The organism is Fredinandcohnia quinoae, from assembly GCF_022427965.1.
GTDB lineage: Bacteria > Bacillota > Bacilli > Bacillales > Bacillaceae_L > Ferdinandcohnia > Ferdinandcohnia quinoae.
In genome coordinates this window covers 1-47,205 of sequence record NZ_JAKTTI010000035.1, presented here as the reverse complement: position 1 = coordinate 47,205, position 47,205 = coordinate 1, and the positions used below count along the sequence as shown (strand labels likewise).

Here is a 47,205-nt window from a genome sequence, read left to right as displayed (position 1 = left end):
GAGTGAAGATGAAGTGGAGAAATCAATGGCTAAGTTCATTGAACAATGGGATGTAATAGGGGAATTAAAAATTAAATGAGATTAGCCTTAAAGAGGAAACTTGAACAATTTCCCTTATTCGAAAAATTATCTCTTCTAATATTAAATTCATAGTGAGAAAATTGAAACTCGTATTCATTACAACTTCGAAATCTATTTGAAACACTAAAAGAAGATAATTGGCCATTAATTATTATAAGGCACGTTTATCCCCCATCCAGTCTAAAAAGAGCCACCGCTAAATTTTTGATGTTCAATTTTAATGTGTTTCCCACTAAATATCCTATACAATGGAAGTATAGGGTGGTTTCTATCTAAATTCAAAGTGTGAGTTAGGGGCTCAAGTTAATGAAAAAAATCTCTTCTATAATGGACTGGGGGATATTTGCACTTCGCTCCTATAATTATATAGTACTAATGTTGCAGATATTTCTTAAGAGCGGCTATTCGAATCAACAATTGCTTGGAAACACAATTTGGCTTCTTGCTGCTTTTATTATTCCTATTTTAGGCTGGTTTCCGCAGTTACGAAGGAATAAGTCATGGTTCTCCATAACTGAATTATTACTTGGAGGCTCTCTTTTTACATATTCTATTATCCATATGCATCAAGTTGCAAGTGTGAGTTACCTTATCCCAAGTCTTGCCATCGGGTATTTATTGACCAGATGGACCGTTTGGATCATCCCCATTATTATCCTCCTCCCTTCTGTTGGTATCTTATTAGGTGAAGTGCCGTGGAATTTAGTCATTGGTTCAAGCACTGACAATTTACTCTTCTTATTTATTGGAATTTGGGTCAGGTTCATTACTAAGGCCTATCATGACAAACATGCACTGGCCCAAGAAATTAATGAACAGAATAGATTGCTTACTCAATATGCTGCTGAAATTGAAAGAATGACTCTGTTAGAGGAGCGAAATCGCATGTCCAAGGAGCTGCACGATACACTAGGGCATTCCTTTATTTCTCTTATTATGGGTCTTGATGCTGCCATTGTTCTTATGGATCGCAAACCGGATTTGGCCAAAGAAAAGTTAATGGATTTAAGAGCTTTAACGGAGGATAACCTGAATGAAATGAGAGACATTGTTCACGAGATTGGTGAAGAAGAGGACATCAACCTGATAAATCAGACCAGGACATTAATTAACAAGCTTCAACATCATACAGGGATAAACATTCGATTTATAGTAAAAGGTGCAGAAAGGAACGTGAGCTTTGAAGTACGCCAAACCATTATCCGAGTGATTCAAGAATCTTTTACAAATGCACTGAAACATGGTAAAGCATCGGAAATTGAGCTCATCCTTCACTTTACAGCAACTGATTTGCAAATGATCATTAGAAATAACGGAAGACCAATAGAAAAAAACGCGTTTGGGTTCGGACTAACATCCATGAAGAGCCGAATAGAAAGTCTTAACGGGAGTTTTTCGATCGATTCTGTATATGCCTGTACTGAAATAAGATGCGCTATACCTTATAAGGAGGTAGAATCTAATGTCTAATATCAAAGTATTAATAGCGGATGATCAGGAATTAATTCTCGAAAGTCTTAATATTGTCCTAAATATGGAAGATGCTATTGAGGTTGTTGCATTGGCTAAAAATGGTGAAGAAGCTGTTGACTTTTGTGCAAAATTTAAACCAGATATCGTGTTAATGGATATAAATATGCCCATTTTGGATGGCGTGGGGGCAACAGAGAAAATCAAGTTGAATGACCCAACAGTGAAGATTATTATTTTGACATCCTATAAAGAAGTAGATTATGTGCTTTCAGCGCTAAGCCACGGAGCTGAAGGATTCCTCCTTAAAGCTATCCATCCTAAAGATCTTGTCGCTGGCATACAGGTGGTCCACACAGGGGGTACACTTATTTCGCAGGAAATGGCTAATGAAATGATGAAAAGTGTGAAAAAAGTTATGAGTATAGGGACTAAAGAAACGCTACATGGATTTCCAAATAAAAGTAACCCATATGGACTTAGCCCCCGAGAGGTTGAAGTTCTTCAAAAGCTTGCCTTAGGTCTACGCAATCAGGATATTGCTGAAGCCCTTTTTCTTAGCGAAGGGACGGTTAAGAACTACATTTCGAATATTTATTCCAAACTAAATGTCAAGGATAGAAGACAAGCAGCACTTAAGGCTAAAGACGAAGGGATATTTGGAGATTAATAGTAAGGTCCCCCATGAATTAGAGATGAAATACTATAGTTTCCAAGCTGATAGCAAAAAGACTGTCAGCTTTTTTGTCATTTATGAAATTACTAAATAAGTGATTTGTTAATAATTGAAATTGAATGATTCGCCGATATTTTAAAGTCTTACAGTTTACTTCCAACTTCCGGACAAGCGCAATAGTGTTTGGTTGCTAATCATATATGACTATATGACTTTGTTATGACCAAACAGCACTTCGAACCTATGACTTTTTGAAGATAAACTATAGGAAATTAACCTTAAAACAAGGAGAGATGGCAGAATGGCACATTATAAACTTCAAAAAAAAGAGTTCCATCAAGGTAAAAAGAAGTTGTGGCTTTATTCATTTATTCAATTCCCCCTAGTTTGGATGGTGCTCGGGGCAATTGTAATTATTCTAGCCGATAGCCAGCTAAGCTCATTAGTTGGGGGTTCAAAAGGATTTGAATCCATCGGCTTGGCAATTGTAGAATGCGCTGTGGCTGTTATATTGTATTTGCTTACAATGAAATGTTTGGCAAATCGGAGGGTGTCAGAGCTGGCACTTAAAAGCGCTATTCCTGAAGTGGCTTTTGGCGTGCTAATTGGTTTGATCTTTATCAGTATTTCGACCTTGATTATTTTTTTACTTGACGGGTACTCTTTTAAATGGTTATCAGCAAGCGTGAGCTCTGTTTTACTGCCTGCGATAGCAACAGCCCTTGGAGCAGCATTTGTTGAAGAATTGCTTTTTCGGGGAATTGCCTTTCAAGCAATTGAAAGTATGATAGGCAGGTGGACAGCACTTGCTGTTACTTCCCTGTTCTTTGGTATCGCACATCTAGGAAACCCGGGAGCGACAATTTGGAGTGCCGTCGCGATTGTCATCCAAGCAGGTGTCCTTCTTGGTTCGGCCTTCCTTTGGCGCCGAAGTCTCTGGTTCGTTATTGGTATCCATTTTGCTTGGAATGCTATAGAAGAACTCTTGGGTATACCCGTCTCGGGACACCCTTCAACAGGCCTTTTTTCTGCAGAGGTAACTGGTCCATTCATTCTAACGGGCGGTGATTTTGGTATCGAAGCTTCCGTAGTCCCCGTGATAATTAGTTTGCTTCTCGCTATACCTATGCTAATTTTGGCTAAAACTAATAAAAAGCAAAGTTAACATGTAGAGTAACCAAGGAGGATTGCCTCTTGCACACGGAAAGCGAAGTGTTGCAGGCTGGGGGGTAAAAACAACAATCTATATGAAAACAGCCTATGCAAAAGTAGAGAATGTATGAAAAAAGAGATAGTAGAAAAATAAATATCCCATTTAGACACATCGCAGTAAACCGTACCATAAATAGGTGCGGTTTTTTATATGAGGGTATCCCATAAGTGACTTAGGGGCTTACGTTGATAACTATAAATACCTAATGAGGATACATTAGTTTTAAATACTAATAGGAAAATGGGGACAAAAATAGGACATAATTGGGACATTATTAAAAATAATTATCAGACGAGGTAGAGCTTTATTTAAAATAGTGATTTAACCTCGTCTTTTTAATTTAGGAAATAATATTAGTTTACCCCATAAACCGGTACGGCGAACCTTACCACAAGTAAATGAGGTTTAGACAAGTTTTTCAGTGAACCACTTTAAGACGTCAAATAAAAGGCATTAGGTACAGTCTAAATAAGACTATATCTATGCCTTTTTAGTTTTAGAATTATAAGAATTCTCTCCCATCCAATTAGGAAGGAGAACTTTATCTAAGTTAATTAGGAGGCGTAATAATTGACCTAGTTCAACTTGCATTTGACCATCCAATTAGAATTCATTCATTTCCCTTGTTCCAAAGAGTTGGGGGACAGGCATCTATACCTATAGTTGTTGGTCCTTATGTATTGTAAGGCGGAACACTCTCTCAGACCTTGTCCAATCCTAAATGATTTGGCTTTTTGTTCCGTATCGTTTAATGCTAAATTCATTCCAGATTGAGTCCTTTTCATTCAGCAATTCTCGTCCATTCCAAATTATATCGTAAATGTAACCTTCGTAAGCAATGGCACGGCCAAATGCAAATGATATAAAATAGTCCTTCCAGGAATCAAAGAGTTGGCTGGCATTATTAGCAGCTCTCTCTATATAGTCCCATGCCTGTTCTTCAGTTAAATAACCAAGTATGTAACTCCATCTTGCAATATTTACAGCTCGGTCAAAATCCCAGGCAGCAATAGTATCTACCTGATCAAAATCGGACTTCGTAAAGGAAAGCTTTTGCATCATTCCTTTTTGGGTTGTTTCATAGCATTCCTGCGATTTCCCAACTTCTCCCTCTGTGAAAGTCTGGCCAGCTTTTAAGGCTATAAGCAGCTCATCATACCGCCCGCGATGCCCTTCCGTAAGTAGCCATTCCAGAGTTTGTACAGCCTCTTCCGTATTACTAACTTCCCAAGCTGAAGAAAGACCTTCCTTCAAAGTTTCATGGTCTACCTTCACGGGCAGTATCCGTGGCGACTCAGAACGATAAAGAGCTAAATTGGCACCGTAGGCAAGCAAATGCTGTTTCTCCTTCGGCAAAGTGTTAGCCATCTCCATTTCTGATCGCAATTGTTTCGCTTTTTTCACAATTCGATTGTTCGCTGTAATCAAACCTATGATAAGTAAAATTACAATTGCTGCAATAACTCCCACAATAATTAGAATAGTCTTCAAACCATCACGTCCCTCTCCATGTTATTCTTTGGCACAGTTAAAAAGGCCATGTTTTTTACTGTTAACATTTTCCAATATTTCGTATTTTATTGTAACATATTAAAAGATAGATTTAACAAATATTTTACATAAAAGAATTTATTTGGTAATAATGTCCTATGTATAGGACTTTATAAATGCAAAATACAATCGTTTTTACTATGTAAAAAGGTGGAATTGGTACGGCGCTTGTGGAAGCTTTATCAATGGGGATTGACATAGTGGGGAGCGACAGGAATCGTCTTATTCTGGGTGGAACCAGAGAGAATATTGCCCACTTTGGGCTATCTGGAGAGGTGAAATTAAATAATATCCGTGACATCAAAAATCAAGATGATGTAGCAATTATCGATTTACCTTATAATTTATGTTCTGTAATCACACCTAAGGAGAAAGCCGAAATGCTTCAAAGTGCGTGCAGATTTGCCAGAAAAGTCGTTGTGGTATCTGTTGAACCAATCGATGAAATCCTAATCGATGTTGGGTTTTGCATTATTGACCGCGCAGTTGTTAAGAAAGGGTCCTTTACTCGTGAAGTGATTATCTGTAAGTAAGTATTAATAATTTATAAAATAGAACCTCATTTAGATAAGTCAAAGGGAACCTTACCGCAAGTGATGGTGAAGCGGAGATTCTAACTTCAAGTATAAACCGGCAGAAAAACTGCCGTTTTATTTATTACTCAGTAACTTGTATCAGATAAGCACCCGATCTGATCAGATAAATAGCGGAAGAAAATTCCTCTAATTAGTAAATAGAATAAAAAATAGTTAAAATAGAAGGAAAAACTCCGCCTATTGATTCGAAAAGCATGAAAATTGAAGGATTTGCTTCGTATAAGCGGAAAACTATCCTCTATTTACCCCGAAACGAGCCCTATTTTTCATATAACCGGAAAACCTTCCGCTAATTTTACCTAATCAAGACGAGGACTTTTTATATTTACTCTTAAATGTAAAAATCTCATCAACATTGATACAACGCCTCAAATAGATTTATTCAATTCTCTTAAAAATGATATCCTTATTAAAAAGAACTAGAAGGTGCTAGTTATAACGGAGATTAGAGGTAACCCATCATACATTTCAATCTTCATTTAAATGATGTTCTTCTAGATACTGGATGTTCCACAACTATTTTCGACACCGATGAAGTAGAAGCAATTGGTCGTGAACTGTATCATAAGTAAATGAAATTATGAATAGGGGAAATTTTAAGCCACAAATAAACAAGATATTGAATAAAATCTTGTTTATTTGTGGTTTTTTATATAACAAAGCTTTCTTAACAAAACTCTTTAATATACTATTCCTTTATTAAACCAAAATACAAACTTTTTTACTATATATAGGGCAATTAAATTTACTATATAAGCAAAAATGAAGTTCCAATTTTTGTAATGGATTAAAGAAGTATATTTTTCTAAAATGAATACGAGAGAAGGCAAAGTCGAACCGTACAATAGATAGTAAATAGTAATCCATTTGAAATTCTTCTTTGTGGGATACAGGAGAATAAAAAAGACAGCAAAGGTTGGAAATATTACAAAATGTAAAGAAAAACTCATCATTGTTGCATTTTTAAATTCTCTGAAGGGAAATTCAATTAATTCATGTCTGACTTGAAAGTATTCATATATCCAAGAAAAGGTTTGTGCAAACAAAAAGGTTATTTGTGCTAACCTTCTGTTGGCTTTTGGTATAAAAGTTAATAAACAAAATATCGCAATTAACCATAGAGATACTAATATGATTATTTCTTTATTCATTGGTGTCCCACCTTTTTTAATCTTTTGATGAACCAAAGGTAGTAGTGGTGATTTATGAACAAAGAGATAATAATGCTGATTAATGACCAATGCCATTTCCACTCATCATAATGAACCAAATTAGTTGTTTTCTCTAAAATCACTTCAATAGTCGTAAAGACACTAGCAAATATCGAATAGTATAAAAATTTCACTGTAATGTTTTTATTTTTAGGAAAATATAAGCTAAAGAAAACCGATAAGATAGGGAAGAAGAGAAACTCAAATGAAAAACTGGTTTTATTGTATTTATTTGCATCAATTAAGAGTTGAACAGGGTAATTAATCCACCCCATTTCTACCGCAAACAGTCCTGCTGGCCAAGTGATAAATTGAAGAGATAAAAATAATAACCATGCTTCTCTTGCTTTCTCCTTTGGCAAAAACAACCCTATCAATAAAATATTTAAAATAATGATTCCAACTATTATCCATCTCTCTAAGTTCATTTTTGGTCACCTCAAAAAGAAGGTCTACGTAATATCTCAATTAGTTTATCCACTAATAAATTGTATTATTTTTCTAACCTCTGATAATCACTAGGTTAGAAATATAAGTAACAGATTGCTGATATTTTTTTAGATGGAATCAGGAACAAAAAAGTGAAGTTGAGAAGATTGAATCGGTTTCGTAAGAACTGACCAGTCATTTAAAAAGAAAGTAAAACTTCCTTTCTAAGTTCTTGATTTCGATATTTAAGTGCAAGCACCATTGCCGGTAGGGTACAAATTAGCATTCCGATAAAGGCATATTTTGGCTCAATTTCGTATAAAAAGCCACCAAAAATGGTAAACACAGCAGTGCTCCAGCTAAGGGCAAGCGCTGAATACATGCCTTGTGCTTTCGATACTTGAGCGTGTGGTATGTTGTTGATTAAGTATTTCATAAAAGCATAATGTCCCATGGCAAATGAAAATGCATGTAAAGTTTGTGCGATACAGAATACTATTACACTTGGATAGACAAACACTAGTAACCAACGAATAGAAGAACCTATCGCTGCTAATGTCAGTAAAGTACCTACTGAAAATCGGTTAAAGCTTTTATCTGCGATAGAGAAGAAAATGATTTCTGCAATCACCGCAATGTTAAGAATGAGACCAATTAGGTAGATTGGTGCATGGATATCTTGTAAGAAAATATAGCCATAATTGTAATAAGTAGCATGTGCTGCTTGCAGCAAAATAACAATGATGAGTACCGAACTAAAATGTTTGATACGGAATAAATGTAATATGCCCACTTTCTGTGTTTGGTCTACTTTCGGCTTTTCCGATAAAATATCTGGTGCACGCATAAAACCAAGACATACAAATCCGATTATTCCAAGCAATAGTGCCCAAAAAATCACTTCATCTCCAAGCATTCCTGTAAAAATAGTTAACACCATTCCAACCGAGACAAACCCAATGGATCCCCACTGACGACTTCTACCATAGTGTCTTAATTGTTTACTTTGCATTAGGACACTTGCTGCACTATCTAAAGCAGGCATCAGTGTTGGAAAAAATAAATGTAAAATAATAGTTACCGCAAGTAAACTAGTGAAGGAACTTGCCGGAATATAACAAAGAATGGCTATCAGTGTGCCGATTCCCGCTACATTTAATAGTAGTTTGCTACTAAATTTCCCGGATAAATAAGGAAATGCAAATAATGTAGAGATGCCTCTTGCAATTAATCCTAAGCTCATGATCAGACTCGCTTGGGAGACTGAAATTCCTTTTGTATAAATCATCCACCCTGACCAATATGGTAGAAAAATGCCCCATGTCATAAAAAAACTAAAAAACTTTATACTCATCCAGCGTTGTGTGTTCATTCTTATCCTCCTCGTGTTGATTGCATGATATCATGGGATTAAATACTAATAATATGAGATATCTCATATTTTTGAGGTGAAATATGGAAGTTTACAAAGGTGGAAAGAAGGGACTGTATATGGAGAAGCATTCAATTGCACATATATTTTCCTTCCCAGTCGAAGAGTATATGGAAGTGCATGAATACAGGCGGGATGAGTGGATCATCAAAGAGGGCATGAGACCGGATTTTTTATTTTATGTAATCGAAGGAAATGCAAAAATATATTTAACACATCAAAATGGAAAAGTCTCTTTAATTAATTTTATCAATGCAAATGATTATATTGGGGAAATGGAATTATTAAATGATGTGTACTATACAAAGGGGATTCAGGCATCAACAAAGACCATTTGTTTTGCGCTTCCGTTTCACCGCTATCGAACAAAATTACTGGAGGATGCAAAATTTCTACGTGAATTAACTAACTTTCTAAGTGTAAAGGCTACACATATGGCAGCGAAGTATTCTCAAAGTTTAGCTTTCCCACTTGAAAACCGGCTTGCGGATTTTATTCTACAAACAGCCGATCAAGGGATTTATAAGGAGAAACATATAACGGTTTGTGATTATTTAGGTGTATCATATAGGCACTTATTGCATGTATTTGCACAATTTTGTGATAAAAATTACTTACAAAAGCAAGGACGAAACTATCAAATCAAACAATATGATTACTTGTATGAACTTGCTGAGGTGTTGAAAAATCAACCAATTTGATTAAACCAAAAACAAACTCTAAAGGACTCCATGTGAAAATTCTGGAGTTAAAATACCAATGAATTTGAATTGTCTTTTCATTTAACTTTGTTGGTATCGGAAAGCATGCGCTGAAACATTGTCATCAGCGCAGCAATCCGTTTAAGTTCTAAATTTCTCCAACAACATGGAAATGATTTTCATAGTTTCCTCGACTGATTCTGCTACATTTGGCATCTGTGCAATCCATAGAGCAGATTCATTCAGCGCACCCGATAGGATATGTGTTAATGCATCAATGGATATCGATTCAAAGTAACCTTGATTCTGCATTAATTGAAGTTGTTCGTGTAATAGCTGCATAGAGCCTTTTTCGTCCATGCTCCGCCAGGTTTCCCAGCCTAGCACAGCCGGTCCATCAATAAGCATGATTCGCTTGTTTTTTTCTTCAACTGCTGCGGTAACAAAGGCAAGGCATCCAAGAATAAGCTGGTCCCATAAATCCTCACTTTGGGCTGCTTCAGATTCAACCCTTTCAGCTACTTCTCTCTGAACAGACTCTAGTACAGCGAGAAAGAGTCCTTTCTTACTCCCAAAATGATGATAGACTGCCCCTCTTGTTAAATTAGCTTCCTTAACTATTTCATCCAATACAGTAGCTGCGTAGCCATGCTCGGTAAAATGCTTTCTAGCAACTTCTCTGAGTTGGTTTATTGTTTCGTAACTTTCTTCCTTACTTCTTTTCATGAAAGGTGATTCTCCTATTCATATTATTACTCATAGTATTTCCAATAGATCTAGAGCCTCTGGATCACCCGAACTGGCTAGAGAACGTAAGCCGTGACGAATAACCCATTTAATCCTATCCTCTTTTAGATCCAAACTGCGAAGCCAATCAAGCGTAGTATCTCTGTAGTCCTTTGTTAGGTCGTTCAAATGGTTAGCTATTGACTTTCTTACATAGTAAGAAGGATCCTTTAATAATGGCGTTAATAAATCAAGATTATTGGCCGGATTCCCTTTAATGGCATTCATACGCTTCGCCCAAGGAAGACGTGGACGTGTACCTTCACTAACTAAGCGACGAACATGAGGGTTAGTGTCATGCAACCAGTTGTTTAAATACCCCAAACATTCATCTGGATAGCCTTGCAAATAAGGACGGATGGCATATTCTGATGTATGTCGCTTAGTAATTTCATACAAAGCGTACATGGAAATTTCAAAATGCTGTAGACCATATTTTTCTACAAAAAAGGCTACGGGCATTAAAAAATAACCATTTGTAAACATTCCTTGTTCTGTTTCATTTTCCGGCCCTAGTATTTTTAGGAGAATGTTTAATGCCTCCGAATAATCGGTTGGAAGAACGTTTCTTAATTCATCAGATATGACAGCGACTCTTCCTTTTAATTCTAACGGCCCAACTTGGTTAGCAACGGATTGAATAAACAAATCTGATGGGAAAATTGGATAATAGGGTTCTATCAGATTAGAGAGATGGTGAGCCAACTCTACATCAAAGTAATCCTTTAGTGCTTTACTTGCACTCATCTGTTTACCTCTTCATTAATAGTTGACCATACATTCTCAACGTATTGAGTACTTTCCTCTTGTGAAGGGGGAATGATCTTTATAACGTCAATTAGGACTCCGTTTGGATCACTTGTTATGAAGTGTCGCTGTCCGAATACTTCATCACGAATATCAAGTTGTAGCGGGAGTTTTTCGGAAATAATGAGCCTACGATACTCCTGATCTACATCCTCCACTTCAAAGTTCAAAATCAAACCTTGAACTGATTTTTGGTAAGCACTTGGAATAGTGGGATGTGAAGTATCTATGATAGCCAATTCAAAAGGAAAGTTACTCTGGGACTTTCTTAAACTAACGTACCAGTCCGCTTTATATACGATATCAAATCCAAAGAAATCTGTGTAAAATTTTGAACTTTCTTCAACCTTCTCTGTCAAAATAACAGGGTAAAAGCTATTTGTTTTCATTGGATAAATCATCCTCCTTTTTTGATTTTAATTTAACATACATACAGTATGTTTGTAAAAGGATTTATCACTCATATTCATAAAATTTTTGTATTACTTAAAGAGGCAAATTGATAGCGTACTGAGAAGTGGGTGTTGTGTATGAAAACTTTAGAAAAGGTAACTAGGATAGTATTTTTAATTGAAATGAGTAAGATGAAATTGTGAAATTAGTGTGAAAACACATCAGGTGGGTATAGCATTTTTCAGTACTATTCTTTATTGAAATTCTAGTAAATTCACAAAGTTGAATCAAAATTTGAATTTAAACATATAAATATTACTATGTTTACCAGGGGGTATATTAATGTTAGATATAATAAACAATCAAAATTGTGTAATTCGAACTGGAAAATTAGAAGATGCGGAGGCACTTTTAGAAATATCAAATTCCGTTATTTCCGAGGGAGAATATTTCATCACAGTATCTGAAGAGTTAGAAAAAAAGTCTTTAAAAGAACAAAGGGAACAAATACAAGAGGTATTAAACAATGAAAAAGCAACTTTAATAGTTGCAGAAATAAATGATGTGGTTGTAGGTTCGATTGTATTTCGTTCAAATAAATTAAAAAGACTATCTCACACAGGTTCTATTTCAATGTCTATTAATGAAAATTATAGAGGCTTGGGTATTGGAAAATTACTTCTTAGAGCATTGTTGGGTTGGGCAGAAACCCACCCTCTAATTGAAAAGGTAAGTTTGGGGGTATTCTCAACAAATCAAAGGGCAATATCATTATACCAGAGTATGGGATTTATCGAGGAAGGTCGTAAAGTGAAAGAATTTAAGATAAATGAAAATAAATATGTTGACGATATTCTTATGTACAAGTTTGTATAATAATAGTTATAGTTTGTGATAGATTGTACTTACTCTAATAGGCATTTTAATTGAACAAAAAAGACCACCAAATTATGATGATGGTCTTTTCCCGTTATGAAAACGTGAGTCTAGTAGCTTCAATTTCTTTACCTTGTTTCATCACAATCTTTTCATCTACTGTACTTTCGACATTAGAAAATTTTATATTTTTATAAATTTGTCATTCAGATTCTTATTATCTTAATGCATTTTTAGATTTCGTCATCTTCTATTCGTGCTTTTCGCATCGATGAAAGACTGAACCATAGTCCGCATAAAGCTAGTCCAGCTATCGAAATCCATAAAGCCGTTATGAAACCTAGTCCGTCAGCGAGGGTACCTCCTAATGGAGCGCCGATAACGACTGCACTACGGTTGATAGATCGCAGTGTGGCATTCATACGACCTTGCAGATGAGATGGCGTGACATACTGTCGATATCCCATTTCAAGAGGACCCTCGATTCCCATGGCAAAGCCGTAAAAGAGCTGCCCTACAACTACAAAAATGAGAGCTATGTACTGCGAGTCGAAGTTGTTAGCTGTTGGTGCTAGAGCCATCAAGATAACAGCTGGACCATAGAGAATTCGAGAAAAAGCCATTGCACGCCCGACACCAAAGCGCTCACCCGCTCGAGTAGATAGAGAGCTTCCAACGACAGCACCGACACCTGCAGCGGCCAGGACATACCCAAGGTACGAGGCATCGAAGCCAAGCTCCATCAAAAAAAAGGATATTAGAACCGTCATTGTCATGCTATGAAAGAGAAACCAAGCATGAGTGTTTAAGGCGAGTGTACGTAGGTATTGGTGTTGGTAGACCCAGTGCAGACCTTCCTTGATTTGCTGACCAAGGGGATTAGCCTTCACTTTTTTTGAGGGCTGGTGTTTAATCGATGTCATTAATATAGCAGAAAATAGATACGATACGGCATCAAAAAGAAGGGCAAATGGTGCACCGATCCATGAGACAAGTCCACCTCCAATGGCTGGCCCGCTCGTTTCCGCAACAGCTGAGCTTTGTTCTAACCGTGCATTTGCTCGTGTTAATAAAGAACGTGGGACTAATTGTGGCACAAAGGACTGGTAGGCAGCATCATTAAAAAGAGACATAGCACCAAAGAGAACCAGCAGGACCATTAGCCAGCCAATACTGATTGCTCCTGTGATAGACATTAAGCAAATGAAGATAAGTATAATGCCGCGCCCCATATCTGTTACCACCAGTACAGTCTTTTGGTGAAAACGATCAACCAAAACCCCCGCTATTAATCCCAACAGTACGTACGGAAGCCATCTGGATGCTGAAACCCAGCCAACATCAACAGCACTGCCTCCCATATTACTAACCACCAATACCTGAAGAGCCAGGGTAGTAATATATGTGCCAAAGTTTGAAGTTGTCGATGCAATCCAAAAACGAACAAAGCTTCTGTGCACCCTTAATTTCATCGGGGGTTCACCTCTTTTGACAATTTATCCATCTAATAAATATAGTAATCTATAATCGACTTTCAAAAAAAATGTAAACATATATTTAACTTTTCTTCAATTAATAGCAAATATCCTTCTTCCTTCTCCAAATCAAGTTCATCAACAATAAATAACAGAAGAATATAATTTTAACAGAGATTGTTTTTGAGGAGTTTTATAAGTAAGCATTCAGTTTAATAAAAAAACCTCATTTAGATACACTGCGGTGAACCTTACCGTAAGTGATGGTAAAGCGGAGATTCTAACTCCAAGTATAAAGCGACAGAAATACAGCCGTTTTATTTATTACTCATTACCTTGTATCAGGTTAAGCACCTGATCTGATCAGATAAATAGCGGAAGAAAATCCTTCTATTTAGTAAATTGAATAAAAAATAGTTAAAATAGACGGAAAAACTCCGCCTATTGACTCGAAAAACATGAAAGTTGAGGGATTTGCTTCGTATAAGCGGAAAACCTTCCCTTATTTGCCCCAAAAACAGCTCTATTTTGCATATAACCGGAAATCCTCCGCTTATTTTCGCTGGTTTCATAATTAAGGAGAAATCTTATTAAAAGGGAAGTGAGTTGTGTGTGCTTTGATTTTAGACTTCTTTTTGACTGTAAGTGTTCTTATGGATAAATCAAAGACACAGTTATTGGTATACATTAATATCTCTTTAAATTGAGAATCTCATTTACCGTGCCATAAGTAAATGATGTAATTTCATTACTGTTATGATAGCATTTAAAGGACTATGAAAGAGGACGTGAATGTAGTGATAAACATAACTATTCCAAAACCAAGTGTTACCATTACCAAACAGAATAATCCCGAGTTAAGTAATATTTATGGCTTTACTGATTTTCATCTTATCCCTAGAGATAAGGGTGGTATTTTTATGTTTTTTAACAATAATCAAGAACTATTATTTGTTGGTAAGGCAAGGAAATTACGACCAAGAATTAAAAAGCATTTTGAGGATAATGTATCTCCAATCAAAATGCATAGAGATGAAGTTACTAAAATTGAAGTTTGTATTATTGAAGACCCTGTGCATAGAGAAATATATGAAACGTATATAATTAGTGAACTCAAGTCAAAGTACAATATTGATAAGGTGTTCTTTAGGTAAATTTTCATTAATAAAGGCAATAGGTACTGTTAAGCCAGACCTATTGCCTTTTAAATTTATATCATAAAGGATGGAATGGAATTGGAGAGTCAACATACAAAATCAACGATCTATATCTATACATATGCTTGTTATGAGGATGAACGTTCATTGTGTGCTTTGGAAATGCGCTCATTATTTGGGATGGAGTCACAAACAAACATCTTGGAAAGCCATATGAAAATTGATCCAAGTCGAAGTCCGTTTATTAAGGAAAGACTTGCTGTAATTTATGAGGGGAAAAGTCTTCAAAAACTCATTGAACAAGTAGCGGCTTTACAAGTAACTGGGGAAACATTCAAAGTGTATTATATAAAAAGTGGTGGTCCTTCAAAAAATGTTGAGGAAGGATTTGAGAACCGACGTACAATTGAGAAGGAAATAGGATTACATATCAATGGAGTGGCTGATATTCATCACCCAAAGCGATTGTTTGGCGTGATGAATATAAACGGAAGATGGGTATTCGGAGATTATGTTAAAAGTGAGTCTGTTTGGTTTCGACATCAACGGAAGCCGCATAATTACTCCACTGCGCTTAACACACGTGTGGCAAGAGCAGTTGTGAATATCGCCATTCCTGATCCAAGCGGTATAAAGGCAATTGACCCTTGCTGCGGAATTGGGACGGTGCTTGTTGAAGCTTTATCAATGGGGATTGACATAGTGGGGAGCGACAGGAATCGTCTTATTCTGGGTGGAACCAGAGAGAATATTGCCCACTTTGGGCTTTCTGGAGAGGTGAAATTAACAGATATCCGTGACATCAAAAATCAATATGATGTAGCGATTATCGATTTACCTTATAATTTATGTTCTGTAATCACACCTAAGGAACAAGCCGAAATGCTTCAAAGTGCGCGCAGGTTTGCCAGAAAAGTCGTAGTGATATCTGTTGAACCAATCGATGAAATCCTAATCAATGTTGGGTTTTGCATTATTGACCGCGCAGTTGTTAAGAAAGGGTCCTTTACTCGCGAAGTGATTATCTGTAAGTAAGTATTTACTAATTTATAAAATAAAACCTCATTTAGATACGTCAAAGGGACCTTACCGTAAGCGATGGTAAAGCGGAGATTCTAACTCCAAGTATAAAGCGGCAGAAATACTGCCGTTTTATTTATTACTCAGTAACTTGTATCAGGTTAAGCACCCGATCTGATCAGATAAATAGCGGAAGAAAATTCCTCTATTTAGTAAATAGAATAAAAAATAGTTAAAATAGACGGAAAAACTCCGCCTATTGATTCGAAAAGCATGGAAATTGAAGGATTTGCTTCGTATAAGCGGAAAACCTTCCCTTATTTACCCCGAAATGAAGCCTATTTTGCATATAACCGGAAAACCTTCGCTTATTTTACCTAATTAAGACAAAAGTTCTTTAGTGAAAAGGAAGTTAGATGGCCTTTGGTGCCTTTATATTATCATTCTTATAAATCCAAGACAGCCTCATTTATTAATATAGCATCTTTAAAGTAAATAATAATAGGAGCTATTTTAATGCCCCACAGTGTATAATAATTTTGGTTATATTCACCCAAATTAGATACATAGAGGAATTTAAAAAATGAAATTATCTTCAATTAAAGGTAATGATGATCAAAAGAATTTTGTCGCGTACTCAGATGGGTTATTTTTTGAACGGCTTAAAATGGTTTCTTTTATGCTCATTTTCACATATCCCGGCTTTCTTTATTCTGACTTATTTCTATTAAATAACGTGACTGACCAGGTGTATAGATGGGTTCTTGCTTCTATTCACCTTACAGGTTTTTTTCTGTCTATTATTTTTCTTCTCAGTTATTATTTTTACAAGAATGCGCCTAAAGGTCCCATCATCCATCTCTACATCGTCTTATTTCTATTTATCGGTGCAACGGCTTCTATAAACAGCCAATTATTAAATGGTAATCTTTATGCGTATATCATTATTTTACTTGGGGTTTCTGTTATTTTTCCTATTCATCCGGGTACACTTTTGATTTATTTATGTAGTGTCCACATTTACTTTTTGATTGGATTATTTTTTATAGATCCTAACCATCTTTCGTTAATTACAAAAATGATCAATTCAACCGGTGCGGCGGTTATTTCCTTCACGATTGCATTTATGCTCTATCAGCTGCGAAAAAGTGATTTTGAAAATAAATGCAAGTTAAGAAGAAATTCTAAGAGTTTTCGAAGATTATTTCATATGAACCCATATCCATTGATTCTTACAAACCTACAAAATGATGAAATTTTGCTGATTAATCAACAGGCCATTGAATATTATCATCTGCAGGATCAAGACATGGCGAAAATAGATGGTAAGTTTTTATTTACAAATCCTTTTGAAAAACAGACTATTTTAAAAATGCTTGGCGAGCATCAAAGTATCAAAAATTATGAACTGGAGTATCAAGTAAGTCCCAATCTGAAAAAATGGGCGATGCTAAGCCTGGAATTGGTCGAGTATTTGGATCAGTCCTGCATTCTAATTGGGGTTACGGATATTACAAACCTGAAGATAAAAGAAGAAGAGCTGCTCAAGCACGCCTCATTCGATACGCTAACAGGAGTGATGAACCGGCGTAGCGGGATGCTCTTGTTGGAAGAGAAAATACAAGGGTCTTATCAGCAAGAGTTCATTGTTTGCTATATTGATATAAACGGGTTAAAAACCGTCAATGATAACTTTGGTCACTCAGCTGGGGATGATCTCATCAAAACAAGCTGCGAGATCATCAATCGTAATATCGATGCTGGCGATGTGCTATTCCGAATGGGTGGTGACGAATTTATCATCGTTTTCTCTGGAAAAGATAGAGAAAAAGTGGAAGAGATATGGGCAAATATCAAGCAAGAATTTCAAAGCTTCAATCAGTCAGCACAACAGCCTTATGAACTTTCAGCAAGCCACGCCACGGTTTCTCCTATTATAAGCCCGGCACAATTACCACTGTGGAGGAAATCCTAGATGCTGCAGATCAAACGATGTATGAAGAAAAGATTTCAATGCGGGGGATTGCTTCTAGTTAAACTCAGTTTCTGTTCACTACGAATCTAAGTGGGTAGGTCCAGCTTTAAATGAGTATTTACCTTTTTGTCCTCGGACTGAAGAAGGTCTGGACTAAGAGTTTATAAAACTTCTATATATAAAGAAAAACACATTGAATGGACGGATTCAGTGTGTTTTTCGTTGGAAAAGGCCCTTTTTATTCAGGCTTAACAGCTATAAATTCGTCAATCGTTTCAGGGGTACGTTTTCCTTCTTTTCCTTGGAAAAGGTCGATATTAACGGTTACATCCATACATCCAAGATATTTTCCGTTTTCATCACGTACGGCCATGAATTTTTGATAAATTTGACCAGTTTCTATACCGGAGCGTTTTGGAAACCAAAATTCCCAATCATCGCGTGCTCCTGAACGAAAATCATTCAACAATTTTTCAACATGATGAGCCATTTTTGGGTGCAACTCAAGTACATGGCGGCCAATAGCCTCTTTACGACGACCATGCACGCGGTTGGGATTATTTGAATACCAGCGGAAAATATCATTGGCATCGCAAAAGCCCATTTCAAATGGTAAAAGATTTATAATTGAATCCAAAGTGCTTGCTTTAATTGCACCCGTTTCAAAATTAATGACAGCATCAGGACTAATTAACTCAGACAATTTTTCTTCAGACATATAAAAACCTCCCTAATGAAATCTTCCTTTATGTGAAAATACAATAGTACAAACAGTAGTGGGAAAAAACCGACCACATCATGGTAATGATTATCTAACATCATTAATGATAGCATTAATAATAATGGAGAAATGTGATTTATCTCACAAGAAATGTTTTTGATTATTACTTGTAATTGTGGGAAAAGAAGGATATGTTACAAGGTATTAACGTCTTAGCATGAAATTTGAAGTAAAGTAGTGAAATTGAAAAAGGTGGTATTATAATGACGATCTCAAATATTGAATCTAAAGTACAAGTAGAGATGCTTATTAGAAAACCTGTTGATGAGGTATTCAATGCATTTATTGACCCTGCGATTACAACGAAATTTTGGTTTACTAAGGCAAGTGGAAAATTAGAAGCAGGAAAACGTATCAGATGGGATTGGGAGATGTTCGGAGTTTCTGCACAGCTTGATGTAAAAGAAATTGAACAAAACAAGAGAATTCTCATACAATTTGATGATGACACTACTGTGGAGTGGACTTTTACCCCTCGGGGAACCGAAGAAACTTTTGTTGCGATTACAAATGGAGGATTCCAAGGTGATTCAAATGAAATAGTGAATCAGGTGATTGATGCAACAGGTGGTTATACCATTGTACTTTGCGGTCTAAAAGCCCTTCTTGAACATAACATACGCTTAAATCTTGTCTCAGATAGATTTCCTGATGCGAATATTGGTTGAAATTAAATCAAGGGTTTTAGACAAAAGAACCAAACATGCTTGATGTATACAATAAAAGATCGAGCGGAATAACTCAAAGAACTATTGGTATTTTAAGAAAAGAGAATGAAGATTTAAAAATTATAAGCCAAAAATAACAAGTTATAAAAGGACTTGAGTATTTTTGGTTTATTTTATTGGCCTAGAATAGACTTTATTAATACTTTTTTCATGAATTTCATTTATAATTTGCTGGTTCTTCCTTGTCCTCAAATAACTAATGATTCACCATAATTATGTAGTATTAGCACGTATTGCTCAGTATACTTATGGGGAAACGCATTTCTTTTATTACTAAATAGCGGACGTTGAAAATACAACTATCAATCTATTTGTTAAGGTAATATGGAGGTTATCGGTGTGGAAACTAATAAAACTATTCAATATTCAATTGAGGACACTATTAAATTTCTTGAATCATATCCGGATGTGCCTATTGAACGAATTGAAGATAGCCGTAGAAAATGGGATGGGCTCTGGTGGCATATGGCAACCCTTTATGAGATGGGGGAAGTAAAGCAAATTCCTGAATCAGCTATTGCAAAAGCTAAATATATTCTTGAAGCTCAGACCTGGCCCATTTTCCTTAAATCTGTCGAAGACCATCCAACAACTGAAATCGATAATATGAAGATGGATTGCTGCCACTGTGAGCTCGCAGTATACTATATGATTTTGATGGACTATGGCTGTGATTTGGATAAGGAACTGCCTTGGATTCGCGAATGGTTCTTAGAGCATCAGCTATCCGATGGTGGGTTGAATTGTGAACCCGATGCTTATACTCATTCTAATAAGAGTTCAATCATTTCGACACTACCTCCTCTTGAGGCAATTCTATGGTATACGAATCGCGATTTCACTGAGAAGGAAGCCTTTTTCTTGGATCAAGGCGCTCGTTATTTGATTGAACATCAACTTGTATGTTCTAAAAAAACGGGAGACATCATCGATAAGGAATGGCTAAAGCCTTGCTTTCCAAGGTTTTTTGAATACGATATACTACGGGGCATGTCTTACTTGGTGGAGTGGTCACGTCGCAGGAATAAACCGTTACCGACAGACCTACTTCGTAAAGGTATCCAACTCCTGGATAGCCATGCCGAAGCAACGGGAATAAGAATAGGGAGGCAAGTGTTTGATCCAAAGGGGCCATGGGGTGGGCACACCTTTACACTTCTAGAAGCCGTATCCGAAATTGGCCATATTTCTCCCTTTCTCACCAAATCCTTTAATGTAATTAAAAGCCAATTGAATCTCGCTCTTACTTAATAAATTTTTTATAAATACTTAAATCTCATTTAAATAAGTACAGTAATTGGGAGGATAGAATGAAAACATATCTCGAAGAAATAACGAAAGGTGTGTACGCCTTTTTATTATGGGATGAATCCTGGAACTCATATAATAACTGCTACTTGTTGCTCGAAAACAATGATATTATACTTATTGATTCAGGTAAGGAAGAACATTCTCGTTTCCTGTTTTCCGCACTAAAAAGTATAGGGATTTCCAAGAGTGATATCACTCGCTTTATTGCTACACACGCTCATAAAGACCATATCGGGGGAATTCAATTTTTAGGAGAAATCGAAGGCTTTATTCATAATAAAGATTTAGAATTGATTCCAGAAAATCTTAGATACAAATTAAAAATGAGTCTCCCAGATAACGGTTCGATTGTAAGTAATCTAGATTGTGTGCTTCTTGGACATCATACCAAAGGTTCTGTCTCACTATATCATCGTGAAAGCAAGGTGTTATTTTGTGGTGACCATATTTGCTTCTTTGCAGAACCTTTGAATGACCATAATGTTGTAGGTACTGGCAAATTGGAAAGAGAAAAATTTAAACAGTTTGTGTCTGATTGGTCTCAAAACGAGGAAATGAGAAAACAACATAATTTTAGTTTATTTATCGAAGGCATAAAGGATATTAATAAATTTGATGTAGAATATTTGTGTACGGGACATGGAATTGTTTTAAAAGGCAATATCAATCAATTTTTTTCAGAACTACTTGAAATTGAATAGTGGCTTGTGTAGCTGCAAGGAAAAAGATGAACTTAGTAGAATGCTAAGTTCATCTTTTTGTGTTCTGGGTCGTTTTTTCACTTAGATATCTACTGTAATCATAGGGATATTAGGAAAAGGTTTTTCATGCAAAGCGCCGGTTTCTTCTTTAGTTTTTTTTAGGCTCTGCCATCAGTATCACCTGCCTAAATGGAATCATATTTTGTTAAAGAGAGTATACGAACTATCTGATGGATTTAATGCCCAATTTCATTCTGCTCTCTAATTATTAAACACAAAGGAGAAGAAGAAATGAATAATTTTCAAAATCAATTACAAGGCTTGGAAATGACTCCATACCAAGCGGGTGAGTTAATGCCTCTGGATCCTTATAGTGAAGAGGCACGTCAATATGAGATGTTCGGAGGCGGCGGTTCCCGTTGCGGTGGATCTCATCGTTGTGGGGGTTTTAGCTGCTTTAGGTGCTTTAATTGTTTTAATTGCTTTAGTTGTTTTAGGTGTTTCAACTGTTCTAACTGCTTTAGATGTCATAATTGTTTCCGCTGTTGGGGTTAATGGTTCATTTCAACCATTTAGTGATGTAAAGACGTCGCTCTGTTATAAAGTCTGTTGATTTCCGTTCCTCAATGGAAATTTTCTAAGAATAATCATTTCAGGAACAGGATGATCGTTGCCTGTTCCAAGGGTGCTTCGCTTTACACGACTTGCACAGCGGGAGCGTCTATCGGACCTACCACTGACCTTTTCTGCTGCCACTAATAAAAGTGTCCTTGCATGATTGCAGGGACACTGCTTTTTTCGCTATTCATAACGGACAAATAAAACTACATAGAATGGTAGTGCATAGTTTGAAACGATTAGAAATAAGGAGGAGCTGAATGACAAAACTTAACGTTTCCTCGCGTTTGAAGGTAAAAAGAGATACATTTTATCTGCTTGATCAAGAAGGTGGTGTGTATTTTAGAAATAACGAAAGCTCATTCCGTATGAAAGGCAGTTCCATCTATCAGTGGATTGAAACACTTATACCGATGTTCAATGGGGAGCAAACATTGGGAGAATTAACAAAAGGACTAACGGCACCGTATAAGAAAAGAGTTTACGAGATTGGAGAAACATTGTACCAGAATGGCTTTGTACGAGATATTAGTAAAGATCGGCCGCATCATTTAACTAGTACGGTTCTTGAAAAATATTCTATGCAAATTGAATTTATCGAGAGTTTTGTTGATTCTGGTGCGTATCACTTTCAGAAATTCCGTCAGGCTAAAGTTCTGGCTATCGGAGCCGGTCCCATTATGGTTTCATTGGTGGGCTCATTAATTGAATCAGGTCTTCCTAAATTAAACGTTATGGTGACAGAATCAATTCCTACAAATCGCCCGCGGATTGATGAGCTAGTGCAGAATGCCCGTGAAGTCGACTCCGAGGTGGAAGTGAAGGAGATCCAATTTGAAAAAGGGGAACACAAGAGCTTTTGGAAACAGGCTATACAGCCATATGATTGGGTTCTATATGTCTCCCAGGATGGAAATGTAAATGAACTAAGGAATCTTCATGCTGTTTGCAAGGAGGAAAGAAAGGTATTTCTACCTGCCATATGTTTAGGGCAAGTAGGACTATCTGGTCCAGTCGTTCATCCAGAATCAGATGGCTGCTGGGAGTCTGCATGGCGCCGCCTTCATCAATCTACAGTTCAAGCAGATCAGCAACGTATCAACTTCTCTTCAACAACTGGATCCATTCTGGCAAATGTCATTGTATTTGAATTTTTCAAGAAAGCTGCAGGAATTACGGGTTCGGCCCAAAGTAATCAAATTTATCTGCTTGATCTTGAAACATTGGAAGGTAACTGGCTATCATTCCTTGCCCACCCGTTGGTTTCGTCTACAACGATAACTCCCAGGCAGGTAGAAGACCTTGATATAAGAATTAAACATGAATCTAATAGAAATTCTCCTCCGACTAAACTATTGGAGTATTTTAGCCGGCTCACTTCTGAACAGATCGGAATTTTTCATTCGTGGGAGGAGCGAAATTTGCCACAGCTTCCTCTTGCACAGTGCTTTGTTCAAGCAGTTAATCCAGTTTCCGAGGGACCAGCAGCACTTCTTTCAGAAGTTGTTTGTGCTGGTTTAACACATGAGGAAGCTAAAAGACATGCCGGGCTGACTGGCATTGAAATGTATGTTTCAACATTGATTGATTCACCTATTAAGGGATTTAAAAATCAGAATGATCATGTTGACTCGAGTTTTCCAGAGGGGTTTATGGGTATTGGTGCTGGAGAAACAATTGAAGAGGCTATTTGTAGAGGGATCCAAAGATATTTAGATGAAGAAATAAAAGAAAGAGAGGGAGATCAACAGGGCGCGATTTTAGACTTGCAGCTAGGATCAATAGAAGATCCGCATTGCAAATATTATTTTAATGCACTAACTACCTTGAATGGACCAACAATTATCCATTTAAGAGAGGGTATTCTGGGCTTCCCTATCATACGGGTAAGGTCGAATGGCCAATGGTACACTAAGGCAGGTTTAAATATAACGCTCGCATTACGCAATGCATTACAACTTGCGCTTTTAAACACTCAAAACGAGGTACAGGTAAGACATCAAATGGATCCAGCCGAATTCCTGGAAAAGGAGGAATCTAAACTCAACATTCCTTCTTGTGATGGAATGACTCAATTAGAGCTATTACAATCTTCCGTCCAGGTCTTACGAGAGAACCGGAAGCACTTATTTGTTTATGATCTTTCGTTTGAGCCATTTTTACAAGGAGAACTAGCGGGGGTGTATGGTGTACAGGTTCGAGAGGGGGGATCCTAATGGCAGCCTTCATTTTAATGGAAGGAAAGGGTCTATTAGCGGATATTGTCTATCATCAATTATCCGGAAGCTATCCGATAAAGCGTCAAAGTATAGTGGAAGACGTCCCGGTTGGCACAGAATTAGCTCTGGTGCTTCACGATTCCTGGCATCCGTCGGCACATCAAAAAGCGGAAAGTAGATTTAGAGATGCGGGTATCCCATGGCTTCGGGGTTTTGTCTCGTTTGGGGAAGGGATCATCGGTCCGTTCGTACGCCCAGAAACACCTGGATGTTCTTACTGTGCTGATATCCGGCGGATTATAGCGGGGGCTGATCGTCAAGAAATGTGGGAGATTCAAGGAAAAATGGCTGCAGGAGAGGGTTTACAGCGGGATGCTTGGGTATCACGAACGGGATTATCTCACATGGCAGATTTGATAAGTAATGAAGTTAAGAGGATTCTTCAAGGAGAATCCAGCAATTTAAATGAAAAAGTGTTCATTACAAATCTGAAAACATTATCGGTCTCTCTTCACTTTTTCTTACCTGACCCAATGTGCCCGATGTGCAGTACATTACCCAATGATACATCAGAATTAGCTCAAATTCGGTTAGAATCTATCCCTAAAACCAATGCGGGTGGTTATCGAAGTCGTTCAATGAATGAATTAAAAGCTTTCCTAGTTAAGGATTATCTCGATTCTCGTACCGGGCTTATGAATGGGAAAATACAAGATTTTAGACTGCCGTTTGCAGATGTTTTAGTGAACATGCCACTGTTTGGAGGAGATGAGGGAGTGGCAGGAAGGACGAATTCTTATGAAATGAGTGAACTGACTGCCATTTTGGAAGGCTTGGAGCGATATTGCGGGATTGAGCCTCGAGGAAAAAGGACAATCGTTCGTGATAGTTATCATCATTTAGAAAATAATGCATTGAATCCAACGAGTGTAGGTGTTCATGAATCTGAACAATATGAAATGCCCCATTTTCCTTTTAAAAAGTTTAATCCTGATGCCCCAATGGATTGGGTCTGGGGTTATTCATTTTTACAAGAAAGACCAATTTTGATTCCAAAGTTACTTGCCTATTATAGTCTAAGCTGTGGAGATGGCTTTGTGTACGAAACGTCAAATGGATGTGCATTAGGGGGGAGTTTAGAGGAAGCCATTTTGCATGCCATCATGGAGGTCGTCGAGAGGGATTCATTTTTGTTAACCTGGTATGCGAGGCTTCCTCTCCCACGACTTGATCTTCGTACTGCAAATGATCCAGAATTACAGCTGATGGTGGACCGTATTCATGATGTAGCCGGGTATGACCTTTATTTTTACAATTCGACGATGGAACATGGAATTCCAAGCGTTTGGGCAGTGGCAAAAAACAGAAGATCCAAGGGTGTAAACATTATTTGTGCAGCGGGTGCGAATCTGGATCCTGTAAGGGCTGTAAAAAGCACAATTTACGAGCTTGCAGGAATGATGTTTAGGGATGACGAAAAATTGGAGACAAATAGACAGGAATATGAAAGGATGCTCCTAGACCCGTTCGCAGTACGGACTATGGAGGACCATGGGATGCTATACGGTCTGCGAGAGGCAGAGGAACGACTGAATTTTTTATTGGATGATGATCGTCCTTTACGTACATTTGCTGAGGAATTTAAGGAGCCACCAGCCAATACTGATTTAAAAGATGATCTTCAGGATATTCTTCTGAAGTTTCGCCGTTTGAACCTTGAGGTTATTGTGGTTGACCAAACCACGCCGATCACCAAACGGAATGGATTATTTTGTGTGAAGGTAATCATTCCTGGTATGTTACCAATGACATTTGGGCATCATCTCACTCGGGTGAAGGGCCTGGAAAGAGTGCTCAAGGTACCTGTACAACTAGGATTCGAGACGAAACCATTAACGTATGAACAGCTAAATCCATTTCCCCATCCATTCCCATAATGGAAGAGTAGGAGGACAAATGATTTGGAGCTAAAAACATTCCTACATCAACTGCATTTTGACACGGATAAAAGCTTTCCCCCAGATTGGAAGGTTGATTGGGAAGACGCGCCACTTCCATATAAATTGTACCGTGGCTTGCCAGAAACTCCTCTGACCGCAGAAGTGCCCTTAACTCTCACGAAGATCGAAACTGGTCTAAATCCTAGTCTAGAAGTGCTTGGCCATTTCTTATGGTATGTATACGGTCTAACTCAATACTCTCAGTCGCCTTTATTTGATGAAACCAACGGAAAAAATGTGAGCTTTACACAATCGTTACGAAGATTTGTTCCCTCAGGAGGGGCATTGTATCCGAATGAATTATATGTGTATTTAAAGCTGGATGACGCCCCAAAAGGAATATACCATTACGATGTGGCGCATCACCGTCTTATTTTGTTAAGGGAAGGAAATTACGATTACTACTTATCTAGAAGTCTTGGAGAAAACGTTCCTATTTCTGACTGTTTTTGCACTGTTTTTGTCTCAACTGTTTTTTGGAAAAACTTTTATAAATACAATAATTTCTCCTACAGGCTTCAAGGGTTAGATGCAGGAGTGGTAATTGGGCAATCCTTAGAAGTGGGTCATGTGATGGGGTTCTCAACACGGGTATGTTATCAATTTCTTGATCGGTCTATTAATCATTTACTTGGATTGTCCGAGCAGGAGGAAAGTGTATATGCAGTGATCCCATTAAGTATAAAATCGTCAATACCATGTTTTGACAACGATCAAACGAGAGAAGAAACTGTGAATGCATCTGAACTGTGCCGGGAAGTTCCAATGTTGAATCATACTTCCTATAATCGTTCAAAGAAGGTTTTTGATTACCCACTACTGAGAAAACTGAATGAAGAATCGATGTTTGAAACAACAAAGTCGTTTGTAAAATTAAAAGAAAATGATGCCGAGCCTTCCTTAGGTACGGAGTTAACATTGTTGCCATTTTCAGAGAGTTTTTCGTACGATATCGCAGCTGTTTGCAGAAAGCGGTATTCTCCAGATAGCGATTTTACGTTAGGAAAAGTGAGTCTTACAGAATTATCTACTTTATTAAAAGAGACATTTTCCTTCTTGTATCAAAATGATCTTGATAATACAAAGGGACATATTGAGAGTCGTGTTTCTCTATATGGCAGTTTTTATAATGTAGAGGGAATTCCTAACGGTGCCTATTCTTATGACAAAGGCACTCATGCACTACGGAGAATATCCAAGGGGGATTACCGGGAGCTTTTACAGTCAGGATTAACAATGCCAAATATAAATTTGTTTCATGTTCCAATCTGTCTGCATGTAGTTGGAGACAAAGGTCATCTCAAAGAGATATTTGGGTATCGAGGATACCGTATTCAACAGATGGAAGCGGGCATTCTCGTGCAACGGATGCTCTTAGTGTCGGGTGCTTTAGGAATGGGCGGGCATCCATTGTTAGGATATGATGCAAGCCAATGTGATGAACTTTATAGAATCAAATTGAAAGGAAAAACAAGTCTGATTCAAATTCCCATCGGGTCATACCGCCCACGCGCCTGGTTAAAAGGGAGCTTGCATACGTAGGAAGGGCAAAAGGAACGTACTGTTTTTTATGCAAGAATGGATTTTTCAGCATAGGATTTCATAGGTACTGAACATGAGCATTCAAAATAGGAATATGCACCTAAAAAGGAATTGGATAATGTATACCAATTCCTTGTTTTTGGCCTTTTAAATAACTGCAGTGGACTGTATTATAAGTAGATGGTATTGGATTTATTATTGCTGGGTTATTATCAGTGATTTTCACAATTACATATTTTTTGCGCATTTCTCACTTTATAGAGGTTGCTTTACTACCTTATTCCGCTTTCTTTCTCTTAAAAACAATAGTGGCAATTATGATAGAGAGAATCATCAAAGAACCAAACCATAAAAGCGTTAGATAAGCGCTATTACCGATTGGAGTTCCTGTTAAAAATCCGCGTAATGTTTCAATAAGAGGTGTCAATGGTTGATGTTCAGCAAAAGGGTGTAGCCATTTCGGCATTGTCTCAGTAGGAACAAAGGCACTGCTTATATAGGGTAAAAATATGATGAAAAAGGTAAATGCACTCGCTGCTTCCACGCTTTTTGCAATTAATCCCAAAACAACAGCTACCCAACTAATGGCAAATAAAAATAAACTAAGGTAGCCCACAACACCGAACCAATCCCAAAATTCTGCATTAGGCCTGAAACCAATTAGTAATGCAACAACAAAGACAATGATTGCACCAATTGCATTTCGAACAAAGCTACCGATAACATGACCAACTAGTAAAGAAGAGGGTCTGATTGGCATACTTCGAAAGCGTTCAAATAAACCGCCAACTATATCTTGAGCGACGCTTCCAGCTGTCATGGAACTAGCATACCCTACACAGGTTATGATAACGCCTGGAACAACATAGTTTATATAGTCTGTGCCAGTATTTATAGCACCACCAAATACAAAAACAAACATTAGCATAAGCACTACAGGTAAACCAATACTTAGAAATAAAACGTCAGGATTTCTTAAAATGTGTTTAAAACTACGTCGTGACATGGTCCATCCATCTTTTATAACCCATTTTATCTCATCCATATTTAACTTCTCCTTCCGGTTTATGACTAGTAATCTCCATAAAAACATCTTCCAGAGTCGGTTTACGGAAATAGATATCTATTGGCATCATATCTTGTTCATGTAATGTATTTAACGTATTTCGCAAGTCTTCAGTAGTGTCCTTTACTGTAAGGATCAGGCATTTGCTTTCATGATCCGTCTGCCCATCAAGTAAGTTATGTGCTTTAATAAGGTTGGCTTCTGACTGGAACTGTAGGACTAGCTTTTCTTCGCCTATCATCCTTTTTAGCTCTTCGGCAGTACCTTCTACAACAATTTTCCCATTGTGAATAAGGGCAATTTTATCTGCGAGCTGGTCAGCTTCTTCTAAATATTGGGTTGTTAAAAAAATCGTTATACCGTTACTAGCAAGCTCTTTAATCAATATCCACATATTCAATCGACTTCTTGGATCTAAACCTGTAGTAGGCTCATCTAAAAAGATGACCTTTGGATTTGCAAGTAAACTCAGTGCGATATCTAATCTCCGGCGCATTCCACCAGAATAAGATTTTGCTTGTTTTTTAGCAGCCTCTAACAAATCAAATTGTTTTAGTAAAGTAGCTGTACGCTTTTTGACAGTACTTCGGTTAAGGTGATTGAGACGTCCCATCATCTGTAGATTTTCTTCTCCTGTTAATAACTCATCTACAGTCGCGTATTGTCCCGTTAAACTAATACGTTTTTTCACCGAGTTAGCTTCACGGTATGTGTCTAGACCGTCGATCATAGCAATTCCTTCATCTGGTCGAATCAACGTGGATAATATGCGAATAGTCGTTGTTTTACCTGCGCCATTTTCACCTAATAGTGCAAATATTTGTCCGCGCTCTACTTCAAAATTAATACCATCTAAAACTTTCTGGCTTCCATAAGACTTTTTCAAATCTTTAACAGAAATAATCGAGTCATTCATCGTATCTCACTCCTTGTGTTTTATGATTGATTCATTCAGTCAAAACAAAGGTAGAAAAATGACTGAATGTTTTTGGTTGATTCATTCAGTCAATATCATAATATGATAATCCAATTGAAGTGTCAATAAAAAAAGTAGCGATTAACGAGTGGATAGCATTCTTAATAGTATATCAACTTTTCGATCGATATTATGATTCCAAAAAATGAGATCATCTGCCATAATGCCGGAGATAACATTTAGAAAAATCTCTAAAATTTCTCGCGAATCACCTTGGATAATTTCACCATTTTTTTGACCCTCTATAATCCAAGGTAATAATGACTCAATATATATTTCCCCACTATTTAATACCAGATCTTGAATGTGTTCGGGCAATTTGTCCGATTTTCCTAAATGCTGAATGATTCTAAAAATATCGCTGTTACCTTCCTTTAATCCAAACGTTACAAAGGATTTTAACTTATCAAGTGGGGACAGTATGGTTTTACCCAACTCATCCAACTTTTTTTTCGTATCGGCTACTTCCATTCCCCATTCTAAACTTTCAAACAATACTTCTTCTTTCGAACTAAAATAATGGTAAACTAAGCCGTGTGAAACACCAGCTTCCTTTGCAATCATACCTATCTTTGTTAACTTAACACCATTTTCAGCAAATACCTTTAGAGCAGCAATCATAATTTGTTTCTTACGTTCATCACGTATATCTTTTAATTGATCTTCATTTAAAGGGGCCATAGGAAAGTATCTCCTTTTATTTTGATAGTACGTCGTTATTATACCATTTTGTGTGTGAATATTTTAGTTCCTAGGTGCTTATAAAAAGAGGAATCAAATTAAGGGTTCTCAATCAGATAGATGGTGGAAATCAAATTAAGCTCCCGATTAGATAAATAGCGGAAAAAAACTCCGCTAATTAGTAAATAACATAAAAAATAGATAAAATAGCAGAAGAATTTCCGCCTATTGACTCGATAAACACGAAAATTAGGGGATTTGCATCATATAAGCGGAAAACCTTCCCTTATTTACCCCGAAACGAACTTCATTCAGCAGTTAACGGAAAAATTTCCGCTTATCTTACTTTCGCTTTCGTTGGAATGTTATATATGGGAAACCTACGAGTAGAACAAATCCTTATTTCAGCGTTTCAAATACGAAGAAGTACGTAAAAAAGGACTCAGTAAAAATTCAAGCCAGGTTTATTTATTTGATAGTTTTAATCTCCAAGTGATTGATAGTATGAAGGCAACCATTCCAGATAGAACAAGAGTGTAATACAGCAAAAAGAAAACAAACTCTCCATAATCTTCGAGGGATTTAAAAGGATTTTGAGTTATATTTGGCTCGGAAATAATACCAATTATAAAAATGGGAATAAACAAAATGAAGAACCTTTTCCAGAAGAATGACTTGTAATCTTTATTCGAATGTATTGACATCCGAAATACCCCCCTTCTAATATCTACCAATTATATCACGGATTATATTCATCCCCTCCTGTAAAGTTAAAGACTAATTGTTAAAATAAGTACTAATACTACTTTTGCTAGATTGATAGAAATGATGTACATAATATAAAATCATATGTAGCAACGGATTCGTTTTTAAGGAGGGAATAATAGGATATGTGGGAAGAAATTTTGATTGATACGGAACATGGACAATTTGAGGTGTTCAAAAAGGGGAATGGAAGACCCTTAAGCGTTACACATTTGTATAGTGAATACAATAAAAATGGAAATTTACTCGCAAATAGTTTTACAGATAAATATTCTGTATATCTTATTAATCTAGCGGGTTGTGGTAAGTCGACAGAAAGTGTTGGCGAAGATAAATATAGTATGGAATCTTCCGTTAAAGATTTGGAAGCAATTAGAAAAGAGTTAGGATTTGAATCCTGGGGCTTTGCTGGGCATTCAACAGGCGGTATGTTAGGACTTAAATATGCGATACAATCTCCTGAAAGTTTAGATCGAATTATTGTAGGAGGGTTATCTGCATCGGCAGATTATATGAAACACCCAGGAAGTATTTATTGTAGTGAAAATCCAAATAATAAAAGATTACGTGAAATTTTTGCAGTGCTAAGAGATGTACATGCAACGATTGAAGAACGAAGGGCTGTTAGTAAGGAATGGATGATGATGTCCCTATATAATAAATCAGCATATGATGAAATGATTAGTCGACCTAATAGTGGTAAAACTGTATCTGCTCGATTAGATTATTACTCTTATAAAGAACTTCCAAACTATGATTTAAGACCATTTTTAAAAGAAGTGGAGGTACCGGCATACATATACGCTGGCTTACATGATGCCCAATGCCCATATGATTTTGGAGTTGAAGCAGCTAATTTACTACCTAACTCTACATTCAAAGCATTCAATCAGAGCAATCATAATCCATTTATAGAGGAAGAGGCAGAGTTTAAAAAGTTTGTAGAATCAATAATATAAAATTTAATATGGTGTTTAAAGTGAAAGAAAAGACCATCAGTTGAATGATGGCTTTTTCTCATTGTGAAAACATCGTAGTTTATTTTGAGATGAATTTTGTCTCATCCACCTTGTAAATTTGTTCAATTTCACGCAGAAACCCAATAATCTTTTTTATTGGATTTCTAACTCTTGTATATGGTCCCTATGTTGATTTTATGGATAATCGATTGTAGTGGCTTAGTCACAATCCTAAGAAAATGAGCGTTACAGGCATTGAAATCAACCATTAGGACAGAGCTTAATGCTTAAGTTTTGAAAGACAGAATGTCATAGAACGTTTTACATAAAGTGAACAAAAGAAGAGCAATAAAGAAATAATCAGTGAAAAAGGGATGCTTAAAGAGATTGGAAGGTTAATGTCTTGCCAAATACTCATTTTTATTTGTTCAAGGCCAAATGTGCGCAAAATGCCAGCTAAGATTGATAATAATGCACATACAACCAATCCAACGTATAGAACAGATAGAACAAGAATTGCTAATACACAAAAAAATGTTTGGATTATTTTCATTTCTCTTTACTCCTAATATGCTGCACTTTGGCATTTTCCGAGATTGAATAGCTTTCTGTGTAATAAAGTGTGTCTATAAAACAATTATCTCCTACTGTCACAATACCTCCTTCAACCAATTCTGCGTTTGTATTGGATAGATGCAAATTTTCCCCTTTTATACATTTACTAACCAGTTTTTTCTTTACTAAAGAGATAGATAACTTATCTTTTTCTACATATATTTCATCTGCAGTAAGTTGTTCGACGACACTTCTACCAGACAATTTTAAATGAAACTGTTCTGCCTTTATCTCCTTCGCTTTTACAATGCCAATTGCATGAAACTGTTTTACTTGTAAACTTTGTTCAATTGTTAGCTTTCCTGAATTGTTAATCTTCGTTATTTTTCCATGCAGCAATTTTAAATTTCCCGCATTTGAAAGTTCATCAATTACACAAAAATCTTTAAGGACACAAGCTCCTGTATTTTTTAAAATATGCACCACAACGAGAGAATGGAAAGAGCTATGGCCATGTGTGGAAATTTCCCTTAATCGTACTTCTTGATGTAAAGCTACAGCGCCACGGATATTTAATTGTTCACAGTCTGCGGCTAAGTTTCTAATATTGCCACTTGTAAAAGTTAAACTGCGGAGCTTTGGAATCCGTTCATTTGCCATGAATAAACACCTCAATTTAATTTAATTTGTATATATTTTAATGATTAAAATATATACAAATTAAATTATATGTGGGACTGTTTTGTCAAGAACAAAAAAATGCCCCTAAAGGCATTTCTTTAAATAAGCACTCCATAAATTTAGACATTAAAAAAGGATTTCAACTTTTATGAAATCCCTAAAAAAGTTTTTCCATTAACTGATTGACATCAATTAATACTGTTGCAATATCTGTGAGTTTTTCTTGTGGAAATTTCAAAAATATTTCTTGTACTTTAATTTCTCCATCCTTCGTTAAAACCATCTTCACTACTCTTCGGTCTTCACTTTCTCTAAGGCGATGTAATAAATTTAATTTTTCCAGCTTATCGCACATCGATGTAACTGCTCCAGGTGTTACACTGAAAAAATCAGCAATTTCAGTTGCTTTCATTCCACCCTTAATTTTCAATTGAAGAAGAAGAATAAGCTGATTTTGAGATAATGATTCCCCTTCAGAGATCATGTTGACAAACATCATAGATTTTTGCTGTATTTCAAGCATCTCTCTCATTATGATTTCTACATTGTACATTTGACTATTATTTGTCATTTAATCACAGCCTATTAAAATATTTACTAGTTAAATTATATAGCAAGTATATAATTAATTTTGGCTATTGCAAATATCCTTACGATTATCATGAGTAAAAGTGGAAATTCAAATAATGTTTATGCGATGTAAGTGATTCGCCAATTGCTGGATGACGAACTGGACGAGGCATCTTTGTCCTTTTTAAAAAAGGAAGTGCTTCGAAAAGAAGAAGCCATATTCCCAAAAGAAGTCGAGGGGTATTTGAAGCTAAGTGATAAGACAATCAGAAAAGTACTTTCTCACCTAGTCGATAAAAATATGTTGATGCTCGCATCCGGAATTAAGATGGTCCGCTCTTATCGGTTGCGGAATCAGGTTAAGCTCCCAATCAGATAAATAGCGGAAAAAAACTCCGCTAATTAGTAAATAACATAAAAAATAGATAAAATAGCAGAAGAATTTCCGCCTATTGACTTGAAAAACATGAGAATTGGGGGATTTGCATCATATAAGCGGAAAACCTTCCCTTATTTACCCCGAAACGACCTTCATTCTGCAGTTAACGGAAAAATCTCCGCTTATCTTGCTTTCGCTGGTTACGAATAGGATTCCTTGAGTGGTTCTTGATTGTAGATAACCCGTAGCATCGAAGCACAACACAGCATTGGGTGGATAGGTAAATGTATCCAATAGAATATAAAGAGGCATCCAATAGCCAATAAGCGGCTAGATGGAAGGCCTTTTTTTTGAAGTTGAATTTTCCATATTTAAGAGAACCTTATCTCTTTCTTTAAAAAAACTTTAAATTCCGCGGATATAATCAGGGCGTAGGTAAAGATTGCCTACTCCGATCGGAAGTAACAGAAAAAATAGTATTGAAGGGAAGAGAGTCTTGAATAATAACAAATCGGGAAAAAAAGCATTTATGAATATGAGAAAAAGCATGATAACGGGTGTTGTGTTATTAATAATTGGTACTTCAACTACTGTTGTAGCTTCTCAGAACACAGGGTATGTAAGTGAGTTTTTTGGGGGGATAACAAATAGCTTTGTAAAAGATACACATGATCAAGTGGTTGTAGAATCTGGGATAAAAATGAAAATAGAAGAAAGTGTGAGTGGGGGGAAAAGCTCGCTTATCGTTGCTTCATTTGAAAAAGAAGATGAAACTATATTTCCTGAAGGAGCGTCAATTTCAAATCTGGAATTAGACGTTAAGCATGGTGCGAGTTATATGATTCAGCAACAATTAACTGAAGATCGCAAAAAGATTATTGTCATGTTTGATATAGATGCATTAAGTAACCTAGAAGGTAAAAGTGTAACGATCCGTGCAGGTGCAATTGTGAGTGATGAAACAGGTGAGATCCTCGCTAGTGGACCCTTTAAAAATAAATTTATAGCACATGATCGTTCGAATAAAACTGATATTGATTTAACGCTTAAACAACAAAACGAAGAAGTAATATTGGAAACTGTATATGTTTCACCCATCGGAATTGGAATTGAGGGGAAACGAATAGATGGTAAGTCAAGTTACTTACCTGAAATTAGTCCTATTGTTAAGGTGATGACAACTGATAATCAAATCATTGAATTAAGTACGAGCTCAACAAGTACAACGGATATTGGATTCAAATGGCAATATAGCCAAGATCCAATAGGAAACCGTATATTTTTAGATATGTCTACGATTAAAAATATCATGATAAATAATCAAATCATTAAATTAGATTAATTTAAACATTCAAAGATAAGATGTTTAACAGTAAAAAACGTATATACAGGTTAATATACGTTTTTTACTTTTTTACAAGTTAAGAAATCATTGTTATTTTCTTAAGAAAAACTTTAAAAATAGTAGTTAAACTCTACTTAGTTTTAATCGAAAGAACTTCTAGGAGGATGAATAAATGGAAAACTCATTGATGTTTACAATAGATTCATGGTATATCCTTATTCCTGCATTTCTAATTTTTTTAATCTATATGATCTGGGGGATAGTGATTAAACAGAAATATCGCTTTGGCCAATTTGTATTATTACTTTCCTTTGCCGTTTATTTTCTATGTATGATTCATTTGGTGTTTTTCCCTATTGAAGTGAATATTGGGGAATATGCAAACCAAACTCCATGGTTCAAGTCTATTAACTTTATTCCTGTGTTAACAATAGATGCAGCAACTTTTATATTAAATATAGTCATGCTGGTTCCATTTGGTATGTATTTACCGTTACTGAGCAATCGATACAATTCTGTTAAAAAGGCAGCTTCTATGGGGTTATCTATCAGCTTATCATTTGAGGTTATACAACTCTTGATTAAGATAATACTTGGAAATGGGAGAAGTACTGATATTAATGATTTAATTGCGAATACATTAGGGGCTGTGATAGGATTTTTAATAATAAGAAAGATATCAAAAAATTCATTAGCCCAAAATTTTCTCCATACATTAAGATTGGAATAGGGTATCCCAAATAACGTATATTACGAATCCTGTGCATAAGGAGGCTAGATGTATTGAGTAATAACATCCTAATTGTTGATGATGATAGAGAAATAGCAAAGCTAGCTGAAATATACCTGCGAAATGAGGGGTATCATGTCCTTCAAGCACAGGATGGATTAGAAGCATTACATATAATCGAACGTGTTCCTATAAATCTCATCATTTTAGATATTATGATGCCTAATATGGATGGATTAGAGTTATGTAAGCATATTCGGATAAATAATCAAGTGCCAATTCTTATGCTCAGTGCAAAAGTGCAGGATATGGATAAAATCATGGGCCTCATGACTGGTGCTGATGATTATATGGTTAAACCATTTAATCCATTAGAATTAGTGGCTCGAGTAAGGGCACTGCTACGGAGATCGAACTACAGCCCATTAGGGATGGATAAGGATGTCATTCGAATTAACTCACTTGAAATTGATAAAAAATCCCATAAGGTTACCGCAAATGAAAAGGAAATTAAGCTAACATCTATTGAATTTGACATTCTATATTTACTCATAAAGAATCAAGGAACAGTATATAGTTCCGAGGAGATTTTCGAAAGAGTGTGGAAGGAAGACAGCATGGGTTCAAACAAAACTGTCATGGTTCACATTAAGAATATACGGGATAAAATCGATTTAGCTATTCCTGGTGAAACGATTATCCAAACTGTTTGGGGAGTGGGCTATAAAGTTGAAAAAAGTCATTAAGTTTATTCCTATATGGAGAGTATTGATATATGTAGTGTTCGCCGCAATATTAACAGGTATAACTGCACGCATACTGACTTTTGCTATCTTTTATTTAGAGACACAATCCTCTCGTCTTTCAGACTTAATTGAACTGGTTGCCTCATTTGGTCTAGTCCCATTTGTACTAGGACTTTGTATAGTATTACTCTTATATTTATCCCTGTTTTTTTTCTATGAACGACAGAAGTATGTTAACTATTTGCTAACAAAAATGATTAATGAAATTGACTATATATCTGAGGGTCACTTTAATCAAAAAATAACGATTGAAGATAATAGTGTCATAGGTGAATTAGGTGAAAAAGTTAATCAAATTATTACTCAAGTAGAGAAGGCAATAGTTGACCAAAAAGAGTCTGCACAAATAAAGAATGATTTGATTACAAATGTTGCCCATGATCTACGCTCACCACTAACATCAATTGTTGGCTATTTAAACTTGATTCATGAAGATCGATATAAGAATGAGGTAGAGCTGAGATATTATATTCAAATTATTCATCAAAAGTCTAAAGACCTTCACCAATTGATGAATGATTTATTTGAATATACCTTAGTGCAAAATAAAGAGGCTCTAATCAATGAAGTTCCTATAAATATAGAAGAAATGTTAAATCAATTAGCAGTTCAATTTCAGTTTCAGGTAAAGGAAGCTGGTATGGAAATGAGGCAATATCTCTCATCCGTGAACAGTCCTATTGTGATGGGGGATGGAAATAAACTAGCAAGGATGTTTGAAAATCTGATTCAAAATGCTATTCGATATGGACAAGATGGAAAGTATATCGATATAACATTATCAGAAACCAATAAATTAATAGAAATTGAAATTACAAATTATGGACAAGTCATTCCTAGCATTGATCTGCCTTATATATTTGAAAGATTTTATAGGGTCGAAAAGTCACGATCTCAACATACTGGTGGTTCAGGTCTAGGTTTGGCTATTGTGAAAAGTATTGTAGAATTACATGGTGGCAATATTATAGTGGAAAGCTCTTTAGGTAGGACAGCCTTCATCGTGAGGTTACCAAAAAAATATTTGGCTGAGCCTTATTAATCGAACAGAACAGCTGCTAAAGAGTAATATGCAAAAGCCTTTTTATTTTAGGTCAAAAATTTTTATACAAAAGCATAAACAGACAAAATACTATAATACTTTTTGAATACGAACAATCGGTGTGATGAACTTTTATATCCAATTGTAATAGTTTGCGTATTAAATCAATAAAAAACGTAGAATGATCTGGATTCCTACATTCTACGTTTTTTGCTTATTTTAAAAAGTTCTCTTCAAAATGTTTCAATTGGTAATCTAAAGTGATAGCATCGTTAAACATAAAGGCATTTCCATCCACTTCAATGACATGGTTGTTCTTCACGGCAGGCATTTCTTTATATAGATCTGTCTGTTGATAGGAATTATCTTGATCATTGAATTTGCTAACAATTAAGTAGTCCCCAACATATTCATGTAATACCTCAGAGGAAATCATGTAGTATCCTTCTTTGCTTGTCATTTCCTTTACCTTTTCATGCATTTTCAGGCCCATTGCTTGATAAAGAACCTCTGTACCTCTTCCCCAACTATCTCCAAAAAGGCCCATATTTTTATCATAACTTTCCATTACAGTCACCGTAGCATTTTCACCAATTTTAGCTTTAATTTCATTTCCTACAGCTTCTGCACGTTTTTTGAAGTCATCAATCCAGTTTTGAGCTTCTTTTTCTTTATTTACTAGTTTACCAATCTCTAAATGCTGTGTTAAATAGTCTACTTTATTGTAAGTATAGGTAACTGTTGGTGCAATTTTTTTCAACTTATCTAGGTTTTTATTATCATTTGATCCAATAATTAAATCTGGTTTTAATTCAATAATTTTCTCCAAATCCTCATCTGAAACGGCAGGAACATCTTTTAATTGATCTTTAAATAATGGACTTTGCTTAGCCCATTCATCCACCCCTACGATATTAACATCAAGTGAAATTAAATCCCCTGCATTGCCAGTCAAAACTACTACTCTTTTTGGTTGGGCAGGTACTTCAATCGGGCCATTTTCAGATTGGTATGTAATCGTCTTACTTTCTTCCTTTTTACTTTCATCCTCTGCAGATTGGCTCTTTGTGCTATTGCCACATGCACTAAGAATTAGAACTGAAATTAAAATGAAAGGTATTATTAATTTTTTCAACGTAAGATCCTCCTAGTAAAAGGTATCATCTCTACCTTTTTTATAATTGAAATTGATAATCATTATCATTACAAAATTTTAGTGTTTTTTTAGTTTTTTGTCAATAACTAATTGAGGAGGAAAAAATCCACTTTTTCATAATGTGCGGGTATGAAGTTAGACATTAATGGTTAACTGTGGTCGTATAGTGTCGTATTGATAGTAGATGCCAAGTTCCTCAAATATTTCCCTCGAAGCAGCCTGTTGAGCTGTGTCGCCAGCAATTACACTGCTGCCTGTCAACAACTATATTTTGTTGAATTCTTCGATATTATTAGCGTTCTATAAAAAACAAGAGCGCACCTAAGTGGCTCTTGTCTTCAAACACCTATTCTGTTTCTAAAATAAAAGTCTTCAATACTTTCGATCCGGCAGGAACTTCTTCACCGACAATAATAAGCTTGCCTTTGTGATTGAAAGTGAAGTAACCAGCACCATTTAAAGCATGGGTAGCTATCGGTTGGAATGTATCATAACTGTAGGTGATCAGTTGATCTTCAGTAGTGACATAAAATTCAGTACCGTCCTCACTAAAGCCGATAGTGTAGAATGGCGTTCCGATATCGGTAACGTATTGCATATTCGTTTCCTTCAAAGCGGTTGCTCTAAAAACGGTTCCTGCTGCATTGAAAATGTATCTGCCATCTGGCGAGATAAACATCCATTCATCCATCTCATAATCACCGTGGTATGGTGAGTCATAACCAACTGAAATAACCCCATTATTAATATTGAATACTTCCATATCACGAGGGGAAGAATCAGAATCAATAGCATAAATTCTCGTTTTACTTGGGTGCATTTCAAGTTGGCTTTGCTGTCTAATGCCAGCGGATGACACTTGAGCACCTGTTTCACGATTATAGCTTTGCAAATACGTCCATTGCCCTGAACCTGAAGAAACATAGAAATGATTATCATCAGCAACGATATCATAAGGGTCAATTGCAATATTGAACATTTTTTTTACCTTCAATGAAGTTGGATCTACGATCGCAACACTACCTTCCTGCGTTTCCTCCCACCAATAAGAACTGTGCTGTCCTTTTAAGAGAGTAACATAAAGCTCTCCATTTGCGTAAAAAATAGATTCAGCAGGGTAACTAAATGGTAGACGGGAGATTTTTTTCGTAATGTAATTCATTGAAAGTAATTCTCCGTTTTCGTTAATACCGTATAATACTGGCAATTCAGGATCATGAACCACATCGATAAACAAATCCGTCAAGTATGATTTAGTCCCTTGTAGTGGTTCTGGTTTTGACGGCAGTGCCTCAGGAGGTAAGTTTTCTATCAAACCACCTTCGATTACATCTTCCTGCCACCCTTCATTTGGTACTTCTTCTGGGTTTTCTTCATCAGGAAATTCAATGGTTGGCATGCTTGCAAAATCCAACGTATTTATTTCCTGAAATGTTTTACCTTTTAACGGATTTAAGAGATTCGTAATGTAATCAGTTGCCAATGCAAAATTTAGACCCTCGATACCAAACGAATTCATCCCAATGACTTCGCCGTTCATATTAAATAACGGACCACCTGAACTTCCAAAGGTAATATTGGCTGTCGTTTGAATCACTTTTACAGGACCTGCTTCATCCTCAAACACTTGCTTGTTGGAAACAATCCCTTCTGAAATTGAATTTTGCATACCTAAAGGACTGCCAATCGCCACAGCCCATTCACCTTTTCGAACATGATCATGGCTTGCTAGTGTTAGAGGTGGTACTCCCGTACGGACGACAGGCTTTAATAAAGCAACATCCAAATAATCGTCATACCCCACAACGCCCTCAAGGTCAAAGCGCTCACCTGTTGACAACACGGCCTTCGCCTTTGCACCACCACTAATCACATGGAAATTGGTTGCGATTAATTGGTTGGCCACAACAAAGCCACTTCCTTGGGAAATAAGCTCATCATTTTCATCATATAGCTCGATAGCCACAACACTTAACTCGTTTTGGGCAATTTCTTCAATGGTATACATCCCTAGATTGTTAGCAATCATCGGTTTAAAATCATCATTTAAAAAACGCGCCATAAATGCTGAAAATTGTGCTCTCGTCATGATTCCATTTGGTCGGAATGTTCCATCAGAATAGCCTGTCGTAATATTATGAGCTGTTATCGTACTTACATAAGGATAAACGACTGACTTAATGCCTACATCCTTAAAGTGATAACGGCTATTTCCCTTTAAGTTATAGGCCTTTGCCAAAATAATGGCCATTTGCCCACGGGTTAATTTACCATTGGGATTAAAAGTATCTCTTGTGACTCCGGTAATAATGTTTAATTCAGCCGCTTTCGCCACTTCATTATAACCAAAATCACCTGGCTTAAAATCCTTGAACCCTGGGTTTACCGGGTTTTTTGTATCGAGACCAAGCTCTCTCATAATCATAATTACCGCTTGAGAGCGATTAATTGGATCATTTGGCCTAAAATCACCATTTTTATACCCATAAATAACACCGGTATTATTTAAAAATAAAATCTCATTCCGAAAGCTCGTTACATCTGGAAACTTTGTCGCCGCTTTCACTTGTTCCACACCCGCAGGCATGGCCGGTATGCTTGACAGAACCAAAGTAACTAGAAATAAGAATGAGATTAAAAAACGATAACGTCTCTTCACCTCATTTATTCCTCCAGTAAATTATTGAATACAGTTTAAATGTATCGTAGATATAGACTATTTACCTTACTAAAATACTGGAAATATTAAATTCGATACCCAATTAACTTTCAGAATCAAGTAAACTTTCATAAGAATATTGTGGGTGGTCTGTAGGCTCCATCTCCTGGTATTACAACTGTTAGATTATGGGTATATTTTTTGAAAAATAATATCGCGATACCAAAAAAAGGAACTATTTATCTTATAGGAAAAAGGCTACTTGAAGGTTGGGGAGGCAGATTTTTTCTGTGAAAATTGTTTGCGAAATAGTATGAAAATAGATTGACAAACTTAAAAATTCTATTAATCTAAAAGTAGTTCTAACCTCAAATCCTCATCTGTATTTTTCTCTTTTATTAGCTGCTCCGCCTTTTACTTTCTCCGATTGAAACTACATGAAACCTCGTAACACTCATTTATTTTTAACAACCTGTCTGAAGTTCAAAAGATAAAATAGTAGAGAGTTATGTATGCAACCTTTGATAAAGGACGGTTTCCGAATTGATAGGTCAGCTATAAAAGAAATGACTATTGGAGGAGGGATCGTATGGGATTTGAAAAAGAATACCAGGCCTTTTTGGATGCACACTTGCAGGCAAGAACTGGTGAACGATTGCGGCGCTTACAAGAAGGTCACAATCAGGCTGAAATGTTGTTTTTGAAGCAAGTATGGTGGCCATTGTTTCACCATTTCAAGTATCTTCATCCAGAATTTGAAGTTGATGATTTTAAGGACGGCAAAAGGTATTTGGATTTTGCTTATATTCGGCCCGGCATCCGGATTTGCTTTGAAATTGATGGGTTTGGGCCTCACTTAAAGAGCATTAGCAGATGGCAATTTTCCGACAATCTGGAACGGCAAAATCAGTTGGTGATTGACGGATGGACTGTAATCCGCTTTTCTTATGACCAAGTGAAAGAGAATCCTCGTCGGTGTCAACAAATTGTTCAGCAAGTGATTGGCCAGTGGCTGGGTAATGAACTGGATCAGAACTCTTTGTCCTTTGTAGAAAAGGAAGTGCTTCGACTGGCGATTCGAAAGGGAGAAGCCATATTCCCCAAAGAAGTCGAGAAGCATTTGAAGCTAAGTGACAAGTCGGTCAGAAAAGTACTTTCTCAACTCGCCGATAGAAAGATGTTACTCCCCGCATCCGGAATCAAGAGGATTCGCTCTTATCGGTTAGGTGATCAGGTTAAGCACCCAATCAGATAAATAGGGGGAATCAAGTTTAGCACCTGATCAGTTAAAGGATGGGAATCAAATTAAGTGACCGATCAGATAAAGGGTGGAAAACAAATTAAGCGGGCTGATCAGATAAAGGATGGAAAACAAATTAAGTGACCGATTAGATAAAGGATGGGAATTGAATTAAGCACCTAACCAAATAAATAGCGGAAAAAAGTTCCCCTAATTAGTAAATAGAATAAAATATCGTTTGAATAGCGGAAAAAATTCCGCCTATTGACTCGAAAAACATCAAAATTAGGGGATTTGCTATATATAAGCGGAAAACCTTCCCTTATTTACCCCAAAATGACCCCCAATCTGCAATTAACGGAAAAACCTCCGCTTATTTTCGCTGGTTACTTAAATAAGAAGTGGAAATCCTTGAGTGGTTCGTTAGCTCGTAGCAACCACAACATTAAATGGTTTTCACTAACGTCACTAAGTCGGGGAGGTTAGATTGGTATCATGCATCCAACAGAATTAATAGAGTTAATGATTGTTGGGGCTGTAATTGCAGTACTCGTAATAATTACAACCTTTTTAAAAGGTAGATGGCGAAAGACTGGTTGGTTATTAGTAGTAGTTGTATTTGTAGCTTACTGTATATTTTTTGTTGCTCGTCCTTTTTGGATAGATGCACAAATTGATAAAAAGGTTAAATTACTAAGACCCTACTTAGTAGAGCATTATCCAGATGAAGAATGGACGATTTCCACAGTTCCTCATCGTATTGATGGCTATAAACATCTGAATTCGTACTATATTGGTGTTCATTTTGCTAATGAACCAGATGTTACTTATCATTATTGGGTAGAAAGTAAGGATACTATCTATCAAATTAGTTTTTCAACAAACAAAACGTTAGAGGAATTAAAGCATTTAGAGAAAAGGATTGAATAATTTCAGACAGTTTTATTCAATTAAAGTTGGATGCTCCTATAATTAAGGTTATCCTGAATATGAATTAAGTGTAGCAAGATGCCTCATTGTATCCTAGTGTTATTTTCCAAAGATGTAGGATCAAATTAATTTAGCCCTTTAGTCTATCAATAGTAGAGTATTCCCAAATAAAAATGTTTAAGGTTTTTTTAAGAAACAGAATTTATAATTCGATGTATGCTTAAAAGTCAATAAACATCAAGGAGAATACATATGAAAAAAATATCTACAAAGATTATTTTATTATCACTATTAAATACTATTTTTGTTGCAGCAGTGAATGTCGCGGCATCGGTTCTTATGAACAAGGGGCAATCGAACGGAAACCCTGATGCATCAATGGCTAGCGATACGGCGAGTGGTGCAGCCCCAAATATGGGAGGATTTTTAATGCCAACAACGGTCTGGATCGGGCTTATCCTGTCACTCATAGTTGGAGTGGTCATCGCTTATGTGTTAGGGAAATTGATTTCAAAACCAATCATCAGATTAACGGATATCGCAAAGCAAACATCGAAATTAGATTTAGTCGATGATGAGGAAAGCTTTAAAGGTTTATTAGAAAATAAAGATGAAACAGGTGCAATGGCAAGAGCCCTATGGGAAACAAGAAATTCAATACGGAGTCTTGCAGAAAAATTGCAATCTGTCTCCTCGCTGGTTACTTCCCATTCGAACAATCTTACAGATATTGCAGATGTACATGTAAGAACGATCACGCAAGCGACATCGGCGATGGATGAGTTAGCGAGTGGAAATAATCAACAGGCGGAAACAGTTAACGGAATAAACACAACCCTATCAGAGGTTGTTCAATTAATCGATGAGATTACGCAGCTGGCATCTACTGGTGCAGAGAATGCAGTTCAATCACTCGTTTCCATTGAAGCGGGACAGACAGCGGTCGATACCCAAGCAACAAAGATGGATGAAAATGTCATAGTCTCTCACCATACTAAGCAATCGATTCAGGAGCTAAGTAAAATGGTTAATGAGGTAGCGGGCTTTGTTGACACGATTACTTCGATTGCAAATCAAACCAATCTATTAGCCTTAAATGCAGCTATTGAGGCTAGTAGAGCAGGGGAAGCTGGGAAGGGGTTTGGTGTTGTCGCTGCTGAAATTAGAAGTTTAGCTGAAGATTCAACACAAGCCGCTAAGCACATTACCGCTGTTATTGAGAGAACAACTGAAACAACAAGCCTAGCAGTAGCCAATATAACGAAAACAGGAACATTAGTAGAAGAGCAAAAAGACGCACTATCACTCACTCAGGATGCATTTAATAAGATAAAAGTAACCTATGATGGAATTGTTGAAAGCTTTAAAAATACAGCATTAACGTTGAAAAGTATTAATGAAAAATCAAAGGAAATTTCCTTTCAAACAGAAGGGATGGCAGCTACTGCAGAGGAATTTGCAGCAAGTACACAAGAGATTTCAGCTTCTGGACAAGAGCAGCTTGCTTCAACAGAGAATATAGCGAAATCATCAAAAGAGCTACAGCTACTTGCTAATGAGCTAAATAATGAAATAAATAAATTTAAAGTAAAATAAAAATAAGTTTGATTGGCTTAGTCACTATAATTGATTTTCTTCAAGTAAAAGTTTGTTAAAATTGCAGTTCCTAGTCCGATTCTCTAAGTGAGAGTCGGTTTTTTTGCGTGAACTAGGATAAGAGTAATTTAATAGGCTAGAGAAAGTTGATCATTTGAAGCATGAGTGCTCTCTCGGTGATTCGATTATATAACTTCCTAAAAAAATTGACCTATATCAAGGAAATGGATGAAAGGGCTCGTTACAATGAGTGTATAAAAACAAGTGAAATACTTCACAAATAATTAAAAAGCAATCGTAAATCAAAAAAATTTAATCATTTTTGTGAAATATTTCACAATCAAAAAGGAGAAATTCATTATGAAAAAATTTATAAATGGACCAAGAATGGCATTCATTCTAACAATATTGCGGATTTGGTTAGGACTTCAATGGATAGAAGCGGGTTATTATAAAATTAGCTCTGGGTTTGAGGCAGGTGGATTTATACAAGGAGCAATTGCAAATGCAAGTGGAGAACACCCAACAGTCCAAGGGTGGTATGCTAGCTTCCTCGAAGGATTTGCTTTACCAAATATAGAGATTTTTAATGTCCTTATTCCTTGGGGAGAGTTTCTTGTAGGCTTAGGATTAATCTTAGGGTTCGCAACAATTCCAGCATTAATTGGTGGTGCCTTTATGAATTTAAACTTTATCATGGCAGGAATGGGATTATCTAGTCTCGATGCAAAGCTTTTTGTAATAGCGATGATTCTATTATTTATTGGAAAAGGAACGTATTACTACGGTCTTGATAGATTTGTTATCCCATCTATAAAAAAGCATTTTTCAATAAAAAGGCAGTATGTTGCAAATTAAATTAAAAGAAGTTGCTAGAAGTTTTGTTAAAGAGATAAATGATAATTTTCCGAGAACCTGGAACGGCAAAATCAGTTGGTGATTGATGGGTGGATCGTAATCCGCTTATCGTATGACCAAGTGAAGAGAATCCTCGTCGGTGTCAACGCACTTATTGGTTGGGTGATCAGGTTAAGCACCCAATCAAATAAAGGATGGAAAACAAATTAAGCAGCTGATCAAATAAAGGATGGAAATCAAATTAAGCATCCAATCAAATAAATAACGGAAAAAATTTCCCCTAATTAGTAAATAGAATAAAAAATCATTTGAATAGCGGAAAAAATTCCTCCTATTGACTCGAAAAACATCAAAATTAGGGGATTTGCTTTACATAAGCGGAAAACCTTCCCTTATTTACTCCAAAATGGTCTTCTGTCAAGAAAGTGGACAATATAAATCGAGACTTTTTTAATAAAACAC

Annotated in this window: 45 protein-coding genes; 26 read left to right on the top strand and 19 right to left on the bottom strand. The window is 36.3% G+C overall.

The window, feature by feature from the left end; translation table 11 throughout:
* Window positions 1-456: 456 nt before the first annotated feature.
* The 3 genes from MJG50_RS17865 (at window position 457) to MJG50_RS17855 (ending at window position 3,392) form a co-directional block, all read left to right on the top strand.
* Window positions 457-1,551, top strand: coding sequence for a sensor histidine kinase (locus MJG50_RS17865; RefSeq protein ID WP_240257124.1), 1,095 nt, complete (start codon window positions 457-459; stop codon window positions 1,549-1,551).
* The gene (locus MJG50_RS17860) at window positions 1,544-2,221 is read left to right on the top strand and encodes a response regulator transcription factor (RefSeq protein WP_240257123.1); all 678 of its coding nucleotides are present in this window, start codon (window positions 1,544-1,546) and stop codon (window positions 2,219-2,221) included. Before MJG50_RS17865 ends, MJG50_RS17860 begins: the two co-directional genes overlap by 8 nt.
* A 307-nt stretch (window positions 2,222-2,528) precedes the next feature.
* Window positions 2,529-3,392 carry a CPBP family intramembrane glutamic endopeptidase gene (locus tag MJG50_RS17855; protein WP_240257122.1) on the top strand — a complete coding sequence of 288 codons (864 nt, stop codon included), beginning with the start codon at window positions 2,529-2,531 and terminating at the stop codon, window positions 3,390-3,392.
* Between the two features lie 765 nt (window positions 3,393-4,157).
* On the opposite strand, the gene MJG50_RS17850 is transcribed toward MJG50_RS17855, so the two are convergent.
* Entirely contained in the window at window positions 4,158-4,931 is a 774-nt protein-coding gene (locus tag MJG50_RS17850; protein WP_240257121.1) for a DUF1266 domain-containing protein, read from the bottom strand.
* A 245-nt stretch (window positions 4,932-5,176) separates the two neighbouring features.
* Here MJG50_RS17850 and MJG50_RS17845 point away from each other — a divergent pair, with 245 nt between their 5' ends.
* The gene (locus MJG50_RS17845) at window positions 5,177-5,524 is read left to right on the top strand and encodes a TRM11 family SAM-dependent methyltransferase (protein WP_240257120.1); all 348 of its coding nucleotides are present in this window, start codon (window positions 5,177-5,179) and stop codon (window positions 5,522-5,524) included.
* 743 nt (window positions 5,525-6,267) lie between these two features.
* On the opposite strand, the gene MJG50_RS17840 is transcribed toward MJG50_RS17845, so the two are convergent.
* The 3 genes from MJG50_RS17840 to MJG50_RS17830 form a co-directional block, all read right to left on the bottom strand.
* On the bottom strand, window positions 6,268-6,738 hold the full coding sequence (locus MJG50_RS17840; protein ID WP_240257119.1) for a CBO0543 family protein: 471 nt from the start codon (window positions 6,736-6,738) through the stop codon (window positions 6,268-6,270).
* Window positions 6,735-7,226 carry a CBO0543 family protein gene (locus MJG50_RS17835; protein ID WP_240257118.1) on the bottom strand — a complete coding sequence of 164 codons (492 nt, stop codon included), beginning with the start codon at window positions 7,224-7,226 and terminating at the stop codon, window positions 6,735-6,737. Before MJG50_RS17835 ends, MJG50_RS17840 begins: the two co-directional genes overlap by 4 nt.
* Before the next feature lie 200 nt (window positions 7,227-7,426).
* Window positions 7,427-8,599, bottom strand: coding sequence for an MFS transporter (locus MJG50_RS17830; protein WP_240257117.1), 1,173 nt, complete (start codon window positions 8,597-8,599; stop codon window positions 7,427-7,429).
* A gap of 83 nt (window positions 8,600-8,682) precedes the next feature.
* Here MJG50_RS17830 and yeiL point away from each other — a divergent pair, with 83 nt between their 5' ends.
* On the top strand, window positions 8,683-9,360 hold the full coding sequence (gene yeiL, locus MJG50_RS17825) for a transcriptional regulator YeiL (RefSeq protein WP_240257116.1): 678 nt from the start codon (window positions 8,683-8,685) through the stop codon (window positions 9,358-9,360).
* Between the two features lie 141 nt (window positions 9,361-9,501).
* On the opposite strand, the gene MJG50_RS17820 is transcribed toward yeiL, so the two are convergent.
* From MJG50_RS17820 to MJG50_RS17810, 3 genes are read right to left on the bottom strand one after another with little or no spacing between them, the layout of a single operon-like run.
* Entirely contained in the window at window positions 9,502-10,086 is a 585-nt protein-coding gene (locus MJG50_RS17820; protein ID WP_240257115.1) for a TetR/AcrR family transcriptional regulator, read from the bottom strand.
* 30 nt (window positions 10,087-10,116) lie between these two features.
* Window positions 10,117-10,893: a DNA alkylation repair protein gene (locus MJG50_RS17815; RefSeq protein WP_240257114.1), complete on the bottom strand. Its 777-nt coding sequence runs from the start codon at window positions 10,891-10,893 to the stop codon at window positions 10,117-10,119.
* On the bottom strand, window positions 10,890-11,342 hold the full coding sequence (locus MJG50_RS17810) for a VOC family protein (protein WP_240257113.1): 453 nt from the start codon (window positions 11,340-11,342) through the stop codon (window positions 10,890-10,892). Before MJG50_RS17810 ends, MJG50_RS17815 begins: the two co-directional genes overlap by 4 nt.
* 346 nt (window positions 11,343-11,688) lie before the next feature.
* Here MJG50_RS17810 and MJG50_RS17805 point away from each other — a divergent pair, with 346 nt between their 5' ends.
* Window positions 11,689-12,222, top strand: coding sequence for a GNAT family N-acetyltransferase (locus tag MJG50_RS17805; RefSeq protein ID WP_240257112.1), 534 nt, complete (start codon window positions 11,689-11,691; stop codon window positions 12,220-12,222).
* Between the two features lie 233 nt (window positions 12,223-12,455).
* On the opposite strand, the gene MJG50_RS17800 is transcribed toward MJG50_RS17805, so the two are convergent.
* Window positions 12,456-13,694, bottom strand: a complete 1,239-nt coding sequence (locus MJG50_RS17800; protein WP_240257111.1) for an MFS transporter — start codon at window positions 13,692-13,694, stop codon at window positions 12,456-12,458.
* A gap of 800 nt (window positions 13,695-14,494) precedes the next feature.
* Here MJG50_RS17800 and MJG50_RS17795 point away from each other — a divergent pair.
* From MJG50_RS17795 to MJG50_RS17785, 3 genes are all read left to right on the top strand, one after another.
* Complete coding sequence (locus MJG50_RS17795; protein ID WP_240257110.1) at window positions 14,495-14,851, top strand: nucleotide excision repair endonuclease; 357 nt, start codon at window positions 14,495-14,497, stop codon at window positions 14,849-14,851.
* Between the two features lie 75 nt (window positions 14,852-14,926).
* A complete protein-coding gene (locus MJG50_RS17790) occupies window positions 14,927-15,889 on the top strand; it encodes a TRM11 family SAM-dependent methyltransferase (RefSeq protein ID WP_240257109.1) in 963 nt (320 codons plus the stop codon).
* Between the two features lie 568 nt (window positions 15,890-16,457).
* The gene (locus tag MJG50_RS17785; RefSeq protein ID WP_240257108.1) at window positions 16,458-17,849 is read left to right on the top strand and encodes a GGDEF domain-containing protein; all 1,392 of its coding nucleotides are present in this window, start codon (window positions 16,458-16,460) and stop codon (window positions 17,847-17,849) included.
* A gap of 238 nt (window positions 17,850-18,087) precedes the next feature.
* On the opposite strand, the gene MJG50_RS17780 is transcribed toward MJG50_RS17785, so the two are convergent.
* A complete protein-coding gene (locus MJG50_RS17780) occupies window positions 18,088-18,567 on the bottom strand; it encodes a PAS domain-containing protein (RefSeq protein ID WP_240257107.1) in 480 nt (159 codons plus the stop codon).
* 266 nt (window positions 18,568-18,833) lie between these two features.
* Between MJG50_RS17780 and MJG50_RS17775 the strand changes: the two genes are divergently transcribed.
* The 7 genes from MJG50_RS17775 to MJG50_RS17745 all read left to right on the top strand — a co-directional run bounded on the left by MJG50_RS17775 (window position 18,834) and on the right by MJG50_RS17745 (window position 27,749).
* Window positions 18,834-19,298, top strand: coding sequence for an SRPBCC family protein (locus MJG50_RS17775; RefSeq protein ID WP_240257106.1), 465 nt, complete (start codon window positions 18,834-18,836; stop codon window positions 19,296-19,298).
* A 399-nt stretch (window positions 19,299-19,697) separates the two neighbouring features.
* Window positions 19,698-20,609 carry a prenyltransferase/squalene oxidase repeat-containing protein gene (locus MJG50_RS17770; RefSeq protein WP_240257105.1) on the top strand — a complete coding sequence of 304 codons (912 nt, stop codon included), beginning with the start codon at window positions 19,698-19,700 and terminating at the stop codon, window positions 20,607-20,609.
* A 59-nt stretch (window positions 20,610-20,668) separates the two neighbouring features.
* Entirely contained in the window at window positions 20,669-21,370 is a 702-nt protein-coding gene (locus MJG50_RS17765; RefSeq protein ID WP_240257104.1) for an MBL fold metallo-hydrolase, read from the top strand.
* Window positions 21,371-21,661: 291 nt separating this feature from the next.
* Entirely contained in the window at window positions 21,662-21,925 is a 264-nt protein-coding gene (locus MJG50_RS17760; RefSeq protein WP_240257103.1) for a heterocycloanthracin/sonorensin family bacteriocin, read from the top strand.
* Window positions 21,926-22,248: 323 nt separating this feature from the next.
* Entirely contained in the window at window positions 22,249-24,204 is a 1,956-nt protein-coding gene (locus MJG50_RS17755) for a putative thiazole-containing bacteriocin maturation protein (RefSeq protein WP_240257102.1), read from the top strand.
* A complete protein-coding gene (locus MJG50_RS17750; RefSeq protein ID WP_240257101.1) occupies window positions 24,204-26,144 on the top strand; it encodes a TOMM precursor leader peptide-binding protein in 1,941 nt (646 codons plus the stop codon). The genes MJG50_RS17755 and MJG50_RS17750 overlap by 1 nt, the downstream gene beginning before the upstream one ends.
* Window positions 26,145-26,168: 24 nt before the next feature.
* Complete coding sequence (locus tag MJG50_RS17745; RefSeq protein WP_240257100.1) at window positions 26,169-27,749, top strand: SagB family peptide dehydrogenase; 1,581 nt, start codon at window positions 26,169-26,171, stop codon at window positions 27,747-27,749.
* Window positions 27,750-28,026: 277 nt separating this feature from the next.
* On the opposite strand, the gene MJG50_RS17740 is transcribed toward MJG50_RS17745, so the two are convergent.
* The 4 genes from MJG50_RS17740 to MJG50_RS17725 all read right to left on the bottom strand — a co-directional run bounded on the left by MJG50_RS17740 (window position 28,027) and on the right by MJG50_RS17725 (window position 31,176).
* Window positions 28,027-28,755 carry an ABC transporter permease gene (locus MJG50_RS17740; RefSeq protein ID WP_240257099.1) on the bottom strand — a complete coding sequence of 243 codons (729 nt, stop codon included), beginning with the start codon at window positions 28,753-28,755 and terminating at the stop codon, window positions 28,027-28,029.
* Between the two features lie 31 nt (window positions 28,756-28,786).
* Complete coding sequence (locus tag MJG50_RS17735) at window positions 28,787-29,731, bottom strand: ATP-binding cassette domain-containing protein (RefSeq protein ID WP_240257098.1); 945 nt, start codon at window positions 29,729-29,731, stop codon at window positions 28,787-28,789.
* A gap of 141 nt (window positions 29,732-29,872) precedes the next feature.
* Window positions 29,873-30,472, bottom strand: a complete 600-nt coding sequence (locus tag MJG50_RS17730) for a TetR/AcrR family transcriptional regulator (protein WP_240257097.1) — start codon at window positions 30,470-30,472, stop codon at window positions 29,873-29,875.
* 464 nt (window positions 30,473-30,936) lie between these two features.
* On the bottom strand, window positions 30,937-31,176 hold the full coding sequence (locus tag MJG50_RS17725; RefSeq protein ID WP_240257096.1) for a hypothetical protein: 240 nt from the start codon (window positions 31,174-31,176) through the stop codon (window positions 30,937-30,939).
* Between the two features lie 186 nt (window positions 31,177-31,362).
* Here MJG50_RS17725 and MJG50_RS17720 point away from each other — a divergent pair, with 186 nt between their 5' ends.
* Window positions 31,363-32,196, top strand: a complete 834-nt coding sequence (locus MJG50_RS17720) for an alpha/beta fold hydrolase (RefSeq protein ID WP_240257095.1) — start codon at window positions 31,363-31,365, stop codon at window positions 32,194-32,196.
* A 280-nt stretch (window positions 32,197-32,476) separates the two neighbouring features.
* Here MJG50_RS17720 and MJG50_RS17715 read toward each other — a convergent pair whose 3' ends face one another.
* From MJG50_RS17715 to MJG50_RS17705, 3 genes are all read right to left on the bottom strand, one after another.
* Window positions 32,477-32,749 carry a hypothetical protein gene (locus tag MJG50_RS17715; protein WP_240257094.1) on the bottom strand — a complete coding sequence of 91 codons (273 nt, stop codon included), beginning with the start codon at window positions 32,747-32,749 and terminating at the stop codon, window positions 32,477-32,479.
* A complete protein-coding gene (locus tag MJG50_RS17710) occupies window positions 32,746-33,411 on the bottom strand; it encodes a hypothetical protein (protein WP_240257093.1) in 666 nt (221 codons plus the stop codon). Before MJG50_RS17710 ends, MJG50_RS17715 begins: the two co-directional genes overlap by 4 nt.
* Window positions 33,412-33,589: 178 nt before the next feature.
* The gene (locus MJG50_RS17705; RefSeq protein WP_240257092.1) at window positions 33,590-34,003 is read right to left on the bottom strand and encodes a MarR family transcriptional regulator; all 414 of its coding nucleotides are present in this window, start codon (window positions 34,001-34,003) and stop codon (window positions 33,590-33,592) included.
* A 132-nt stretch (window positions 34,004-34,135) separates the two neighbouring features.
* Between MJG50_RS17705 and MJG50_RS17700 the strand changes: the two genes are divergently transcribed.
* The 5 genes from MJG50_RS17700 (at window position 34,136) to MJG50_RS17680 (ending at window position 38,304) form a co-directional block, all read left to right on the top strand.
* Window positions 34,136-34,381 (top strand): hypothetical protein, encoded by a 246-nt coding sequence (locus tag MJG50_RS17700; protein ID WP_240257091.1) that lies wholly within the window; start codon window positions 34,136-34,138, stop codon window positions 34,379-34,381.
* Window positions 34,382-34,910: 529 nt separating this feature from the next.
* The gene (locus MJG50_RS17695; RefSeq protein WP_240257090.1) at window positions 34,911-35,723 is read left to right on the top strand and encodes a hypothetical protein; all 813 of its coding nucleotides are present in this window, start codon (window positions 34,911-34,913) and stop codon (window positions 35,721-35,723) included.
* 175 nt (window positions 35,724-35,898) lie between these two features.
* On the top strand, window positions 35,899-36,456 hold the full coding sequence (locus MJG50_RS17690; protein ID WP_240257089.1) for a VanZ family protein: 558 nt from the start codon (window positions 35,899-35,901) through the stop codon (window positions 36,454-36,456).
* A gap of 53 nt (window positions 36,457-36,509) precedes the next feature.
* Entirely contained in the window at window positions 36,510-37,202 is a 693-nt protein-coding gene (locus tag MJG50_RS17685; RefSeq protein WP_240257088.1) for a response regulator transcription factor, read from the top strand.
* Window positions 37,186-38,304, top strand: coding sequence for a sensor histidine kinase (locus tag MJG50_RS17680; protein WP_275695654.1), 1,119 nt, complete (start codon window positions 37,186-37,188; stop codon window positions 38,302-38,304). The genes MJG50_RS17685 and MJG50_RS17680 overlap by 17 nt, the downstream gene beginning before the upstream one ends.
* A gap of 214 nt (window positions 38,305-38,518) precedes the next feature.
* Here the strand turns inward: MJG50_RS17680 and MJG50_RS17675 are convergent, their stop codons facing one another.
* The 3 genes from MJG50_RS17675 to MJG50_RS17670 all read right to left on the bottom strand — a co-directional run bounded on the left by MJG50_RS17675 (window position 38,519) and on the right by MJG50_RS17670 (window position 42,119).
* Window positions 38,519-39,439 carry an iron-hydroxamate ABC transporter substrate-binding protein gene (locus tag MJG50_RS17675; protein WP_240257087.1) on the bottom strand — a complete coding sequence of 307 codons (921 nt, stop codon included), beginning with the start codon at window positions 39,437-39,439 and terminating at the stop codon, window positions 38,519-38,521.
* A 156-nt stretch (window positions 39,440-39,595) separates the two neighbouring features.
* Window positions 39,596-39,721 carry an NUDIX hydrolase gene (locus MJG50_RS22215; RefSeq protein WP_275695653.1) on the bottom strand — a complete coding sequence of 42 codons (126 nt, stop codon included), beginning with the start codon at window positions 39,719-39,721 and terminating at the stop codon, window positions 39,596-39,598.
* An 85-nt stretch (window positions 39,722-39,806) separates the two neighbouring features.
* A complete protein-coding gene (locus MJG50_RS17670; RefSeq protein ID WP_240257086.1) occupies window positions 39,807-42,119 on the bottom strand; it encodes an S-layer homology domain-containing protein in 2,313 nt (770 codons plus the stop codon).
* A gap of 589 nt (window positions 42,120-42,708) precedes the next feature.
* Here MJG50_RS17670 and MJG50_RS17665 point away from each other — a divergent pair.
* From MJG50_RS17665 to MJG50_RS17650, 4 genes are all read left to right on the top strand, one after another.
* Window positions 42,709-43,374: a DNA-binding response regulator gene (locus tag MJG50_RS17665; protein WP_240257085.1), complete on the top strand. Its 666-nt coding sequence runs from the start codon at window positions 42,709-42,711 to the stop codon at window positions 43,372-43,374.
* A gap of 480 nt (window positions 43,375-43,854) precedes the next feature.
* Window positions 43,855-44,289: a hypothetical protein gene (locus MJG50_RS17660; RefSeq protein WP_240257084.1), complete on the top strand. Its 435-nt coding sequence runs from the start codon at window positions 43,855-43,857 to the stop codon at window positions 44,287-44,289.
* Window positions 44,290-44,541: 252 nt separating this feature from the next.
* Window positions 44,542-45,885, top strand: a complete 1,344-nt coding sequence (locus MJG50_RS17655) for a methyl-accepting chemotaxis protein (protein ID WP_240257083.1) — start codon at window positions 44,542-44,544, stop codon at window positions 45,883-45,885.
* A gap of 360 nt (window positions 45,886-46,245) precedes the next feature.
* Entirely contained in the window at window positions 46,246-46,743 is a 498-nt protein-coding gene (locus MJG50_RS17650; protein ID WP_240257082.1) for a DoxX family protein, read from the top strand.
* The last annotated feature ends 462 nt before the right edge of the window (window positions 46,744-47,205 follow it).

Coding starts and splice junctions, on each gene's coding strand:
- MJG50_RS17695 (WP_240257090.1), top strand. CDS start 34,911: ATGAATATGAGAAAAAGCATGATAACGGGTGTTGTGTTATTAATAATT.
- MJG50_RS17785 (WP_240257108.1), top strand. CDS start 16,458: ATGAAATTATCTTCAATTAAAGGTAATGATGATCAAAAGAATTTTGTC.
- MJG50_RS17720 (WP_240257095.1), top strand. CDS start 31,363: ATGTGGGAAGAAATTTTGATTGATACGGAACATGGACAATTTGAGGTG.
- MJG50_RS17805 (WP_240257112.1), top strand. CDS start 11,689: ATGTTAGATATAATAAACAATCAAAATTGTGTAATTCGAACTGGAAAA.
- MJG50_RS17725 (WP_240257096.1), bottom strand. CDS start 31,176: ATGTCAATACATTCGAATAAAGATTACAAGTCATTCTTCTGGAAAAGG.
- MJG50_RS17750 (WP_240257101.1), top strand. CDS start 24,204: ATGGCAGCCTTCATTTTAATGGAAGGAAAGGGTCTATTAGCGGATATT.
- MJG50_RS17735 (WP_240257098.1), bottom strand. CDS start 29,731: ATGAATGACTCGATTATTTCTGTTAAAGATTTGAAAAAGTCTTATGGA.
- MJG50_RS17865 (WP_240257124.1), top strand. CDS start 457: ATGTTGCAGATATTTCTTAAGAGCGGCTATTCGAATCAACAATTGCTT.
- MJG50_RS17830 (WP_240257117.1), bottom strand. CDS start 8,599: ATGAACACACAACGCTGGATGAGTATAAAGTTTTTTAGTTTTTTTATG.
- MJG50_RS17790 (WP_240257109.1), top strand. CDS start 14,927: ATGGAATTGGAGAGTCAACATACAAAATCAACGATCTATATCTATACA.
- MJG50_RS17780 (WP_240257107.1), bottom strand. CDS start 18,567: ATGTCTGAAGAAAAATTGTCTGAGTTAATTAGTCCTGATGCTGTCATT.
- MJG50_RS17740 (WP_240257099.1), bottom strand. CDS start 28,755: ATGTCACGACGTAGTTTTAAACACATTTTAAGAAATCCTGACGTTTTA.
- MJG50_RS17715 (WP_240257094.1), bottom strand. CDS start 32,749: ATGAAAATAATCCAAACATTTTTTTGTGTATTAGCAATTCTTGTTCTA.
- MJG50_RS17650 (WP_240257082.1), top strand. CDS start 46,246: ATGAAAAAATTTATAAATGGACCAAGAATGGCATTCATTCTAACAATA.
- MJG50_RS17755 (WP_240257102.1), top strand. CDS start 22,249: ATGACAAAACTTAACGTTTCCTCGCGTTTGAAGGTAAAAAGAGATACA.
- MJG50_RS17815 (WP_240257114.1), bottom strand. CDS start 10,893: ATGAGTGCAAGTAAAGCACTAAAGGATTACTTTGATGTAGAGTTGGCT.
- MJG50_RS17810 (WP_240257113.1), bottom strand. CDS start 11,342: ATGAAAACAAATAGCTTTTACCCTGTTATTTTGACAGAGAAGGTTGAA.
- MJG50_RS17690 (WP_240257089.1), top strand. CDS start 35,899: ATGGAAAACTCATTGATGTTTACAATAGATTCATGGTATATCCTTATT.
- MJG50_RS17835 (WP_240257118.1), bottom strand. CDS start 7,226: ATGAACTTAGAGAGATGGATAATAGTTGGAATCATTATTTTAAATATT.
- MJG50_RS17665 (WP_240257085.1), top strand. CDS start 42,709: ATGGGATTTGAAAAAGAATACCAGGCCTTTTTGGATGCACACTTGCAG.
- MJG50_RS17845 (WP_240257120.1), top strand. CDS start 5,177: ATGGGGATTGACATAGTGGGGAGCGACAGGAATCGTCTTATTCTGGGT.
- MJG50_RS17660 (WP_240257084.1), top strand. CDS start 43,855: ATGCATCCAACAGAATTAATAGAGTTAATGATTGTTGGGGCTGTAATT.
- MJG50_RS17840 (WP_240257119.1), bottom strand. CDS start 6,738: ATGAATAAAGAAATAATCATATTAGTATCTCTATGGTTAATTGCGATA.
- MJG50_RS17760 (WP_240257103.1), top strand. CDS start 21,662: ATGAATAATTTTCAAAATCAATTACAAGGCTTGGAAATGACTCCATAC.
- MJG50_RS17820 (WP_240257115.1), bottom strand. CDS start 10,086: ATGAAAAGAAGTAAGGAAGAAAGTTACGAAACAATAAACCAACTCAGA.
- MJG50_RS17655 (WP_240257083.1), top strand. CDS start 44,542: ATGAAAAAAATATCTACAAAGATTATTTTATTATCACTATTAAATACT.
- MJG50_RS17775 (WP_240257106.1), top strand. CDS start 18,834: ATGACGATCTCAAATATTGAATCTAAAGTACAAGTAGAGATGCTTATT.
- MJG50_RS17705 (WP_240257092.1), bottom strand. CDS start 34,003: ATGACAAATAATAGTCAAATGTACAATGTAGAAATCATAATGAGAGAG.
- yeiL (WP_240257116.1), top strand. CDS start 8,683: ATGGAAGTTTACAAAGGTGGAAAGAAGGGACTGTATATGGAGAAGCAT.
- MJG50_RS17765 (WP_240257104.1), top strand. CDS start 20,669: ATGAAAACATATCTCGAAGAAATAACGAAAGGTGTGTACGCCTTTTTA.
- MJG50_RS17860 (WP_240257123.1), top strand. CDS start 1,544: ATGTCTAATATCAAAGTATTAATAGCGGATGATCAGGAATTAATTCTC.
- MJG50_RS17855 (WP_240257122.1), top strand. CDS start 2,529: ATGGCACATTATAAACTTCAAAAAAAAGAGTTCCATCAAGGTAAAAAG.
- MJG50_RS17800 (WP_240257111.1), bottom strand. CDS start 13,694: ATGAAATTAAGGGTGCACAGAAGCTTTGTTCGTTTTTGGATTGCATCG.
- MJG50_RS17730 (WP_240257097.1), bottom strand. CDS start 30,472: ATGGCCCCTTTAAATGAAGATCAATTAAAAGATATACGTGATGAACGT.
- MJG50_RS17710 (WP_240257093.1), bottom strand. CDS start 33,411: ATGGCAAATGAACGGATTCCAAAGCTCCGCAGTTTAACTTTTACAAGT.